This window comes from Methylophilus sp. (genome assembly GCF_035460085.1).
Taxonomy (GTDB): domain Bacteria; phylum Pseudomonadota; class Gammaproteobacteria; order Burkholderiales; family Methylophilaceae; genus Methylophilus.
In genome coordinates, this window is record NZ_DATHWZ010000007.1 from 1 (window position 1) to 43,531 (window position 43,531).

A 43,531-nucleotide genomic window follows, 5' to 3' on the forward strand; every position below is an offset into this window, starting at 1 on the left:
GCAATCAATTGGGAGTAACGATCTCTTTGTTTGGTATCTTTAGGATGATTTTGTTCGCTATGGATATTTTCCAGATGCATGGAAAAATAGGCAATAAACTCTAATTCAAAACTGTTGGTGATTTCCATGCATGCACTTAACTTGAGATATTTCGCTTGTGATCAGGCGGTAGATATTCAGAACAGATTTTAATCTATATCTGGTATTACTGACGCTACTGTATTTAAATACAGTGCAGAATTCGGGGGATGAAGATGACCGAAAACTGACGTAATCGGTCATCATCGAACAGCTTATGTGCGCCAAGGGTGCTTAGGTACGTCACAAACACCAGCCACATTCACTCCGGCTTGTGCAACCAAGTGATCATTTTCTACCGTGTCTCCGCTGACGCCGATCGCACCGATCAATATCCCTTCTTCATCTACAATCGGTAGTCCACCAGGGAAAGTAATCAAGCCGTCATTGGAGTGTTCTATGCCATACAAAGGGGAGCCAGGAACAGAGAGTTTACCGATTTCGCCGGATGGCATGGCGAAGTAACAGGCGGTTTTCGCTTTTTTGATGGCAATATCGATACTGCCCACCCAGGCGTCATCCATTCTCGTGAAGCTTTTCAGGTTGCCGCCAGAATCCAGTACGGCGATACACATCTTCACGCCTATTTCTTTGGATTTCTCAACGGCTTTTTCAATGATTTCTTGTGCGACTTCAAAGCTTACGTGCATTTGTTTTCCTTTTTTATTTGAATGGAACAAATACGACTATGGCTGCGCGTTTAAATTCATTCAAACTTGTATTGGCTTGAAATAAGCTGGATGGTTAAGTACAACGCACAAATAAAAACGGCTCCCATTTCTGGAAGCCGTTCTTTGTATCTGGTGGTGAAAGAGGGATTCAGAGTCTAACCACCAAAAAATCTTTAACCTATTGATTTATATATTCTTTAATTCAAAGTGATGGTGTGAATTTTGTGAAAGTGTATCACCCATTAGTATAACCAAAATATAAGTATTCAAAACTAATATTTCTTACTATCTAATGCTATTTCCATTTGTTCAATCAGTATTTCTTCGCAAAGTAAGATCTGAAGTTATTTTTTTCGATAAATATATGGAAATCGAAAAATATTTTCAAAAAAAGCTCAAATTACTCTCGAAATAGCCCTTTTTTGCATTTCTAGATTTTTCATTTTCCTAAATACCTTATAGAACGGTGTAACACGCTCCGTCTAGTTATCTAAAGGAAAAGAAAATGAATAACTTAATAAAATTACCTGGTGTTAAATCAATGACAGGTTTATCCAAAAGCAGTATTTACACAATGATGAGGAAAGGTTTATTCCCAAAAAGTATTGTGATTGCTGATCGAGCTGTCGCATGGATTGAGGCAGAAATCCAGGAATGGATCGAAAACAAAGTGTCCTCAAGCCGGAGAGGTTAAATGAAGCGTTTTTATTTGAGAACGAGAATGGTCAGGGAGACAGCTCAGGAGTTATCAACTTACCATCACCGAGTATCGGTTACGCTAAATACATTTGGTAAAGATAAAATCAAACTAAGAAAATATGTCGAGAAGCTTATATGTTGGCTAAGACGTTATTGTTTTGGCATAAGTTTTATGAAAGACGAGTTAAGACTAAAAGCAATAGGAGCCACTGAGGTTGGGACTGTCAATCAAGGTTTGCACATGCATTTAGTGATTGGATATGAGAATAGCACCACTAGAAACAAACAAGACATACTGAATTTTATTAAGAGGAAATGGTATGCACTTCATAAGATGAATATCAAGTTTATGAAGTTAAAATTTCATAAATTGATGGATTTCCGCGAGATTTATGATTTGACCGGATCTTTGATGTACCTAACAAAAACTATTTACCACTCCCATCAATTTAACCTGCAATACTTTTAGGGCAATCCTAATACGAAGATAAACATACAACTATTGAATAAACCTAATCTGAGCCGTGCTCGATTTTGCAGTAGTTGAATGTTTATCAGTTTTACCATTTCATATACACGGTTTTTGAGAGGTGTAGTTTTAGTCTTGTCTGAAAGATATATAAATCAAAAATGACATTATCAGTTAGTAAATACTTAGAAAGTGAAGATAAGTATGAGTTAAGCTAAAAAAATATCTGTACCATTAAACTCTCTATACAAGTCGGCCTTTAGGCTATGTGGTTAGAAGGAAGGTCTATGCTGGTGAAAAATTAATATCAAAATTTTTTTTATAAAATTTTTTCATCTAAATCTTTACTGTTTTTAAAAAATCAAGAATTAATCCTTTTTACATCTCTAACTTGATGTAGTCATTGGTCTCCAAGTCCCACCTGAAAATATCTACACCATCAAGACTTATTAAAAATTCATTTAATGCCACTATGTGATCTTCATGGTCTTCAATAAAATTGATGGCATTATATTTTTTCCCCTTATATATTTCATACTCGTATTCTTCGTGTTTGGGATAAAACCTAGGGTGTACTTTACCTTCTGACACTTCAATGATCCGTTTAGAAGTTTCTCGAATTTCAGGTAATGCCTCAATAATCGAAACAGCTTGATCGTAAGTTATTATTACATCTGGTTTAGGTTCAGGAATGTAATAAGTGTTATTGGCATGCTCCTCATTCATTTCTTTTCTATCCGAACTTTCTTCACCTGGTGTTTCTTCACTTATTGCTATATTAGACTCTTCTGATTCAATCAAATTGACTGTAACTCCATCCGATAAAAGATGATCTCCGAGTAGATAAAAATTACCCCAAAAACCAATATAAGTACCATTAAATCCCAACGCTTTTGATGCATCTACTTTGCTGAAGGACTTGAATTTGTCAAACTTACCCTTATAGGACTTCATATCAGTTTTAATGCTGTACAAAACAAATAAAAAATAGTCCTTTTTGCGAACAGCGGGTTTTAAATTATTCAGGTTTCCGGAAGCGATAAAGTCCAAAATATCCCCAGCGAAAGCTATTGCAGCTATTGGATTATTTGGGTCTACTTGCGCAGCTATTTCTGATTGAATTCTATTTTCACTAAAGAGAAAACCTAGAAAGTCTTTATTATCTGGCTTTGTGGAAATTAGAGAAACTACTAATCCAAGTATCAATAAAATGAATCCAAATATCGCTCCTGAGGGAATGCCGATGGGATTACTCGCAAAATAAAGATCGTTACCATATCCTAGTTGCACAGTAGATTTTTCTTCATTCGTCTTAACAGAGCTGTTCATTGCAATAGCCAAAGCTTCTTGTTTAGACCCCGCCTGAACAACATTCAAGAACTCAAAACCTCGTTTGCGCAGATTGGATGTTCGCCAATCATTACCTTGAAAAGCGGGTATAACCCATAACGCAAATGAAATTGCAATTGCTGCGAGCAGAATGACAACATTTCCACTCTGTGTATTTGAAATATATATGTTTAATGCATAAAGACTTACCCATATTAAAACCACTAACCACAAACTTGAAAGAAGCATCCAAATCGGTCCGAAGAAAAATGCAGGCCAGCTAAATCCAACTTTTACGCATTCGAAACCGTAAAAGGGATGTTTAAATATTTGAAAGTTTTTCATAAGTTAAAATTATTCTGTTGCGACTGGTTTTAGAAATGAGTGAAAAAAGACTTTTTTAATCACATTGGCCCATCATAATTTCAATCCTAAGTTTAACTTAGTGTTGAGTCAACCAAAAACCCAGAATATCTTAGCTTTTGTGGATCAACATGTCTCCAATTGCAAAACGATTGAAGTCTGCGCGATTAGAAGCTGGGCTTTCGCAAGAGAAACTTGGTGTTTTGGCCGGGATTGATGAGTTGTCATCTAGCGCACGTATGAATCAATATGAAAAAGGCGTGCATACACCACCCATTGAATTGGTAAGGCGATTTGCTACTGTGTTAAATATTCCTACGGAGTATTTCTACACAGAGTGTGAAGATATGGCCAAAATTGTTGTTCTCGTCAGTAAGATGAATGTTCAGCAAAGGGCAGAAGTTATTGCGTATCTAGAGAAAATTTGAGGCAAGCCATAGTTTTTCTGAAAGCTACTTTTTGGAACGGCTCAATTCTACAGCCTCCCTAATTTACTGAAATTTTTACTGAGTAGCTGAAGAGTTTCCCGAATTTAATTCATTGAGCTTGTCTTGAACAGATTTTTGCAATTTAGCCAACTCCGCTTGCTTCTGTTCAAAAAGCTTTTTCTCATCTTCCAAATCCTTACTTAGAGCATCGTTTTTTTTCTTTTGATCTTCAATGATCGCCTTGTCATTACTTAAAGCCGTTATAACCGCACTGTCCGTTTTATTCGCAGCAACTGAACATTTGTATGCGATACCTATGGCAATTCCGACTTTATCGTTATGCGATAGCTGACTTGTAATCGCACTGTTAAAACTACTAACACCATTGCGTCCTTCATCAGCGACAGCAATCTGTTTACTTAAGTTAAATGAAGATGAAAAATTTTCTTCAAAAGAGGTTTGCATTCCATTTGCCGCTCCCGAAAAACTTGCAAATGCAGTGCTTGCGCCACCAGTTGTAATGGGAGCTAACACAGCTCCTGAAACCGCACCTAAAATTCCAATACCGAATTTTGTACCTTTAGCCATGGTGCCACCATTTTCATAGTAATTATGAACTAGTCTACAAAACTCCATTGCTTTTACATATGCATTAAGTGCTTCTAATTCTGAACACGCAAGAGTTGTTTCAGAGTTTGGACAGGCACCTTTAATACCATCACCTTTCCAAGGCCAAGTTGGGCTTTCAGTGTCTGTAAGACGTTGAAATGTTGAACAACCACTCAAGGTGAAACTCAAACCCACTGCAAATATCATCAGTTTTGATGCCATCATAGTCCCCTTATTTTAAACAGCGTTAATGAATTTCCTTTCTCATAAACTAATTTAAAAGTGGGGCGTTATGAATAACACCCCACTCTGTATTACTCCCATATACTTTTATCTATCGTGTAAACTAAGTCGATTGTTGTAAATACACTATACCCCTATTTCTGAGTGTGGGTATTTTAAATATGCTTAAGGTGTTTACATATAAAACTTTCAATTTAGAAGAATCAGCTCAAGAAAAAAATAATTTAAGTTTATTTGTAAACATTCTAGAAATCCTCATCCAATATCTATACCATATTGATTGTTTGTAACAGAAAATCAATGGTATGCTGCCAGACCTCCAACGCCAAGCTGTAGCAATCTTCAAAGCGCATCCAATGCCACCTGTCCAGGAGCATCCGGTATACAGTGAGAAGGTGTCGTGTGGTCACTCCGGCTTTGCTTCACCGGCTCAAGGCTATGAGCAAAAGCAGTTAGACCTTAATCAACATTTAATCACCAATCCTCCCGCTACTTACTTCTTCATGGTTACGGGGAACTCTATGAATAGAGCTAGAGTTTTCGATGAGACCATGGTGATTGTAGACACCTCCAAGACGCCCAGGTCATCCGATATTGTAGTGGCTGCTGTGGACGGTGAATGGATGGTTAAGAGGCTGTATAAGTGGGGCGGTATGGTGAAGCTATTGCCTGACTCAGACGACCCAACATACAAACCTATATTATTCTCTGAGGGGCAAGAGCTGCGAGTGTTTGGAGTTGTCACCTATGTCATTGCCAAGCCGCTATGATCGCGTCTTTGGTCACATTGATGGGCACAGCTTCTATGCGAACTGTGAGCGAATCTACAGGCCAGACTTAGCGGGAAAGCCGGTTGTTGTACTGTCTAACAATGATGGCTGTGTGATTGCTCAAAGCAGGGAGGCTAAGGCTGTCCTTGAGCTGTATATGTGTCGCCCGTGGTTTGAGGTCAAGGAAGAAGCTGAGAAGCATGGAGTGGTCGCCTTCTCCTCAAACTATGAACTCTATGCAGACGCTAGCAATCGCTTCATGCAGACCCTTAGAGAGTTTGCACCACGTATTGAAGTCTATTCGATTGATGAGTCATTCATAGACATGACCGGCTACAAGGGCAACCTAACCGCACATGGTAGAGAAATGAGGGACACAGTAGAGCAGTGGGCAAGGATTCCTTGTGGTGTCGGTTATGGTCGCACCAAGACACTCGCTAAGCTTGCCAATCATTGCGCTAAGAAGATGCCTCGATTCAATGAAGTGTGTGACCTGGTAACGATGCCAGAAGCTGAGCTAAACAGCATCATGGAATCACTAAAACTGTCCGATGTATGGGGCATAGGCAAACGCCTTGAGAAGCGGATGAATGCGCGGGGAATACATAATGTCCTCAAGCTGAAGAATGCAGACCCTAAGCGCATCCGTGATGAGTTCGGTGTAGTGGTCGAACGTACAGTAAAAGAGCTAAACGGTGAGGCACACCATGAACTCAATGAAGAGATGCCAGACGCTAAGCAGGTCATGAGTTCCCGTTCATTCGGGAAAAGAGTTAGTACCCTGAAAGAACTTAAAGAGGCCATAAGCTTTCACGCTAGCACTGCTACAGCTCGAATGAGAGAGAAGGGCTTATACGCAAATGCCGTGATGGTCTTCATTCAGAATAGCCCCTTTGATGAGGCTGAATATTATGGTGCTAGTCGCGTGGTCGGCTTACCTGCGCCGATAGACAACACATTGCAGATTAATAATGTCGCTCTAGAGATTCTAAAAGTACTCTTTAAGAAAGATATTTATTATCAGAAGTGCGGGGTGATGCTGACTGAGCTAGTCCCTGCCACCGGCAAGCAATCAGACATGTTTGGGTTTGTTGAAGGTGATGCTAAGGCAGACGCTTTGATGTCCGTTATGGACTCAATCAATAGCAAGTATTCCAGGGGAACAATTAAGCTAGCCTCTGAGGGTGTGCATAAGGCATGGTCTATGAAGCGGGAGCTTAAGAGTCCTAACTTTGCGAGCTGGGAGGAGTTGCCTCAGGTGAGGGCTTAAGGTTTGGATATAATATAAATTGTGACTGAAGCAAGAAGGGACCAGCAATGACCAGCACTGACGTAAAAGACGAAGAGGGTAAGCCAACGGATAAGCCGATTGAGCATGAATGTGGGTTGATACTTCAAAAAGTAAAAGTAACTGCACAATTGCCTCAGAACATTTTAGAGAACGTTGAATTACGGGCAGCCGCTGACTCGGAAATTGAAATTATTAAGCAAATATTGAATGGCAATAGTCGAACAGGTAATGTGGAGTATTACTTTGAGAATGAGCATGTAAAAGATGAGAAAAATTTCTATGAACCGAGACGGTTAACTCGTAATGAGTGGAGATACTATGTTTTAGAAGAGAAGGGCTTTGGAGATACATTGCGATTGATCGACCTTCTGTCAAACATTTCCGATACACCGCTGGATTGTTCTAAACTGCGAACTGTTGAAGGTGGTATTACATATTCTCCTGCAAGACTGGCTAATTTAATGGATATTTCACACCCTTCAATGCCTGTTTATGAGATTTCTGAAGGAGCTATTAGCCAAATAAAAGAGCTTTGTGATACATATTACAGGATAGAAAATGCGAAATTAAAAAGTGAAATTTTGCGTGGCCTAACCCTATTCGACGATTTAGGCAGTCTGCCTACTCACTCACATTTTATTGTTATCGGGTTGTTCGCTATATTTGAATTATTATTAACGCATCAGCCTGAACTGAAAGACAGCTCTGATTCAATTTCGCATCAGTTACGAAAAAAAATGAACTTGATGTCAAATAGATTTGATTCTGATATAGATTATAAAAGGTTCTTTGGCGGGGTTGACCATACCTCTCTTTGGAATGCCCTCTATAAGTATAGAAGTCTCGTTGCTCATGGTAGTGCGACAGACTTCAACAGCAAGGATTTAAAAGTCCTCAAAAATGCACAAAATGCTAATGATTTCCTTACCAACGTTTTAAGGTTACTTTTCCGTCAATGTTTAAAAGAGCCTCAGCTTGCAGCAGATCTGAAGCTGTGCTGACCATCAAGCCATCTTTAAGTATTGATAGAGTGTTTCCCTAGATAATCCGTACTCCCGCGCCAGAGCAGCTCGGTTCTTCTGACCGTTAGCTTTATCCTTAGCCAGCAACTCAGTCACCTGGACATCACTTAATGCCTTCTTACGTCCCGCATAGACACCCTTAGTCTTAGCTATAGCAATCCCTTCGCGTTGTCTCTCCTTAATCAATGACCTTTCAAACTCAGCAAAGGCACCCATCACAGACAGCATGAGTTTAGACATAGGTGAGTCTTCCCCTGTGAAGGTCATGCTCTCCTTAACGAACTGGACAGCCACGCCTCTATCAGTCAGCCCTTTAACAATCGCTCTTAGGTCGTCAAGGTTACGCGCTAGCCTGTCCATTGAATGCACTATGAGGGTGTCACCCTTACGACAATGTTTTAGCGCCTCCTGTAGTTGTGGCCTGGCTGTATCTTTACCACTTGCCTGATCGGTGTATATAACATCTAGGTTATAGCTTTGGAGTTGTTCATCCTGTCTGCTGGTGCTTTGGTCTAGTGTTGATACACGGATATAGCCGACAAGCTGGCCTGTGTGTTTAATGGTCATGAAAGGTCTCTCCCAAAGTAAATGTGTCAGGATGAAGTCTATGACCTTCTTGCTAATGTGTCAACTAATTTGAATTTCGATTCTAATCTGACACAATCCAGAACATGGTCTGACGTCAGGCTGAGGTGTACCTTAAGTTGACATTTTAAAACGAATCAAGCATCTCATTCTAATAAATGTAATTTCGGGATTTTGTCGGATATACGAATTCTCGAGATACAGTAAACCCTGCAACCTCTCGTAGGTGGTGTCACCTAAATGGATGTCTAGTTTAATGTGCTTGAGTACTTTCCAACATGTGATACAGAACTGTTAGATTCGAACACTTTCTTCAGGATAAAACTGAAGTAGTGATAAATGGCATTGCGTTTAAAAATCGAGGTCTATAAATTCTAGTTCAAATATTGTGTAGCTGGATTTAGTAATGTACGGATTGCATCTAATGACGCCGGAGATTCAATAAGCATTTTTCTGACTGCATCTTCATAAATTTCTCTAGTTGCGCAAAATGATCTTTTAGCTATTTCCTCCAAGGCTTGAGTTTCTCGTAAAGGATATCGACTTATAAGCATCTCAATATTATTAGTCTGGAGATACGATTCAATCAATCCCAGTTCTTCATGATATATTGCGCCAGTTGAAAAATTAACCTCTACGCTTTTCTTTTGAATCGCTCGCCAGTCAGGGCACGCCATTTGTGCTGTTTCCTTGACTTTCCTTTCAACTAATCTTGCTGCAAGACGTGACTTATGCTGGTTCACAACTCTAATAATGGTGGCTTCAATATCATTGATTATCGTAGACATATTAAATTTATGGATACTAGACATACGTTTTAGAACTTCTTCATATACTTTTGGATGATAGTATAAAGATTCAATAGAGTATTGTTTAAGAGTAAAAATACCAACTTTTTCCAACTCTACGCATTGTTCGGCAGTTCTATTGTCTTTATCGATGATTCCATAAGCAGTTAACCAAGTTTCATTATGTGCTGCTTTAATGCCCGCTACGACTCGTTCCACGGCATTGCAACTGCCTAAAGCTTTGATACTTATATTTGGGAATAATATTTGAAATATTTGGTTATCTAGGCTCGAATTCAAACCTTCAATAAATAATAATTTTCTTCTTGACCCAAGTATTGTGGTTGCTAACCCTTCGTCAATTTCCTCTACGTTATTAACGTAATCTATTAACCAACTTTTTGGACTATGAGAATATTCCCTTACCAAAAGTGCGTTTGCTTTAGTTTGGTCGCATGGTAAAGAAACATCATGTGTTGATACTACAAATGCACAATCTTGCCTGAAAGAAAGTAGAGTGCTAATTAGTGGGGAGACTATGGAGCGATGGAGGTGGCGCTCGGGTTCATCCAACAATATCAGTGTATTTTCAGGACAAGTTAGTACCGTTGCGATAATGATTAGCGCATTTCGTTCGCCATCCGATAGTTCTGGAATGCTATAAGGCTTAATACCATTCTTAACTACAATTAATTTGCTTTGAACTTCACCAATATGAATTTCAAAATTCATATTTGACATTCGAAGTATTTGATTCATTCGAGCAAGAGGAGACAGTTTTGTAACGATTTGTCGAGCTTCTCTATAGTGTCCAGCTCTAAACGCCTCAGCTATTTTTCTTGCATCAATATTTTCGGCATCAATTAAATCATAAAGGGTAGCATGGGACTTCTCATTTCCCTGTTCATCTTTATATCTGGAATACTCTTGCCTATCCATCTGAGCAAAAGACGTTTCCATCCGAGCTCTTCCTGCAGCAGTAAGTTCGGGTGAGTCGGAGTTAAACCATATTTGCCTGTGCGCTGTAATACGTTTAACTTTCCCAGCATTTTGCAACCCAAAATGATGCATCAAAGTTGATTTACCGGTCCCATTTGAACCTAGTAAAAATAGGAGACTACCCGTTTCTATTGTTAAAGCCACGGCTCCATTTGTCTTATGCATATAGGATAAATTGAATTCGGTCATTTTTTTGCTTCCTCAACTGCTACATCATTTCAGTTTAACTACAGATTCCAAAATCTCTACTAACGGATTTAATCCTTTCTCAATTCCATCACGAGATAGGAGTGTGGAATTGTTTTTAATTTTACCGTACCGTTCCTGCTCACCAACTCCAGCACTTCTGCCTGCTAGCGCTTCACTGATTTCACTTAAAACGCCTGCATCTTGCATTAATTTGGCGACTGTATGGCGCATTGAGTGGAAGTATGTTTTTCTCCCTCGTTTCAAGAGACCATCTTTATCCAGTTGGATTAACTCACGGCCTCCCCACTTCGTGGCGTATTGACTCCATTTATAGATATTATCTTTGGGGACTATGCGCGGTGCCCATCCCTTTTCAAATGGCCTGGTTGCATGTCTTTTCTTTTGAAGGTGGAGATAATCAATGAATCCACACTTTATTAATGCACTGTGTATGGGGACTCGCCTGTGACTAGTGAGTTTTTTGAGGGACTTCCTGATAATACCGTCCCTATCTGGTTTTTCATCGAATTGAAAATACCAAATATTTTCACTTCTATCATGTACTAAATCGGTTTCAAGGTTAACCTGGCAAATTTCTTCTATCCGACACCCCATGAATGCAACCGCAATCGTTGACCACCATTTGTAAGGTTCTTTACGGCTATACTGGAAGGCATTCTTAAAAATTGCATGCATATCATCTAAGCTAAATTCTTCACGATCCTCATATTCAGGAGTTGTTCTTTTGGGTATAAGAGTCTTTGAATTTAGTTGCGATAAACCATTTCTGGCGCGATGCCAGTTAATGAATGTAACAATTATTTGAATATATAGACCTTGAGTGGTCTCATTGCTAATTTTATTCTTCACATGTTCTGAGAAGTGAACAATGCTAAGCTGATCTATCGCCAACACATCAAAACCATCTCCAAAGAAAGCTTTTGCAAATTCAAGTTTGCTTTTATAGGTAACTCGGGTAGTGGGTTTTAAATTGGCCTTTTGGAAATACTCATCAACCGAGTTTTGAAAGCTTTTCGGAGTGCTTTGTTTAGGAGCTGAAAGCGATACATTTTCACTTTGTGCACCGTTATCAGCATTAAATAATGTTCCAAGTAAAGCTTGTACTTCTTGTGTCTCATGCGGTTGAGCATCAATCGTAACGCTTGTTGGTTGCTTCTGAGCGTTAATATCAATCTTAAAAATATAAGATGCTAAAGGACTGTTATTTGTCTTTTTATTCATTGCTCTTATTTCTTCAAATATATTATCTGTCTGGCTGGCTAGTTTACGAGCAAGCATAACAGCGATTTTCTTATTTGTAGTATTGAGGGATTTCAATAATAAATTATTATTAAATTTATGGCGTATATCAATTGGTATGCAACGCCGGAAGTAGTAAATGGACTTGTGGCGAGATCTAGTAAGAAAGTTTCTAGACATGATGTGTAGCACCCTTGTGTAGCACCACCATCAAATTACAGGCAAAAAATAAGCCATTGATTTATTAAATCAATGGCTTATCTAAAATTTTGGTGGTGAAAGAGGGACTTGAACCCTCGACCCCAGGATTATGAATCCTGAAAAATGAAAGTAAGTTAGTACATATTTTTTAAAGAAAAATCCAGTAAACACGGGGCTTGCCGCGCGATTCGTGACCGGATGATAGTAGGTGGAAAAAGGTCGAAACCGGACGAAAATCTAACAAAATTAGCACAGTTTTAGCACAGTCATTTAAGCACTTAAATTTTCTAATTATTAGTTAAACGGCCCGCTCTCATTTATTAAAAGTTACTTGTAAAACTTTTTCACGAACTTTACAGCATCTTCAAGCTCCTCGTTTGTGTTGATGTCTTTTTTGAGCACCTCAGTAACCCATGCTGTACCATGATTCCCCACCGTTCTGCAAAAACCTTCAAGCTCACCTACAGGTACAACAAATAATCCAGCATTAGCGAGTGAAGCCTCTAATCTTTTATAGGCTTGCATTGCATCACCTGATGGAATGAATGTGAATCCAGTTTTTTTAGCAATCGACCACGGAGAAGATTGTTTTAGAATTTCTTTAATTTTGTCTGCATCATTTTTTGGGAAACTCTTGCCTTTGATTTGTTTTAAAACATTCTCAATCTCTAACTTAACCTCATCTGCATCTAAATCTGATTTTTTACTTTTGACAGAGTTAAATACGGTTGTCCAATCTGTCTCAATTTCTCCCCAATCTAAGCCTAGGCTATCAGTGATTTTTTTAAGAACATCTTTGTCGTTCAAAACATCAAAATCTGCAATACATGCGATTGGAACATCAAGTTGTTTGAGAGCATTGATTGCAACGGGTAGTCTATGTTTCCCTCCGACATGAGTGAAGTGTAAGTCAGGCGCGATTTCACCTTCTGCCTCATGAGTAGCAGTTAATATTGCAGAGTAAAATCGGCAATCAGTATCACTCTCACAAATAACAACTTTTGAATGAAACAATCCATTCAATATGTTTGAGTGCCGTAAAAGCGGGTCTTTCCAGATTTTGTGAATATCTTTCTCGGAAATGACACTCACAGGGTTCCGATTGTCTTCTCTGCGAATTCGTATAATTTTTAAATTACTAGCCCGAGCATCTAAAAGCCCTTTTAAGAAATCTTCACTATGGGTGGAAATGAATAGTTGCTTCTCATCGGGAAGGTCTTTAGCCAGCATTTTTCCTAATAATCTAGCCTGCGGAGGATGTAGAAAAGCTTCAGGTTCATCAATTAATAAAGTTGGTTGAGTTGAAGTAAAGGCATTTAGCAGTACGCCCACGAAACTCTTCATCCCATCTCCTTGCTTCTCCAATCTTTCAAGGTTTGATATTAACTGTTGATATTCAAAGCTTAACCGGTCTTGACCAGACTGAGGTTTTGGTCTTTTTCCAATGACCAAACCAACTGTTGCTCCCATGCCTCTGTCAACAATTAAATCCGTTCCAAAAGCTCTGTAAAAGTAATCACTGAATTTTAATTCTAATAAGTCATTTTTTTGTAATTGATGTATAGGAAAGCTTGGAGCATTTTGTGCAAAATTAATAGCTTGGATTGGGTCTACGGAAGTTAGTCGCTCTTTTGTATCAATTGTTTTTATAAAATGGTTTCGTAACTCCTGTAAACCTTTTTCATTGGCTTTTCCCCAATAAAGATTAACAAATACACTGTTAACAGAGTATCCCATCCCTTGGAAATTAGTATTGCTGCTTTCGTCATTCTTTCTAAATAATTTTAGTTCGAACTCTTTAAAAAGCTCTTCCGAAGTTCCATGTGTTTCAAACCGAACTTTATTAATTATTTTTTGTGGGTTTAAACTGTGCAAATACTCATATAAGTTTCGTAGTGAAGCACTTTTTCCCGCATTGTTAGGACCCACGAAGACTACAATTTCATTTTCAGAAATATCTACAAATGACCCATCATTGAAATTTAATCCGGTGATTAAAAAGTTTATTTTGTTTGCCATATAGATTTGCCTTGGTTTTTTATTTTATTTGTCAGCATAAATGTAGAGTATCTCTACTTCAAATATTTATTAGTAAATAAATTGCACTTAGCACTTCGAAGATTAGCTGATACCGGCTATTACCGGATATATTTTTAGCACAGTTTTTAGCACAGACATACGGACTAATTAGCACACTCTAATGTAACTGTTTGATTTTAATGATTTTGAAAGTTTATTTAGCCTCGCGACACACGGATTTGGTATCCTTTTGCAGAAATTATTGTCCGGAATTGACCGATTTTGGCCAAAAAAAAGCCCCTCATCGAGGGGCTTTTTAGAAGAATTTAGCACAGTTTTAGCGCATGACACATGGACTAAATTAGCACAGTTGAGCTAAGTTCTTGATTTATATGGTGGTGAAAGAGGGACTTGAACCCTCGACCCCAGGATTATGAATCCTGTGCTCTAACCAGCTGAGCTACATCACCATTTGAAAGACCGCGATTATAGCAGTTGTGTCTAGGGACGACAACAATCGTTTATAGTGTTTTCGCAGTCTTTTAAGTCAATTAAACATTGAAGCGGAAGTGCATGACATCGCCGTCTTGCACGATGTATTCTTTACCTTCCAAACGCATTTTGCCGGCTTCTTGTGAGCCTTTTTCGCCTTTGAATTGCACATAGTCTTTATAGGCGATCACTTCTGCACGGATAAAGCCGCGTTCAAAGTCGGTGTGGATGACGCCAGCAGCTTGTGGCGCGGTAGCACCTTTTTTCACGGTCCAGGCGCGTACTTCCTGCACGCCGGCGGTGAAGTAGGTTTGCAGGCCCAGCAAATCATACGCGGCGCGGATGACGCGGTTGAGGCCTGGTTCATCCTGGCCGAGTTCTTCCAGGAACAGCAGTTTGTCTTCTTCGTCCAGTTCGGAGATCTCACCTTCGATTTTGGCGCAGATAGTCACTACGGGTGCTTTCTCGGTTTTTGCCAGGGCTAATACTTTGTCCAGGTGCGGATTATTTTCAAACCCACCTTCAATGACGTTGGTGATGTACATCACCGGTTTGACGGTGATCAGGCACAGCGGCTTGAGCAGGTTGAGTTCATCGGCATCCAGATTCAAGGTGCGCACTGCTTTGGCTTCGTTAAGGCAGGGCAGAACTTTGTCTAATACTTTTATAAGTGCGATGGCGTCTTTGTCGCCACTTTTGGCTTTTTTGCCTTCGCGCTGCATGGTTTTTTCTACGGTTTCCATATCCGCCAGTGCCAGCTCGGTATTGATGACTTCAATATCCGCCAGCGGATCGATTTTGCCAGCCACGTGAATCACGTTGCCATCTTCAAAACAGCGTACGACGTGGGCAATGGCATCAGTCTCGCGGATATTGGCCAGGAATTTGTTACCCAGGCCTTCGCCTTTAGAGGCGCCTGCTACCAGGCCGGCGATATCCACAAACTCAACAATCGCAGGCTGCACTTTTTGTGGCTTAACCAGGTCGATCAACGGTTGCAGGCGGTTGTCAGGCACTTCAACAATGCCAACGTTGGGTTCGATGGTACAGAAAGGGTAGTTTTCTGCGGCGATACCGGCTTTGGTGATCGCATTGAACAGGGTGGATTTGCCTACGTTTGGCAGGCCGACAATACCGCATTTCATAATGGAGTAACTTTCAGTGTGAGCTGCCGCGCAGGATTTTGCGGCTGGCATTGAATAAAAGTGATATTTTACCGTTAGTAAAGAAATACAACAAAAGTATCTTGCAATCGCTTGCTTTTACGAGGGCAGGCGGGCAGGATGATGACAATATACATTGCATGACAGAGGGGGCATAATCATCCTGTCGTGCATCTTCCTGGATAAGGATGAGAAATGTTTCTTTTCGAAATGGCACCGTTGCGACAACTCCTAATGTCGCGCTGGATCGCCGGGGTGATATTTTCAGGAGCGATGCTGACCACGTTTTTGTTGTGGATCAGTGAGCGCCATCACGCGGAAGCATTGCAGGCGATCCAGTTCAAACAATCTGTAGACTCGGCTGCCGAAGAAATTCACCAGAGGCTGGATGCTTACCGTCACATCCTCAAAGGTGTGGAACAGCTCTACACTTCCTCTGAGCATGTCTCGGCCGATGAATTCAAGCTTTATGTCGATGATTTTACCGAACGTCCTGGCGACGCCAGTTTAAGTGCGATCGGTTTTATCAAATACATACATCTGCAACAACCTCAAACATTCAGAGACTTGGATGTGCCTCTAGATAAGCTTTTGCAATTGGGTGGGCAAGCATTCAAAGGCGAAGAATTGGCGCCTATCCTGTATGTCGAACCACGCAATGACACGAATCGTGAAGTATTACTGAAAAATACCTTTGGCGATGCAGATATTCGGTCTGATTTGCTGTTGGCGGGGGATGACGGGCGGCTGGTGATGTCTGCGCATTCGATGGTGGACGACCTGCTGCCATTGCAAAAACACTATGTGCTACATGCGCCGGTGTATCGCGGAAAGTTGCTGGATATCCCCTCGCATGACCGCAGGCGCATGCTGAATGGCTGGGTATTTTTACGCTTTGATGTGGCAGCCTTGCTACGTGAAGCGCTTAGCCCGATTGAGCAGCGGCATGTGCACTTTGATGTGTTCGGTAGCGTGGCAGGCAAGGGCCAAAAACCTTTGTATCACAGCGATGCCGAATCACAACTGCATACGTTGATGGCGATTTATAGCGTTTCACATGTGTTGGATATCAATGGCCAGGAATGGAATCTGCGCGCACGTTCTACACCCGGGTTTGAAAAAAACATTGATTATAGCCAGGCCAACCGGATTGGGGTGTTGGGTATTTTCTTGAGTATGTTGCTGGGCGGCATTGCCTATTTTGCCGTGATGCGCAGCCAGACCCAGCAGGCACTGGAAAAATTCAACCAGGAATTCAACACCAGCGAGCAGCGCTGGATGCTGGCGCTGGAAAGTACCGGCGATGGCTTGTGGGATTGGTACGTGCCTGAATCTCGCATTGTGTATTCTGATCGCTGGAAAGGTATGCTGGGTTTTCTACCGCATGAGTTTGATCACCAGCCCGGTAGCTGGCATAAGCGCATCCATGAAGATGATTACCCGGCGGCGATGGCCATGCTGCAACAGGTGCTGGATGGCGAGCGTGACCATTACGCGATGGAATACCGCATGGCCTGCAAGGATGGTAGCTGGAAGTGGATATATGACCGCGGCATGGTGTTCAAGCGCGATGACGAGGGCAAGTCACTGCGCGTGCTCGGCACTTTGGCAGACATCAGCAAAATCAAGCAATCGGAAGAGGCGGTCTGGCAATATGCCAATGTGGATACGCTGACCGGTTTGCCCAACCGGCGCATGTTTTTTGACCGCCTGGACCAGCAACTGCGGCTGGTGAAACATAATAGCCACAAAGTAGCGATTATCTTTCTCGACCTGGATCGCTTTAAAGAAGTGAATGATTCACAAGGGCATGACCAGGGCGACCTGTTGCTGAAACAGGCAGGCCAGCGCTTGACGCAGTGCATAGATGAAAACGGCCTGGTAGCGCGGCTTGGCGGCGATGAGTTTGTACTGATGCTCACCGATGCGCATGCTGCTTATGTGGAGGATATTGCACAGAAGGTCATTGATAGCCTTTCTACGCGGTTTAAGCTGGAAAATACCCATGCTTATGTCGCGGCCAGCCTGGGGATTGCAATCTTTCCGGATGATGCCAGCAACAAGGAAGACCTGATGAAAAGGGTGGACCAGGCCATGTATGCATCCAAGCAAAAGGGTGGTAACTGCTTTACCTACTTTACGCCACGCATGCAGGAACATGCCGAGAATCGCATGCTGCTGTCGCATGATCTGCATATGGCGATAAACGGCCAGCAGTTTTTCCTCGAATACCAGCCGGTGGTCAATCTGCAAACCAGTGCCGTGCTGAAAGCGGAAGCGCTGATACGCTGGCAACATCCGGTAAAAGGCGTCATCCCGCCGATGGAGTTTATCAGCATTGCCGAAGATACCTTACTCATTGTGCCGATAGGCGAGTGGGTATTTAAAACCGCGATTGAGCAATGCCGGGCATGGCGAGAAACGATCAATCCCGATTTTCAGGTGGCGATCAACAAATCACCGGTGCAGTTTGCTGCCGAGTATAGAAGGCAACAGGATTGGTTGAAACATATATTAAACGGCAATAATGAACGCAATATGGTTGTGGTGGAAATTACCGAGCGCTTGTTGCTGGATGCCAACTCACAAGTGAGTGAACGCCTGGCGCTGTATCAGCAGGCAGGGGTGCAGGTGGCGCTGGATGATTTTGGCACCGGCTATTCTTCATTGTCATACCTGAAAAAATTCCCGATTGATTACGTCAAGATAGACCGTTCTTTTGTACGCGAGCTGGAGACTTCCACTGAAGATGAAGCCCTGTGCCGCGCTATTATCATGATGGCGCATAGCCTGGGCATGCAGGTGATTGCGGAAGGCATTGAAAGCCAGCGCCAGCTGGAAATATTACGGGATATGGGTTGTGACCACGGCCAGGGGTATTACTTCTCAAAACCATTGCAGCCTGATGACTTTGTGACGTGGTTGCACCAGTGGCAACAGCATCTGGTGGCACAGTAGCCATTTTGAACCTAATATTGTTTGTGCGCTGTGCTATTTGCTATGCAGTTGCAGCATAGCCTTTTCAAACTGGCCTTGTGCCAGCAAGTCAGTCACCGTAGTGGCTTTGATGATGCTGTCATCAATGGCCTGTTGCTCATCTTTACCGGCCGCTTTCAGTACAAAATTGACAACCTCGGCTTTGTTGCCAGGGTGGCCTATCCCTATGCGCAGGCGCCAATACTCAGGCGTATCCAATGCCGCATGGATATCACGCAGACCATTGTGGCCACCGTGTCCGCCGCCAAATTTAAGCTTGGCCTGTCCTGGCGCTAAATCCAGTTCATCATGTACCACCAGGATCTCTGCTGGCTGTATCTTGTAGTAATTGGCGAGCGCGGCGACGGATTTGCCGCTGGCATTCATAAAAGTGGCAGGTTTCAGTAGCCATTTGTCCGCATGTGGCGACCATTTTCCTGCGATGCCAAACAGTTTGGACTCGGCAGATAAACGGCTGCCAGATTGCTGAGCTAGTAAATCCACCAGCCAGAAGCCTGCGTTATGCCGGGTCATGGCGTACTTTTCGCCAGGATTACCCAACCCTACAATTAATTTAATCCCGCTCATCACCTGTTCTTTTGACTATAAAATGCGCAGCTATAAAAAAAATATACTGCTATCAATAAACCGCCCTAATAAAAAAGCGTTAAAAAATTAAAGATATAAAAAAACGCGCACAAAACTGTGCGCGTTTATTTTAGCGTTAAATCGCCGGACTAGCCGATGATTATTCAGCCGCTGCTGCTGGAGGTGCTTCTTCAGCAGCTACTTCTTCTTCACCACCGCGTGGTTTCAGGAGCGTTGCAATTGCGGCGTCATCACCATGTGCCAGTTGTACGAACTCAACGCCTTTAGGCAGTTTGACTTCGGACAAGTGTACTGAATGGCCTGTTTCCAGGTTGCCCAGGTCGATCTCAATAAACTCTGGCAGGTCTTTTGCCAGGCAGCTGATATCAGCTTCAGTCTGGATGTGTGAGATATTACCGCCACCGAGTTTTACACCAGGGGCTACATCTTCATTGATGAAGTGGAAAGGCACTTTCACGTGGATTTTTTCTGAAGCAGACACACGTTGGAAGTCGATGTGCTGAATGGTATTGCGCACCGGGTGCAGTTGGTAGTCACGCAGTAACACGCTTTCTGTTTTGCCATCCAGAACCAGGCTCAGGATAGAAGCGTGAAACGCTTCGTGGCGGAATTGCAGAAACAGTTCTTTATGATCAAACTCGAGGGAGACAGCAGGCTTCTCACCACCATATACGACACCCGGCACATTGCCAGCGCGACGTAGACGGCGGCTCGCACCCGTACCTTTAACGTCACGTTTGACGGCTTTAATTTCGATACTCATTTGGAAAACTCCTAAAAACACCATAAATGGTGGTACTGCACTAAAATCCACCTGCCGCGACCAGCTGGTGGTGAAAAACTAATTCTTATTTATCGCTATACTTCTCATCCTTTATACCAGTTGAAACTGATATAAAGGCTATTTAATTCAATGGACTCGGTCCAACGCTAGGTTTTAATTTATGGATTTCAGTCCATAAATAGCGAAGAAACCGATTCTTCCTGGCTGATACGCTTAATGGTTTCTGCCAGCAGGGTAGCCGCACTCAGTTGGCGGATCTTGCGGCAGGCAAGTGCATTGGCGTTCAGTGCAATGGTGTTGGTCACTACCAGTTCATCCAGCTCGGAATTCAGTATGCGCTCACCAGCACCGCCTGATAGTACCGGGTGGGTAGCATAAGCCACTACTTTTACGGCCCCCTGGTTTTTCAACGCTGCTGCTGCTTCACACAGGGTATTCGCCGTATCCACCATGTCATCCATGATAACGCAGGTGCGACCCTCAACTTCACCAATAATATTCATGACCTTGGCAACGTTGGCTTTCGGGCGACGTTTGTCGATAATCGCCAGGTCAGCATTCAATTGCTTGGCTGCCGCGCGTGCCCGCACTACACCCCCTACGTCCGGTGACACTACTACCAGGTTTTCATAACCTTGCAAGGCCAGGTCGTCCAGCAAAATCGGCGTTGCATAAATATTATCGACCGGAATATCAAAGAAGCCCTGAATCTGGTCAGAGTGCAAATCCATGGTCAATAACCGGTTTACACCGACACTGGTCAGCATATTGGCTACCACTTTGGCCGTAATCGCTACGCGGGCAGAGCGCGGGCGCCTATCCTGGCGAGAATAGCCCAGGTAGGGAATCGCTGCGGTAATGCGGCCAGCGGATGAGCGACGCAATGCATCCACCATGACCATGACTTCCATCAGGCTGTCATTGGTCGGGTAGCTGGTGGATTGCAGCACGAATACATCACGGCCGCGTACGTTTTCCAGCAGCTCCAGCATGATTTCGCCATCTGAAAACCGGCCAACATCAGCGCGCCCTAATTCAATGCCCAAGTGCGTGGCAACTTCTTGTGCCAATACCGGATTGGCATTGCCGGTAAAAACCATCATGTTGGCGTTACTCAACGTTGTACCCTTTTCAGCGAAAACGATGTCTTAAAACCCGAATTCTGCCAGAGGCAGAATTCTACAAAAAAATAAGCGTGTAAATTGTTAAATCTACACGCTTTATATTTGGCTGAGGAGGAAGGATTCGAACCTTCGCATGCCGGAATCAAAATCCGGTGCCTTAACCAGCTTGGCGACTCCCCAAAAACTTGTCTTACTATCACTTTCACTGTCTGCGATTTAATCTTTCGCCGAGCTGAAAAGCGGATGGTATTTTAACCCTTTTGCCCAAAAACCAGAAGTGTTTTCTGGCCTGTTTGCAATCAATTCATCTGCTTTTTCTACACTGTCTACCGCAACAAATACTGAAGCGCCGGAGCCACTCATACGCGCATCGCCGTATTGTTTTAACCACGCCAACGTACTGTTAACTTCAGGGTAGAGTGCGCAAACGACTGCTTCCATATCATTCCTGGCTTGCTGCCAGAAAGCGCCGGAATTTGCGCCGTTTGAAAAGTCCGCTATTCTCAATGGTTTTGAATCTCTTGTCAATGCTTGATGCGCAAATATTTGCGCCGTTGGAACCTGAATTTGAGGGGTCATCACCACATAGTATTTTTCCAGCATTTCGGCCGGTAACGCCACGGCAGAAAGCTGTTCGCCAACGCCTTCGGCCCAAGCTGTTTGCCCGAAAATAAACATCGGTACATCGGCGCCCAAGGTTAAGCCAATCTGCATCAACTGCTGGCGTGAGTAATCCAGCTGCCATAATTGGTTAAGGGCAAGCAGGGTAGTCGCCGCATCCGAACTGCCGCCACCAAGGCCTCCGCCCATTGGGATGCGTTTGGAGCAATGGATATCCGCCCCTAATCGACAACCGCTGGCTGTTTGCAAAGCGCGGGCAGCACGGATGGTCAGGTCTTTTTCCGGTGGCACGCCTGCGAGCGGGTTTTGGAGCACGATTTGGCCGTCATCCCTGTTGCTGATGCGCAAGTCATCGCCATGGTCTAACAGAAGGAAAATGCTTTGCAGGGTATGGTAACCATCTGCACGGCGACCGGTGATATGTAAAAACAGGTTGAGCTTGCACGGGGCGAAATATAACGAGGAATCCATGCGCTTATTGTAAAGCATGCGCCTCAAATAAAGGCACATGCATATTATTCTGCACCGAGGCTTACTTCAAAATCCTGCCTTATTCCAGGATCATGCGGCCCTGGCTGTCCTGGATAGGGCGCAAGTTAGGTTCGCCAATCGCCTGTTGCAAGCTGGTCAGTTGTGCCTTGGATATTTTCAAGGCCTCTTTCATGATGATCCATTGCACACCTTCAGTACAAGGCGGGGCTGTCAACGAGCCAGTGTAACGGTAGTAAGCTGGTTTGGTCGGCATCAACTCTGCCGGCGTTACCCGGATCGCCAGTGATTTGCTTTGGCCTTTTTCTTTAGGAATGCTGCTGATCAACGTTTCCAGTGTGCTATTCGCAGTGCCTTCTTCCAACATCACGGCAATAATGACGCGATGTCCGGCTTTATCCTCATGTACCATTTGCAATTCTGCCGCATAAGACTTTTCTTTAATCTGGTGCTCGGATGGCGCATGCACGCTGATATATTTCAACTGGTAAGGCTTCTGGTCCAGCACCATCATATTACCGCTACCCGCGTCCAGAACCAGGCTGTGGTCTTTTAGGGCAATATTCTTCAGCGGAAACTTCTGCAAACGTTTAATCGGCTTAAGCGCTGCGGTTATTGTGCTGCCTACATTAATGGGAGACTGCTGGCTGCCCGCGTTACATACCGCAAAATCAGGGTTTAAACTGCCCCATTTATCAGGGCCGCGCGTGCCACTATAGGCCCAGGACTTATCTTCTTTATCGTGTTTGTCTTCTTTGCCTTGCTTGGGGGTTTTATTTTTGTCTTTTTCTGCTTCTTTGGTTTGTTCTGTTGCAGGAGCTTGCTCAGCCTTTTTTGAAGTCTCTTTAGCGGGAACAGTTTCTGCAGCCGGTTTAGTTGGATTGGTTTTTTCGACAGGGGCAGCTTCTGCAGCCGGTGTTGCAGGCTCAGCAACACTATTCGGCGATGCAGGTTTATCCTTCTCGTTAGCTATAGCCGGGATGATAGGGTTAGCCGCGCGCTTGGCGACGGCTTCGGCACGCTGTTTTTCCTTGGCTTGCCATTTGCATGCATATTGCTGCGTGATTTCGACTTCGGAATCCGGCAGAGGCTCAATAAAATCGGCCTGCTTGATAGTCGTGCCCGCGGAATAAACCAGTTCGTCCTGGTCGTATTGAAAAACCTGGATGGTCGCCGCTTTACGCTTGGCGCAATCAAAATACCATAAGGCTTTGGCATGATTGTATACGCGGTCCACTGATTCCACATTTTTTTGCGGTTGGCGGTAATCCACTTTTACCCAGGCTTTGATATAGGGCTTTTCTTCTACCAGCGATTGCTTGTCAACCATCAACTGGTTAGCATCTGTTTTCTTGATCGACAGCCATTGTGCCGCCTGGCAATCCATAGGCGGCAAACAGGCGAGGATCAGCAGGCTGGAGGCTAGCCAAAAGCGATAGTAAGTGATTGAAAACAGATAACGGCTCATAGTGCCATTATCGACAGCTGGGGATGAATCTTTAGTTAAAAAGGCAGGCTTTTACAGCAGGTTGTTATGTGCGGCTGTTTTCAACGCAGATCTATTACCAATGTTGAATCACCAGTTTTAGCCGCACATCCTGCTGTTGCAAGCGGGTGGTGTATGGCAGCGACGCTGTGATGCCCTTGATTGAAGCTGTCTGGTAATCATCATATTCTATGCGCCAGTCATCTTGGGTTAAGGTAGCGGGTTCGCCGCCAGGAAGGTAACTGGCCTGGTATGGGCTGGCAGGATGCGGAATGCCTAATATCCACTGACTTAAACCTGCGAGCGGCAATCTCCAGCCGAGCAAGCGCTCTGTCAAACTGGCAACATCGCTAGCCTGATGCTGTTTGCCCGCTTGGTCGGTGAGGGTAACCGAATCGGCAGTGCGATGTATCAACGCGACTTGCTGGCCTAAGGGGCTAAAAATCCGCATATGATCTTCCTGACCATCATGTTGCCAGTCCAACCTCGCGGTATAGCCTTTGCCGTTGTATTGCACAGCCAGTTTGGCCTCTAAAGAAAACTGTTTTACTGCAGCTAATGTTTGCAAGCGTTGCTGCGAAGATGCGCTGGCAGTCTGGCTTAGTGGCGGTTTCGGCACAGTGTTGCAAGCTGCCAGGGTGATTGCCAAAAAACAGCTTGCAAAGATTCTGCCCCAGGCCAGGGGCTTACACAGGTTTAAAGTCAGCATTACAGCGGAGATTTAAGTTTTTGTGCGGTGGATGCCAGCACCTCATTGTCAGGGTTGGCAGATAGCGCCTGATCCAGGATCTGCTTGGCCTCGTCACGCTGGCCTTGTTTCCATAAAACCTCCGCAAGGTGGGCAGCGATTTCAGGGTCTTGCTGGATAGCGTAAGCGCGGCGTAATTGCTCAGCGGCATTGCCCATATCACCCAGTCTGTAATATACCCAGCCCAGGCTGTCCATGATGTAATGATCCTCCGGAGACAGCTTGGTTGCTGTTTCAATCAGCGCCTTGGCCTCGATCAGTTTGATATTGCGATCGGCATATGAGTAGCCGAGTGCGTTATAGGCAGCCGCGAAATCAGGCTTCATTTTGATGACTTTACCCAAGGTTTCTTCCATCACCTTGAAGTTACCCACGCGCTCTGCATTCAACGCATAGTCATACAAAAGCTCGGGGCTTTCCGGATATTTTTGCACTGCTTTTTCCAGCAGCGCATAGGCTTCGTCTGTGCGCTTGGCCTGGTTCAGCAGCAGAGCCTGGTTCTGCACAACCAGCGTTTGCTGTTCAGGCGTGAGGCCACTGACATTATCGAGCATGGCAATGGCGGCATCGATGCCGTCGCGACGGGCAATAATCGCCGCTGCTGCCAATCTTCCGGCCAGGAACTGTTCACCATCGGTAATTTTGTCAAACCATTGTAGCGCTCGGCTATCGTCATGCTGCTCAGCGGCAGACCGACCAAGATTAAAATATACCCTGTTCGGTTCTTTAAAGCCTACTTGCAGGGCGTGCTGCAAATAACGGTCAGCAAATTCATATTCTTTGGCATCCAGCGCCAGTAAACCGACAATGACGTTCATTTCCGGATTGTTCTGGTGTCTTTCCACCAGTTTTGTGAATTCTATCTTGGCGTCAGTAGGGTTTTTCTGTACCAATAGCGTGCGGGCCAGGGCCAGCCTGATCTGGTCTGCTTCGGGGTGGGATTGCAAGAATTCGCGGTAGTAGGCGATACCTTTTTGCGGATCTTTCTCGATGAGCATCTGGCCGCGGATTTGCGCCGGAGCTTCCCAGCCTGGACGCAATTTTGAGGCTTCCTTCAACTCCTTTTCCATCAAAGGTTCATTGCGCGCAAAGTAAGCCGCCTGTGAGATGGCAAAATGCGCTTCAGGCAATTTAGGATAAGGTTTAGCCAGCAACTGGATAGTTTCCAGAACACTATTTTTGTCTGTGACCCGCATCATCAGGCTATTCAATTCCATAAAGGCATTCGGGCGAATGCGTTCATCCGCCAGTACTTTCTGGATATTGGGCACCGCTTTTTTCAGTTCTCCGTTCGCAATCAGCAGCTGGCTGGCAGCTTGAGCGGCAGGGATGGAATCCGGCACCAATTCAGACCATAGCTCTGCCGACGGTAGTGCCAGTTGTGGCGCGCGCGCAATAGTCGCGGCCTGGGTGGCTCGTTCTGCGAGTAACGGGTCGCGGGTCTGTTTCGCTAGATCAAGGAACAGCTGGCTGGCCAGGACAAACTCACCGCGCTGTGCGGCCACTTCCCCCAACAGGTATTTGTACACAAATTCGGCAGTAGGTGTCGTCATCGTGGCAGACGTGCTGGCAGACCAGACAGGAGGAGCCATTAACGCAAGCCACAGCGCCAGCGCCGGACGGCGCAATAAGGTTGGTTTAAGCGAGGAGCGGCGGGTTTGAGGCATACTTGATTCCTGTTTAATAAGTCTTGTAATGGAAGTTGCAGTGAGGGTCATGAAGCGAGCAAAGTGATTGCTCAATTTTAGTTTAGTCCGTGACAGTTGCTGCAAGTTCATCCATAATGTGCGATTTGTAACTGAATTGTAATTGGTGTTAATTACCAGCCTTCAGGCACTGGTAAAACGTGATGTAGACACTATAACTTTTTGGTGAAAACTTTGTCTAGGAATTTGCTTGCCGGTGGGGCGTCCTGCCCGAAAAAAGCAAGCTCCTGTGAAGTAAATGTGTGGAAGAAATATGGCAAATCTGACAGTTGAAGCGATTGAATTGACCCGCCTTTATGGAGGTCGTGCCGCGGTAAGTGATGTAACGTTCACCTTGCAGCAAGGGCAAGTGCTTGGGTTTCTAGGCCCAAATGGCGCCGGTAAATCCACCACGATGAAGATGTTAACCGGTAACCTTGCGCCTAGTGCCGGGAGTGTCAAGATCTGTGGCATCGATATGATCGAAAATCCCAAGGAAGCCAAGGCATTGATCGGGTATCTGCCGGAAATGCGTCCTTTATACAAAGAGTTTACGGTTGACGAATACCTGACCATCGCTGCACGGTTGCATAACGTTTCCAGCAAACATCTTAAACAAGCCGTTGAGCATGCCAAAGAACGTTGCGGGTTAACGCACATGAGCAAGCGGCTGATCGAAAACCTGTCTAACGGCTATCAGCAGCGCGTTGGCATTGCACAAGCGATTATTCATAACCCGATGGTGGTGATTCTGGATGAGCCTACGGTCGGGCTGGATCCTATCCAGATTCGCGATATCCGTGCACTGATCAAAGAAATCGGCCAGGCGCACAGTGTGATTGTGTCTACCCATATCCTGCCGGAAGTGGAAATGGTGTGTGACCATGTGCAGATCATTGATAAAGGCAAGCTGGTATTCAACGGCGGTATTGATGTGCTGAAACAGCAGCGGATCGGTAATAAATTGCTGGTCGGCCTGCGCCAGTCACCAGATGTTGCGCAGCTGACTGCCATTGAAGGTGTCGCAGAGGTAGAAGCCGCAGACGGTTTATGGCGTATCCGCTTTCATGAGGGTAGCCAGCCGCACGAAGCTATTGTGCAGGCCGCCGTTAAAAATGGCTGGGGGCTGTATCATATCGCCCCTGACCAGACCAGCCTGGAAGATGTATTCGTCCAACTGACCTATCATGACTCTGCTACTTCAGCAGACCTGCCTAAAGCCGCTTAATGCTGATTCTGCAAGGCCATCTACATTGAAAGACCACGTATGTTGAATATAGCAAGAAAAGAACTACAAAGCATGTTTGCCTCGCCTATGGGCTGGATTATCCTGGCAGTGATTGCCGCGATGTTTGGTAACTACTTCGCCAATGGCGTGACGGATTACCTGGATGTTGCCTCCGGCGCCATTCGCCCGGCGGAACGGTTTGGTATCACGCAATCCGTATCGCAAAGTGTGTATGGTTCAGCTTCTTTTATCATGCTGTTTGCCGTGCCTTTACTTTCCATGCGGCTGATTGCCGAGGAACGCCGCAGTCAAACGATGCCTTTCCTGTTTAGCTCGCCACTGTCCATCACCGATATCGTAGTTGGTAAATTTTTAGGCCTGTTGATATTCCTGGCTAGCCTTATTTTGTATATTGGCTTGATGCTGTCTACGCTCAATCTCTGGTCTGACATAGACTTCGGATATATTGTGGCCAATACCTTGGGCCTGTTTTTGTTGACCGGAAGCTTCTGTGCCTTGGGGATATACTTTTCCAGCCTGACTTCCCAGCCTATCATTGCCGGTATCTTAAGTTTTATCGTGTCTTTTATCCTGATGATCCTGGGGCGTTTTTTTGCAAGCGACCCTACTAGCATCGCCGGGCAGTTTTCTTTCTCAACGCATTTCCAATCCTTTGCTAATGGGCTCATCGATACCGCTGATCTGGCCTTCTTTATTTTATTCATCATTACTTTTTTAACTTTGACCATCCGTCGCCTGGATGCTGATCGTCTGCGTGGTTAACAGGAACTGTTTTAGTCTGAAAGCATTATGAAAATTAACCGTAAATTTAGATTGCAGTTACTGGCACAGAACTGGATGTTCGTGCTGGTATTTTTAACCATGATATTCATGCTGGGGTATCTGTCTAACCAGTACCGTTGGGCAAGAGATATCACACAGGCAAACCGTAATATCCTTACCCAGGGCAGTGTCAATGTGCTTAAGCAGATGGATGGTGATATCAATATTACCGTCTATGCGACCAAAGATGACGCCAGTAACGGCGACACTTTCCGCAAAGGCATGCTGGATTTCATAGCCCGATACCAGCGCGAAAAGAAAAATGTGTTCATCACCTTCATCAATCCTTCCGAAGAACCAAAACTGGCGCAAGAAGCTGGTGTCAAGGTGGATGGGGAAACCATCGTCGAATACAACAAGCGTAGCGAGCACATCAATCCGCCGTTTGCCGAGCAGGAGATGACTAATTTACTGGTGCGCCTGTCACGCACGAATAACCAGCCGGTAATGTACCTCGATGGGCATGGTGAACGCTTGTTGCAAGGCCAGAAGAACCATGACCTGGGCGAGTTTGGCAAGCAGCTGGAAAGCAAAGGCTTTAAATTTGCCAACCCCGATTTAACTATTGCGCAAGAGGTACCTGCTAACGGTTCCATGCTGGTCATTGCTTCTCCACAAGTAGATGTCAGTGCGGTTGAAGCCCAAAAAATCAAGGCTTATATCGAGGCTGGTGGCAATGTACTCTGGCTATTGGATGATGACAATCTGCATGGCTTGCAAGAGGTTGCCGATTATCTCGGCATTAAGGTGTCGGCAGGGATGGTAGTTGACCGTACGGCTGAACAATACGGGGCTGACCCTAAAATGTCTTTTGCCAGCCTGTATGGTGACCATCCGATCACGCGTAATTTCATGTTGCGCACGGTGTTCCCGGAAGCGCACGAAATCGATGGCCACGCTTCAGATGACTTGGGCTGGAAAGTCGGACGCCTGATTGATGTCGCCCAGAATGGCTGGCTGGAATCAGACAAGATACCAGCCGGTGCACAAAACGTGAAAGTGCGTTTTGACAAGGGCAAGGATAAAGCCGGCCCGATCAATATCGGTGTCGCGTTGGAGCGCGAATATGGTAAAAAAGGTCAGCGCGTGGTCGTGATCGGTAATGCTAACTTCCTTGCAAATACCTTTATCACCAATGGTGGCAATCTCGACCTGGGAATTAATATTATCAACTGGCTGGCAGGCGATGACCGGTTGATCACGATTCAACCAATGCCTTTGAAAGATATTAATATCAATATTCCTTCAGGTTCTATTGCAGCATTAGTTGTCGGCTATGGTACCCAGTATGTTTTGCCGATCGTTATTCTGATCGCAGGCTTTTTCCTGTGGTGGAAACGCCGTAAAGCTTAATAGAGTAAAGCTTGATTGAATTGTTGAAGTCGTATCGCGTACGGAGTTGGTTGCAATGAAAAAAAGATGGATTTTGAACCTGTTGCTGCTGGCTGTCGTGGTAGGGATTGCAGTTTTCCTGCACCTGCAGCCACAAGAAAAAGCGGCCGCTGCCAAATTCGATGTATCTACTCTTAAAATGGCTGATGCCGAGTCATTGAAAGTCGAGTTCCCCGCCAAGGCGCCTACCATTTTTGAACGTGAAGATGGCTACTGGATGATGCGCAAGCCTTATGCCGCGCGCGCAGACCAAATGTCTGTACAGCGCGCGCTATCCGTTATTGCAGCCACCAGTGGTATCAAGCTGCCATTGCAGGATGCCGCCAAATATGGGCTGGATCAACCCGAGTTGAAGGTGACTCTGTCAGGCAAGCAAGGTGAGCATGTGTTTGTTTTCGGCACGCATAATCCGGTCACCGAAGAGCAATATGTTGGCTACGCAGGTAATGTGTATATGCTCGCAGGCCAATATAGCGAAGCGGCATCTACGCAACCTATTGAGATGATAGATAAAATGCCGTTATCACCTGCCGAGCGCAAACAGTTGGCTGGGCTAGACCTGGCGCATCTGGAGCAGTGGGAAGAAAATGCCCTCAAGGTCCAGTTGGCAACCGATGGTAAATGGTCCGTGAATGACCCTAAGGCCAAACCTACCCAGAATGAGTTGAATGAGTGGATTGATTTTGGCTGGAAGCAAGCACAGGCGACTTCTGTCGAGGTGTACACGCCTGATCGTAAACAAGACTATGCTTCTTTCGAAGTGCTGTTGCGCGATGGCAAAAAAGTACATTTTGATAAAGTCCAGGAATCACCCGAGTACCTGCTGGCACGCCCGGATGAAGGTATTATCTATCATTTCCCTAACGATGTTGGTTTCACCATGGTAAATCCGCCGGTGAATATCCAGGCGCCGAAAAGCAAATAACAGCCATGCCAGAATTACCCGAGGTAGAAGTCACCCGCCTGGGGCTGTTGCCAGTTCAAGGCGCACGTATACGCGAAGTCACTATCCGGCATCATGGCCTGCGATGGCCCATCCCGTCTGATTTACCAGAGCGTTTACAAGGCCAGCGGGTATTACAGTTAACCCGGCGCGCCAAATATATCCTGATCGAAGTTGGCGAAATCGGTGATGCCGGAGAGTCGCTGCCCCGGGGCGTATTGTTACTCCATTTAGGCATGTCCGGCAGACTATGCTTGCTGGAACGTTACTTTCCCCATGAAAAACATGACCATGTCGATATTGCCTTCGAAGATGGGCGTGTGATCCGCTTGCGTGACCCAAGACGGTTTGGTGCCGTCTTGTGGCTGGATAAACAACCTTCCGAACATCCATTACTAAGCAGCCTGGGGCCGGAACCCCTGGATGCCGTGTTTGATGGCGAATATTTGTTCCAGCAATTGCGCTCACGAAATGCGGCGATCAAGCCGACGATTATGGATGCGCATATCGTCGTCGGCGTCGGGAATATTTATGCCAGTGAGTCATTATTCCGGGCGCGTATTCACCCGGAGACACCCGCCAAACGTTTGACACTAGGGCAATGCCAGCTGCTGGTGGCTGAGATCAAGGCTACCTTACTTGCGGCGCTTGAAGCAGGTGGGAGCAGTTTGAGGGACTTTTTTGGTGCTGATGGCAATCCTGGCTATTTTCAGCAGACTTATTATGTTTACGGTCGCACCGGGCAGCCTTGCCGCGTGTGCGGGCAATTGATTGCAAATATACGCCTGGGCCAGCGTTCTACTTTTTATTGCGCGACATGCCAGCCGCGCGCGCTTGTCTAAACCGCCAGACTTTCCAAACCTGGCTTAATCAACCCAGCCTGGTATCAAGCAGTCTCGTGATCCGTATCACTATCAGGCTTAATGCAGTTGCGTCCGGCATGTTTGGCTTCATAAAGGTGATGGTCAGCACGTTCAACCACTTGCGCGAATGCTTCACTTTGCTGCATTTCTGCCAGACCGGCACTAATCGTCACCCTGACAACCTGGTTATTAAAGTGAAATTGCAGTCCCGCCACGGCTGAACGGATGATTTCGGTGATTCCCCGCGCGCGCTCAAGATCGCAGCTCGCCAGTAATAACAGAAACTCTTCCCCACCCCAGCGGCACACGATATCTTCTTCACGCACATGGGACTTAATGAGCTGGGCAATTCGGGTTAGCACCAAATCGCCTGCCTGATGCCCATAGTTATCGTTAATCTGCTTGAACAGGTCTATATCCAGCAACACTAATGACAGCGATTCGTCACGTCGCTTGCAGCGTGCAACCGCCTGCCTGAAGTAAAACTCGAACACCTGGCGGCTGGTAGCCCCTGTCAGTTTATCCTGGGTGGCCATGGATTCCAGCCTCTCATGGTAGCCACGCACCGCCACATGCGCGAGTAACAACACAATTACGCTAATAACCAGTGCTACAGCCATATTGATAATAAAGGCAGTTTCAATGCGGTCAGAGCTAGGGTCATTGACCTGTTCGACAATCAGATGCCAGTCAAACTCAGGCACCAGCCTGCTGTTTAGGTAAAGCGTGCTGCCATTTTTGGTTTGAAATGAAGATGATGCGCTAGGCGAGGTAAGGATTTTGACAAATGCCTTATTCAATGCCGTCTTGTTTTCGGTATGCAGCTCGGAATGATATTGGCTGCTTCGTAGCATGATTTCGCCCTGACGATTGACGAAGTAAATCTCGCGGCCATAGCGTTTCTGGTAATTTTCTATCAGTTCAACCACCGATTGCAAAGCCAGGCCAACCCCGATAATGCCAATAAAATTGCCAGATTTGTCTTCAATACGGTAATTAACAAAAATGCTTAAGCGCCTGGCATCGGCGGTATCGCGGTCTATATTAATCACGTACGGGTGACGGGAGTCTTTCGCCTCAAAATACCAGCTTTCATCTTCATTGGCTTCTGATACTTTTTTCAGGACACCGCTAGGATGGTAGTAAAGCCTGGATTTTTCGGAGATGAAAAATGCAGTGATGGTGTTATATTTCTTCTGGATCTGGGCCAGGTAACTGGTCATCTTGGTAGCATCTTTTTCGCCACCATTCACCCAGTCAAATACAAACACATCGTTAGCCATCAGTGAAGAAATCAGCAATGGCTGTAACAAGTCACGCTGGATTTCTGAATATATATTGTCGCTGGTGAGTGGCAGCATCTCCTGCTGCAGGCGTTCAGTCAGCGAGTCTTTGGCCACAAAGTAGCCAATCAGGCTGGTCGCCAGAAAGCCCGTCAATACAATGACGCTGAGGATAATGATGTAAAACCGTTTGTTGACTACCATAAAATGCTTGCTTACAAATTGCTGAAACTAACCTGGCATTATCATGAATGCCCACCTGTTTTGTTTGCCGGAACAATCACGGCTTTAAATGGCAGTTCGGCATATCCAGGTCCAGAGTCGATCATTTTATATCAATACAGTTTTGAACGTTGCCTAACGTAGTTATTCAACATGCCTGCGTGCCGCATGTTCATGCAGATAGCCATGCGGTGGTTGTGGCGAGCCACCAAACTTCTGCGGCAACAGTGAGCCAATCACCATCGCTATCGCACTGATCACCAGACCAAGTAATTGTGCGGGTATCAGGCTCTCATCACCGACCATCACTTCCACCAGTATCCAGCTGCCGATACCAAAAATAATCGCAGCCAGTGCGCCCTGGCTACTGGCTCTGTTCCAGAATGCCCCAAAAAACAGGGGCACAAATGCGCCAGCCAACGTGATTTTATAAGCGCTTTCTACCATGCCGAATATAGAGAGCTCGGAATTCAGCGCATAAAATAACACCATCCCAGCAAAGCCGACCAGGCACATGCGCATGACACGCAGGAATGCATGGTCATTCATGTGAGGGACAAATCCTTTAATCACGTTTTCAGCAAAAGTCACAGAAGGCGCCAGTAAGGTCGCAGAAGAGCAGCTCATAATGGCTGAGAGCACTGCACCAAAGAAAATTGCCTGGGCCAGTAATGGCGTATGCGTTAGCACTAGAGTAGGCAACACGCGCTGAGAGTCGGTTTCAACCAGCGCACCGAAGGTTGCAGGATCTATTAACGTTGCCGCATAGGCGATGAACATGGGCACGAACGTAAAACAGAAATAAATACTGGCACCCAGGATAGAACCCCACAGTGCGATATTGGCAGTTTTGGCGGAAGTGATGCGCTGGAAAACGTCTTGCTGTGGAATGGAGCCCAGCATCATGGTCAGCCAGCCGCCCAGGAAAGTCAGCCACACGCTCCAGTTGGTGGATTGCGGGAAAAAATGCAGTTTTCCGGCATTGCGTGCATGTTCAATCACCGGACCCACACCACCAGTCTGGCCGGAAACGATGCTGGCGATATAAAGCAGCCCGCCTATCACTACAATCATCTGCACAAAGTCCAGGATAGCGACAGATAGCATGCCGCCTAGTGTGGTGTAGGTGAGGACAATGGCGGTGCCTAGAATCATGCCGGTCTGTTCCGGAATATACCCATCGCTGATGAGGTTGAAAATCAGCCCCAGCGCTTTGATTTGCGCCGCGACCCAGCCCATGTAGGAGACCACAATCGCAATAGTGGTGAGGATTTCTACCGTGCGGTTATAACGCATGCGATAGAAGTCACCAAGGGTCAGGATGTTGAGTTTGTATAAGCGGCTGGAAAAGAAGATACCGGCAATGATCAGGCACATGCTGGAGCCAAAGGGATCAGCCGCAACACCGGTCAGCCCCTCGCGCACGAAAGTCGCGGAAACACCAAACACAGCTTCGGCGCCAAACCAGGTGGCAAATACCGTCGCCATGACTACAGGTAGCGGTAAATGGCGACCGGCAACAGCATAGTCCTTGGTGCTGTGAACGTTTCTGGCTGCAAACAGGCCGATGGCAATGGAGACCAGCAAATACGCTATCACAAACCAGAGCAGCACTATCTCTATCCTTTTAAGGCCGTTGCAAAAAGCAGATTTTAAAACAAAACCTGTTTAAGGATAGGGATTGTTTTGTCTGGAAAAGTAAAAAAGCCTGAAACCCAGGCTTTTTTACTAATGTATATATTGTCGAAGCTTAATGTACGAATAACAAGAACAAACTGGCCAGTTGTAACACAACTAGTATGCCGATGGCAGTGATAAACCATTTCTGCCAGATGGCTTGTTTGTTCTGTGTCGCAAGCATGGCATCAATATGGCTTTGCTGTTTGGCAAACTCGCTCTGGTTACGTAAATATTGCTCGAATAACCTTGGGATTTCAGCCGCGTGTGCCAGCATGTAAGGTAATTCGTGTTTGGCGGATTTGATTAATCTGCGCCAGCCTATCTGTTCGCTCATCCAGCGTTTCAGGAAAGGTTTGGCGCTATGCCATAGATCAATATTGGGGTCTAGCTCACGCCCCATGCCTTCAATGTTGAGCAGGGTTTTTTGCAGCATAATCAGTTGTGGTTGAATGTTGACACCAAAGCGGCGTGACATCTGGAACAGGCTAAGCAGGGTACGGCCAAAAGAAATATCCTTCAGCGGCTTTTCAAAAATCGGTTCACAGATGGCGCGGATCGCCGTTTCCAAGGCTTCCACATTGGTATCGGCTGGCACCCAGCCCGACTCAATATGGGCTACCGCGACGTCACGGTAATCTCGGTTGAAGAATGCCAGGAAATTGCGTGCCAGGTAATATTGGTCTGTGGGCGACAGGCTGCCCATAATGCCAAAATCCAGGGCAATAAACTTGCCTTTGTCCGGCCCTTCAGTGACTACCTGGATATTGCCAGGGTGCATATCTGCATGAAAAAAACCATCACGGAATACCTGTGTGAAAAATATTTCAACACCCTCATGCGCGAGTTGGGTCAGGTTGATGCCTGCGGCTTTTAAAGTGTAGATATCGCGTACAGGTGTGCCGAACATGCGCTGCATCGTCATCACTTGTTTGCGCGAGTAATCCCAGTAAACAACAGGCACTAACAGGCGCTTGTCGCTGAAGTTGCGGCCCAGTTGCGAGCATTGCGCGGCTTCCAGCGTCAGGTCTAGTTCATGTTCAGTATGACGTGCAAACTCATCGACCATTTCGTCCGGCTTCAGACGGCGGCCTTCACTCGACAGTTTTTTTACCCACCAGGCTAAAGTACGCAACAGTGCGATATCGCGATGGATGATCGCGGCAATGCCCGGGCGCAATACTTTAACAGCTACCTGTTCACCACTGTGCAAGGTGGCAAAATGCACTTGTGCGACAGAGGCGCTGGCGACCGGCACCGGGTCGAAATCGGCATAAGTGCTGTGAAGTGGCGCATTAAAAGCTTCAATCAGAATCACTTCTACAGTGCTGAATGCAAATGGGGGTACCCTGTCTTGCAGTTTGGTCAGTTCATCGGCCACATCGGGCGGTAACAGGTCGCGGCGCGTAGACAGCATCTGGCCGAACTTAACAAAAATCGGCCCTAGTCTTTCAAGTGCCAGCCTTAGCCTGATCGCGCGCTGATGGGGTGCCTGCCGCCAGAAAAACAACAGGTTTAGCAGGCGCGGTAGTGTATTAGAATTTTGTTCGCGTACAAAAAAAATGTCTAGCCGGTACCAAATAAAAATGCCGATAATGTGAAAGAGACGAAACCAATGCATGTTTATCGGCTTTCTGGAGAGGGCGCAGCCGCAAGTAATTTTTCGATACGGGATTGCAAGCGGTCAGCATCTTCACGCAGGCGGTCTACTGACTGGTTAAAGTTTTCTACACTGGTTTTTTTAGCCATCAACGGTTGTTCTTCCTGCCAGTATTCAACCAGCATTTCTCCCAGGTTTTTGGCATTGGTTTGCAACTGTTTGAATTTTTCCTGGCCAAGTTGCACCACTTGGTAGGCAGCGACATCGCCGACTACTTTGCTCAAGTCTTCTTCTACATCCCAGCGGATAGCAGAGAATATCTTTCCCACTTCAATGCCGAGTGTGGCATTGCCATCTATTTTGATCATGCTGGAGGCGAGCGGATCTTTACGTAATAAACGCATGACCAGGCTAGGCGGCAGGTGGATGGTGGCATCAGGATCAGCAGAGTCGGCAGCAACGGCCAGTTCGCCATTTTGCAGAATAGTCAGGGTGACCTGGGCAACCTTGAAGTCCATGCGTATCGTTTGGTTGGCATAAGGCTGAAGCAAAGGGGCGGTCCAGCTGTTTTGCTGCATCAGGTGTTGCAGCACAAATTGAATCAATGGTTTGAACATACGATTAAAGTTTAATGCCTTTATGCAAAGCCACTACGCCTGCGGTCAGGTTGTAATAATCCACTTTAGCGAAACCTGCGTCATGCATCATCTGCTTGAGGGTTTCCTGGTCAGGGTGCATACGTATGCTTTCCGCCAGGTAACGGTAGCTGGGCTCGTCATTAGCTATCCATTTACCCAGTTTAGGCAGCAATTTAAACGAATAGGTATCATAAAGTTTTTCCAGTGGTTGCCACACTTTAGAAAATTCCAGTACCAGCAAGCGACCACCAGGTTTGAGCACACGCTGCATTTCACGCAAAGCTGTGTCTTTGTGGGTCATGTTGCGCAAGCCAAATGCGACGATGACACAATGAAAGGTTTCATCTGCAAACGGTAATGTTTCTGCATTACATTGTGCGGCTGGGATAGTCAGGCCGGCATCAATCATACGGTCACGTCCCACGCTGAGCATGGAGGCATTGATATCGGTCAGAATTACCTGGCCGGGGTTGTGCGCAGACTGTGTGCCGACTTTCTTGGCAAACAAGCTGGATAGATCGCCGCTGCCACCTGCAATATCCAGCACCTTGTCACCATGACCTACACCGCTGACATCCACTGCAAATCGTTTCCACAAACGATGCAGACCGGCTGACATCACGTCGTTCATGATGTTATATTTTTGCGCTACTGAATGAAACACCTCGCCGACTTTCTTTTGTTTGTCGTGTTCAGCGACTCTCTCAAAGCCAAAATGGGTGGTTTTATCCTGCTCAGTGTTGTCTTGCATATTAGGTTTCCTTACGGGTGTGGCCAGCGATGGTCAGCTTGGTGATGTAATCCTGCCACAGGCTCTCATAGTGCTGGGCCAGGTAATACAAATAATCCCATGAATACAGGCCAGTATCATGACCGTCGTCAAAAATCAGTTTAATGGCATATCTGCCCACTGGTTCGATGCCGCTGATGTTCACAAGTTCTTTGCCGGTTTGCAATACTTCCTGCCCGGCGCCGTGACCGCGCACTTCCGCGGAAGGGGAATACACCCGCAAAAATTCGCATGAAAGCATGCATTCGGTATCGTTATCGAAATGGATTTCCAGCAAGCGCGAGCCCTGATGCAGCTGGATCAGGGTAGGGGTTGGAGTTTCTGCTTGAAGACCGCTCATGGCATTGAAGAAAGTCGTACTTTAGACCGTTAAATAACTTAACCGAATGATAGCAGATGACAACGGCCTACGCATAAGTGCGTATATGTCTAATCTTATGGTTGATAATTCATTTTATTTGTGAATTAATGGCTATACCTACATGATTTATTTGAACTTTTCTAAAATCATGATAGATTAACGAAAAACAGGTAACCCTTAAGTAGGTTGCCGAATAACGATTAAGCAGGTCTAAGCAGGTCCTATGGAAAATAACAGACTGGCACAACGATTTGATTTGTATACGCGCTGGCGTGAGACGATTGCTGATGTATTGGGGGAGTATCGGCGCTGGTTGGTCGATAAGCAGCTCAGCGATGTGCAACTTGAAGAGCGTATTCAGCAACAACTCAATCGCTTGCGGGAAGATAAACTGACGGTCGCATTTGTGGCAGAGTTTTCCCGGGGGAAATCCGAACTGATCAACGCTATTTTCTTTTCAGATTATGGCCATCGTTTATTACCTTCTGGTGCCGGGCGTACCACCATGTGTCCGACCGAACTTCGCTATGACCAGGGCAAGCCGGTCAGTCTTTCGTTGTTGCCGATAGAAAGCAGCGCTAACCAGATTTCCATCAGTGAATATAGACGCATGCCACAGGAATGGTCGGTGATTGAATTCGACGCGCACTCCCGTGAGAGTATGGTGGAAGCGTTTAAAGAAGTCAGCCGCACGCGGCGTGTGACGCGCGAAGAAGCGCAAACCCTGGGTTTATATCACCCGGACCATCCCGATGATTTAATGCTGATCGGCCAGGATGGGTTGATGGAAATCCCTTGCTGGCGTTATGCTGTAATCAATTTCCCGCACGCCTTGCTCAAGCAAGGGTTGGTGATACTGGATACACCAGGTTTAAACGCGATTGGTGCAGAACCAGAATTGACCATGAGCATGTTGCCAAATGCGCATGCCGTACTGTTTATCCTCGGTGCCGATACTGGCGTGACAAAGTCAGAAATGGAAGTCTGGCGGCGTTATATCAGTGGTGCGCGCTGGAAACAAAAAGGCCGCATGGCCGTGCTCAACAAAATCGATGGTCTGTGGGATCCGCTCAAAACTGACGATGAAATACAGGCCGAGTTGTACCACCAATTGCAAACAACGGCCGAATTGTTAGGCCTGTCACGTGAACAGATTTTACCGACCTCCGCTCAAAAAGGCTTGCTGGCGAAAGTGACAGGGGATCACCAGTTACTGGCAAAAAGCCGCTTATTACAGCTTGAAAAAAATCTTTCTGATGAGTTGATTCCAGCCAAGCAGGAAATCGTGCGTGAAAGCATACATAGCGAACTTGAAGATATGATGCTGCAAACGCGCAGCATATTAGAAACGCGCTTGCAAAGTGTGATCGATCAAACTGACGAGCTCAGGTGCTTACAAGGTAAAAATGAAGATGTGATTGCGCAAATGATGCGCAAGGTTAAACAGGACAAAGTCAATTTTGAAGTTGGTTTGCAACGTTATCAAGCGCTACGTAGCGTATTTTCAGTGCAGTCCAACCAGTTGTTCCATCACTTGGGCATGCCGGCACTCAAAAGCAAAGTGCGCGAAACACGCGACAATATGATGAAAGCGTCATTCACCAAAACCATGCGCCAGGCCATGGATGATTTTTTCAGTGACTTGAAGCGCCGTATGATGGAAGCAGACATGCATGTGCTCGAAATCAAAAAAATGATGGAAGCCATGTACGAAAAATTCTCTAAAGAACATGGGCTGCTGCAAAAAACGCCGCCACCGTTTTCAACTTCGCGTTACCTAAAAGCGCTTAACAAACTTGAAACCATATACCGCGATCAGTTCAATACGACTTTTAACATGATCGCGCATGAGAAATTCACGTTAACGAGCAAGTTTTTTGAAACATTGGCCAGTCATGTAATTCTCGAATATGAAGCAGCCAACCGTGACGCTGAAAGCTGGTTGAAAGCCGTGATTGCGCCTATGGAAAGCCAGATGCGTGAGCATCATGTGCAATTGAAACGACGTGTGGAAAGCATTAAACGCATTTACCAGGCAACGGATACTTTGGAAGAGCGCATTGCGGACCTGGAACAGGTGGAGCTGACCATCAGGCAACAACTCGCCGAGCTGGAGCAACTGAATGGTAAAGCCCTGCATACCCTGCAACACGAAGAAGTAGTTGTGCAGGCGGCTTAGATAGGCATTAATTGATAAGGATATAAATAAAAACGGGTGCCTAAGCACCCGTTTTTATTACATACATCTTTATTATTTGCTTTCAAGCATGTAGCTCTTGATCTTCTGCATGGCTTTTTGCTCAATCTGGCGGATACGTTCAGCAGATACGTTGAACTCAGCTGCCAGTTCGTGCAGGGTAGATACATTGCCCTCAGTCAACCAGCGCGCCTGTAATACGCGGCGACTACGTTCATCCAGCTGTTGCAGTGCCATGCTCAACCCTTCAGTCTGCATATGCTCAGTCTGTAATGTTTCTAGCAAGACTGAAGGCTCAGGGCCTTCATCCTGCAAGTAAGCAATCGGGCTATACATTTCTTCGCCATCATCATCCACCTGCGCGTCAAGTGGGATCTCCTGACCGTTCAGGCGATATTCCATTTCGACTACTTCTTCGGGTTTCACATTCAATTCAGTAGCGATACGATTTACATCATCTGGGCTTAATGTTTCAAAACCTTGCTTCATGCTACGCAAATTGAAAAATAACTTACGTTGTGCTTTAGTAGTCGCGGTTTTCACCAGGCGCCAGTTACGCACAATGTATTCATGGATTTCAGCTTTGATCCAGTGCATGGCGAATGACACCAGACGCACACCGCGCTCTGGGTCAAAGCGTTTTACCGCTTTCATCAGCCCAATGTTACCTTCCTGAATCAGGTCAGCTTGCGGCAAGCCATAACCACTGTAACCACGTGCGATACTGGCAACCAGGCGCAGGTGTGACACTATCAGGCCGCGTGCGGCTTCAAGGTCACCGCTCTCTTTCAAGCGTGTGGCATAGCTGTATTCTTCTTCAGGCGTAAGGATAGGGAACTGCTTGATCGTTTGCAGGTATTTATCCAAACTGTCCGCTGAGGAAACGACAGGTATAGTTAAAGCGTTAATGGTAAAGCTCCTTATGAAAGAAGAGATTTAAACTAATTTTAGCACTCATGGAGTGAGAGTGCTAGTCTGAATAAAAGTTCAAGCAATATCTCTTTCAAACTATGCTCGGCCAGCTCTTTATATCAGCCTGTTTCCTGCGATCAACGCCAACTGAAATTATCCCCAAATGCAGCGGATTGAGGACCATCAAATAAACTAGATATCAGCCTATCATCTAATTGATGAGAGAATTTAGTGCGGGACTATATTGACCTAGCCCCATATTTAAATAAAAACATAAATATTAAGGCTTAATAAATCAAAAACCCAAGGGGTCAGCCATGAGTTTTGATTTAATGACTATTACGCTCAATCAGAGTGATTAATGAATTGGCGTCACTGACCACTCTTGCATCGCTTCATCACCAGGACGATCAACGACTACTTGGCCATTTTCGGTGCTGGTCACCCAGTCAGTTGGTATATAGTGGTGCAGCCCATTGCTGTCTTTGTTTAACTTGATGCAGTCAGTGCCTTCCAGATGATCCACCGTTGCAAACTGGCCTCCTTCTGAACAGACTACTGGCATTTCAGGAAGGATCTGATTGATATTCACATTGCGTTCCTGTGACAGTACGTTTTCATTGCTTGTGTCAGGATTAATCGCGTTGTCAATGATTTCTTCTACCAAGTTTTTTGGGGCATTATCTACCATTCTTATCTCCTTAACATTTGTGAGTATTGTTCTTCAATCGAACCATGATCATAAATGCAGCTGCTGATAAGGTTTATCAGGAAATGGCTGATGCCTTTGTAAGAATTACGGAAAGCAACTTTTTAGTCTCTACCTTTCCCACGTCCTGGGCCACGATCACCATGCTTGGGACCGCCATGCCCTTTTTTGTCGAAATGTTCATGTCTATGGTCATCTCTGCCACCTCTGTAATCGCCATGCTCGTGTGAATAAGTCACATAACGTGGAGCATATACATTCTGGTACCAGGCATCCTGTACGAAATATACCTGTCTTCCACAGGCCCCATAGTTACCACAATACCGGGACCATTTTTTCATATGGCCTGGGGGCACACGCAGATACATAGGTGGTTGAACCACAGCGACAGGAGGTGCCTGGATAATCACCGGTTGCGCATAGACGACTTGTGGAGGCGGGTAAGGGTCACCTAAAACGATCTGGCCATAAAATCCCGGCTGACCGATGCTGACAGCTACGCCATCTGCAAATGCTAGAACTGAAGTTGTTAAAAGTAAGACACCTATCGCTATATTTTTAATCATGGTATTCCCTCTCAAATAAACATGCTCAGTAAATTAACAGCATGAAATAAATGCAATTGAGCGCATTTTAAAAATCCGCTCACAAGGAAAGTAGTCTCATAAATCTGATAGCAACGTCAGAATGCACTGACAGTTGGATAGGAATTTATCCCAGTTAGGTAGTATTGAAAAAGTAAAAAGCTATTGATCTAATAGCTTAGAGGACGCAGAAAAATCAAGTGTCAATTTTCCTGCGAGTCATTTAATAAAGCGTTAGCTTATTTAATATTCCTGATCGCCACCCATCCCAAATCATGCATACACATCACAAATGCACGCTTAAACGTCTGTGTTTTGTAGTCAGGTAAATAATCCGGCCCCAGTTCTTTCTCGCATGAGACCTGATCCCGTTTCAGCTTGTCTGGAAACGCGCCCATTTTCCACCATGAGTTAATCGCGTATTCCACATCCGGGCCGTCATTCACTGTTGAGTGGGTGGCGGTCTTTTCAGTTTTGTCTTCTGAAATTGTGCTGGTTGTCGTTGCCGCAGCGGTGGGTGCTGCTATCTCTGCAGGCTTGGTTATGGGCGTAGCACTATTCTGTGGTGTTTTCGCAACAGCAGGGGTAGCTGGTTTTTCCTTTTTATCCGGTGGGATATCAATAAACGGACTTGGTTTGCTGATGACTTCCTGGTGGTTGTCACGGGTTTCTATCGTCGCAAACAGCGGGTCCATGGCGTCAATTTTAGGTTTTTGCCAGCCTTGTTCTGACAGGCAGGCGGCCAGTTGATCGCCGCTGCCGCGGCAGGCTTGGTGCGCTCTGTCTATATCTTGCTGTGAACCTCCACGCTTGTAAGAAACTTCGCCGCATGCGGGTAATAAAGCCATCAGAAATAAGTAAGTTAAAAGACGCATTGCGAGTCCTGTTCTCAATTTGTTATGTGCAGTCTAGCGATGTTTGCTATTTAGCATCCTACGCAAATTGACGTATTTGTCCTACACCTCCCTGTCGTTAATCTGGGCACAAGTTTTGATCGACTGTGATTGTTTTGAAGTTAACGAGAAAGGGAGTTTTAGATGATGAATATTAAAAAATGTGCCTTGCATACCGCGGTAGCAATGGCTTGTGGCCTCGGTGT

The 43,531-nt window shown here is 45.6% G+C and carries 38 protein-coding genes and 2 tRNA genes; 13 read left to right on the forward strand and 27 right to left on the reverse strand.

The annotated features are described in order from the left end of the window. Window positions 1–293 precede the first annotated feature (293 nt). Entirely contained in the window at window positions 294–728 is a 435-nt protein-coding gene (locus tag VK958_RS00775; RefSeq protein ID WP_325238350.1) for a GlcG/HbpS family heme-binding protein, read from the reverse strand. 526 nt (window positions 729–1,254) lie between these two features. Between VK958_RS00775 and VK958_RS00780 the strand changes: the two genes are divergently transcribed. Next, window positions 1,255–1,443: a helix-turn-helix transcriptional regulator gene (locus VK958_RS00780; protein WP_325238351.1), complete on the forward strand. Its 189-nt coding sequence runs from the start codon at window positions 1,255–1,257 to the stop codon at window positions 1,441–1,443. Next, window positions 1,444–1,917, forward strand: coding sequence for a hypothetical protein (locus VK958_RS00785; RefSeq protein ID WP_325238352.1), 474 nt, complete (start codon window positions 1,444–1,446; stop codon window positions 1,915–1,917). A gap of 378 nt (window positions 1,918–2,295) precedes the next feature. Here VK958_RS00785 and VK958_RS00790 read toward each other — a convergent pair whose 3' ends face one another. Further along, window positions 2,296–3,591 (reverse strand): DUF2628 domain-containing protein, encoded by a 1,296-nt coding sequence (locus tag VK958_RS00790; protein WP_325238353.1) that lies wholly within the window; start codon window positions 3,589–3,591, stop codon window positions 2,296–2,298. Between the two features lie 149 nt (window positions 3,592–3,740). Between VK958_RS00790 and VK958_RS00795 the strand changes: the two genes are divergently transcribed. After that, window positions 3,741–4,037 (forward strand): helix-turn-helix domain-containing protein, encoded by a 297-nt coding sequence (locus VK958_RS00795; RefSeq protein ID WP_325238354.1) that lies wholly within the window; start codon window positions 3,741–3,743, stop codon window positions 4,035–4,037. Between the two features lie 75 nt (window positions 4,038–4,112). Here the strand turns inward: VK958_RS00795 and VK958_RS00800 are convergent, their stop codons facing one another. Then, window positions 4,113–4,868, reverse strand: a complete 756-nt coding sequence (locus tag VK958_RS00800) for a hypothetical protein (RefSeq protein ID WP_325238355.1) — start codon at window positions 4,866–4,868, stop codon at window positions 4,113–4,115. A 377-nt stretch (window positions 4,869–5,245) separates the two neighbouring features. On the opposite strand from VK958_RS00800, the gene VK958_RS00805 reads away from it, so the two are divergent. Genes VK958_RS00805 through VK958_RS00815 form a run of 3 tightly spaced genes read left to right on the forward strand, consistent with a single transcriptional unit; the run spans window position 5,246 to window position 7,951 of the window. Then, window positions 5,246–5,659, forward strand: coding sequence for a LexA family protein (locus VK958_RS00805; protein ID WP_325238386.1), 414 nt, complete (start codon window positions 5,246–5,248; stop codon window positions 5,657–5,659). Next, window positions 5,637–6,929 (forward strand): Y-family DNA polymerase, encoded by a 1,293-nt coding sequence (locus VK958_RS00810; RefSeq protein WP_325238356.1) that lies wholly within the window; start codon window positions 5,637–5,639, stop codon window positions 6,927–6,929. Before VK958_RS00805 ends, VK958_RS00810 begins: the two co-directional genes overlap by 23 nt. A 47-nt stretch (window positions 6,930–6,976) precedes the next feature. Then, window positions 6,977–7,951 (forward strand): hypothetical protein, encoded by a 975-nt coding sequence (locus tag VK958_RS00815; RefSeq protein ID WP_325238357.1) that lies wholly within the window; start codon window positions 6,977–6,979, stop codon window positions 7,949–7,951. Between the two features lie 3 nt (window positions 7,952–7,954). Here the strand turns inward: VK958_RS00815 and VK958_RS00820 are convergent, their stop codons facing one another. The 6 genes from VK958_RS00820 to ychF all read right to left on the reverse strand — a co-directional run bounded on the left by VK958_RS00820 (window position 7,955) and on the right by ychF (window position 15,650). Beyond that, window positions 7,955–8,539: a recombinase family protein gene (locus VK958_RS00820; protein ID WP_325238358.1), complete on the reverse strand. Its 585-nt coding sequence runs from the start codon at window positions 8,537–8,539 to the stop codon at window positions 7,955–7,957. A 392-nt stretch (window positions 8,540–8,931) separates the two neighbouring features. Then, window positions 8,932–10,533, reverse strand: a complete 1,602-nt coding sequence (locus VK958_RS00825; RefSeq protein ID WP_325238359.1) for an AAA family ATPase — start codon at window positions 10,531–10,533, stop codon at window positions 8,932–8,934. 24 nt (window positions 10,534–10,557) lie between these two features. Next, window positions 10,558–11,973, reverse strand: a complete 1,416-nt coding sequence (locus VK958_RS00830) for a DUF6538 domain-containing protein (RefSeq protein ID WP_325238360.1) — start codon at window positions 11,971–11,973, stop codon at window positions 10,558–10,560. Between the two features lie 348 nt (window positions 11,974–12,321). Continuing rightward, complete coding sequence (locus VK958_RS00835; RefSeq protein ID WP_325238361.1) at window positions 12,322–14,013, reverse strand: ATP-dependent nuclease; 1,692 nt, start codon at window positions 14,011–14,013, stop codon at window positions 12,322–12,324. A 393-nt stretch (window positions 14,014–14,406) separates the two neighbouring features. Then, window positions 14,407–14,483, reverse strand: a tRNA-Met gene (locus VK958_RS00840). Window positions 14,484–14,564: 81 nt separating this feature from the next. Next, complete coding sequence (gene ychF, locus VK958_RS00845; protein WP_325238362.1) at window positions 14,565–15,650, reverse strand: redox-regulated ATPase YchF; 1,086 nt, start codon at window positions 15,648–15,650, stop codon at window positions 14,565–14,567. 213 nt (window positions 15,651–15,863) lie between these two features. Between ychF and VK958_RS00850 the strand changes: the two genes are divergently transcribed. Continuing rightward, window positions 15,864–18,626, forward strand: a complete 2,763-nt coding sequence (locus tag VK958_RS00850; RefSeq protein ID WP_325238363.1) for a bifunctional diguanylate cyclase/phosphodiesterase — start codon at window positions 15,864–15,866, stop codon at window positions 18,624–18,626. 33 nt (window positions 18,627–18,659) lie between these two features. Here VK958_RS00850 and pth read toward each other — a convergent pair whose 3' ends face one another. The 8 genes from pth to VK958_RS00890 all read right to left on the reverse strand — a co-directional run bounded on the left by pth (window position 18,660) and on the right by VK958_RS00890 (window position 26,172). Beyond that, window positions 18,660–19,232: an aminoacyl-tRNA hydrolase gene (gene pth / locus VK958_RS00855; protein ID WP_325238364.1), complete on the reverse strand. Its 573-nt coding sequence runs from the start codon at window positions 19,230–19,232 to the stop codon at window positions 18,660–18,662. A 160-nt stretch (window positions 19,233–19,392) separates the two neighbouring features. Beyond that, entirely contained in the window at window positions 19,393–20,016 is a 624-nt protein-coding gene (locus tag VK958_RS00860; protein WP_325238365.1) for a 50S ribosomal protein L25/general stress protein Ctc, read from the reverse strand. Between the two features lie 188 nt (window positions 20,017–20,204). Beyond that, window positions 20,205–21,140: a ribose-phosphate pyrophosphokinase gene (locus VK958_RS00865; protein WP_325238366.1), complete on the reverse strand. Its 936-nt coding sequence runs from the start codon at window positions 21,138–21,140 to the stop codon at window positions 20,205–20,207. A 124-nt stretch (window positions 21,141–21,264) separates the two neighbouring features. Further along, window positions 21,265–21,341, reverse strand: a tRNA-Gln gene (locus VK958_RS00870). Between the two features lie 36 nt (window positions 21,342–21,377). Further along, on the reverse strand, window positions 21,378–22,253 hold the full coding sequence (ispE, locus tag VK958_RS00875) for a 4-(cytidine 5'-diphospho)-2-C-methyl-D-erythritol kinase (RefSeq protein ID WP_325238367.1): 876 nt from the start codon (window positions 22,251–22,253) through the stop codon (window positions 21,378–21,380). 79 nt (window positions 22,254–22,332) lie between these two features. After that, a complete protein-coding gene (locus VK958_RS00880; protein ID WP_325238368.1) occupies window positions 22,333–23,739 on the reverse strand; it encodes a carbonic anhydrase in 1,407 nt (468 codons plus the stop codon). A gap of 94 nt (window positions 23,740–23,833) precedes the next feature. Beyond that, window positions 23,834–24,466 (reverse strand): lipoprotein insertase outer membrane protein LolB, encoded by a 633-nt coding sequence (lolB, locus tag VK958_RS00885; protein ID WP_325238369.1) that lies wholly within the window; start codon window positions 24,464–24,466, stop codon window positions 23,834–23,836. Further along, window positions 24,466–26,172, reverse strand: coding sequence for a tetratricopeptide repeat protein (locus VK958_RS00890; RefSeq protein WP_325238370.1), 1,707 nt, complete (start codon window positions 26,170–26,172; stop codon window positions 24,466–24,468). Before VK958_RS00890 ends, lolB begins: the two co-directional genes overlap by 1 nt. A 292-nt stretch (window positions 26,173–26,464) precedes the next feature. Between VK958_RS00890 and VK958_RS00895 the strand changes: the two genes are divergently transcribed. Genes VK958_RS00895 through mutM form a run of 5 tightly spaced genes read left to right on the forward strand, consistent with a single transcriptional unit; the run spans window position 26,465 to window position 31,438 of the window. Next, window positions 26,465–27,418: an ATP-binding cassette domain-containing protein gene (locus tag VK958_RS00895; protein ID WP_325238371.1), complete on the forward strand. Its 954-nt coding sequence runs from the start codon at window positions 26,465–26,467 to the stop codon at window positions 27,416–27,418. 39 nt (window positions 27,419–27,457) lie between these two features. Next, window positions 27,458–28,201 carry an ABC transporter permease gene (locus VK958_RS00900; protein ID WP_325238372.1) on the forward strand — a complete coding sequence of 248 codons (744 nt, stop codon included), beginning with the start codon at window positions 27,458–27,460 and terminating at the stop codon, window positions 28,199–28,201. Between the two features lie 27 nt (window positions 28,202–28,228). Then, complete coding sequence (locus VK958_RS00905) at window positions 28,229–29,614, forward strand: GldG family protein (protein ID WP_325238373.1); 1,386 nt, start codon at window positions 28,229–28,231, stop codon at window positions 29,612–29,614. Window positions 29,615–29,669: 55 nt separating this feature from the next. Further along, entirely contained in the window at window positions 29,670–30,578 is a 909-nt protein-coding gene (locus VK958_RS00910) for a DUF4340 domain-containing protein (RefSeq protein ID WP_325238374.1), read from the forward strand. A 5-nt stretch (window positions 30,579–30,583) separates the two neighbouring features. Beyond that, on the forward strand, window positions 30,584–31,438 hold the full coding sequence (gene mutM / locus VK958_RS00915) for a bifunctional DNA-formamidopyrimidine glycosylase/DNA-(apurinic or apyrimidinic site) lyase (RefSeq protein ID WP_325238375.1): 855 nt from the start codon (window positions 30,584–30,586) through the stop codon (window positions 31,436–31,438). A gap of 44 nt (window positions 31,439–31,482) precedes the next feature. Here the strand turns inward: mutM and VK958_RS00920 are convergent, their stop codons facing one another. The 6 genes from VK958_RS00920 to VK958_RS00945 all read right to left on the reverse strand — a co-directional run bounded on the left by VK958_RS00920 (window position 31,483) and on the right by VK958_RS00945 (window position 38,009). Next, a complete protein-coding gene (locus VK958_RS00920; protein ID WP_325238376.1) occupies window positions 31,483–32,946 on the reverse strand; it encodes a sensor domain-containing diguanylate cyclase in 1,464 nt (487 codons plus the stop codon). A 162-nt stretch (window positions 32,947–33,108) separates the two neighbouring features. After that, a complete protein-coding gene (locus VK958_RS00925) occupies window positions 33,109–34,578 on the reverse strand; it encodes a high affinity choline transporter 1 (protein ID WP_325238377.1) in 1,470 nt (489 codons plus the stop codon). A 136-nt stretch (window positions 34,579–34,714) separates the two neighbouring features. Next, entirely contained in the window at window positions 34,715–36,262 is a 1,548-nt protein-coding gene (gene ubiB, locus VK958_RS00930) for a ubiquinone biosynthesis regulatory protein kinase UbiB (protein ID WP_325238378.1), read from the reverse strand. 2 nt (window positions 36,263–36,264) lie between these two features. Next, entirely contained in the window at window positions 36,265–36,858 is a 594-nt protein-coding gene (locus VK958_RS00935; RefSeq protein WP_325238379.1) for a ubiquinone biosynthesis accessory factor UbiJ, read from the reverse strand. 4 nt (window positions 36,859–36,862) lie between these two features. After that, window positions 36,863–37,630 (reverse strand): bifunctional demethylmenaquinone methyltransferase/2-methoxy-6-polyprenyl-1,4-benzoquinol methylase UbiE, encoded by a 768-nt coding sequence (ubiE, locus tag VK958_RS00940; RefSeq protein ID WP_325238380.1) that lies wholly within the window; start codon window positions 37,628–37,630, stop codon window positions 36,863–36,865. A 1-nt stretch (window position 37,631) separates the two neighbouring features. Then, a complete protein-coding gene (locus VK958_RS00945) occupies window positions 37,632–38,009 on the reverse strand; it encodes a gamma-butyrobetaine hydroxylase family protein (RefSeq protein WP_325238381.1) in 378 nt (125 codons plus the stop codon). Between the two features lie 244 nt (window positions 38,010–38,253). Between VK958_RS00945 and VK958_RS00950 the strand changes: the two genes are divergently transcribed. Further along, on the forward strand, window positions 38,254–40,209 hold the full coding sequence (locus VK958_RS00950) for a dynamin family protein (protein ID WP_325238382.1): 1,956 nt from the start codon (window positions 38,254–38,256) through the stop codon (window positions 40,207–40,209). Between the two features lie 72 nt (window positions 40,210–40,281). Here VK958_RS00950 and rpoH read toward each other — a convergent pair whose 3' ends face one another. The 4 genes from rpoH to VK958_RS00970 form a co-directional block, all read right to left on the reverse strand. Then, window positions 40,282–41,136, reverse strand: coding sequence for an RNA polymerase sigma factor RpoH (gene rpoH, locus VK958_RS00955; protein ID WP_325238387.1), 855 nt, complete (start codon window positions 41,134–41,136; stop codon window positions 40,282–40,284). Between the two features lie 361 nt (window positions 41,137–41,497). Further along, complete coding sequence (locus tag VK958_RS00960; RefSeq protein ID WP_325238383.1) at window positions 41,498–41,830, reverse strand: DUF2171 domain-containing protein; 333 nt, start codon at window positions 41,828–41,830, stop codon at window positions 41,498–41,500. 122 nt (window positions 41,831–41,952) lie between these two features. After that, window positions 41,953–42,414 carry a hypothetical protein gene (locus VK958_RS00965; protein ID WP_325238384.1) on the reverse strand — a complete coding sequence of 154 codons (462 nt, stop codon included), beginning with the start codon at window positions 42,412–42,414 and terminating at the stop codon, window positions 41,953–41,955. Between the two features lie 257 nt (window positions 42,415–42,671). Further along, window positions 42,672–43,307: a hypothetical protein gene (locus VK958_RS00970; protein ID WP_325238385.1), complete on the reverse strand. Its 636-nt coding sequence runs from the start codon at window positions 43,305–43,307 to the stop codon at window positions 42,672–42,674. Window positions 43,308–43,531: the final 224 nt, after the last annotated feature.

Bases quoted from the DNA above. Each gene is read 5' to 3' on its own strand.
- VK958_RS00775 (WP_325238350.1), bottom strand. From the start codon at position 728: ATGCACGTAAGCTTTGAAGTCGCACAAGAAATCATTGAAAAAGCCGTT.
- VK958_RS00780 (WP_325238351.1), top strand. From the start codon at position 1,255: ATGAATAACTTAATAAAATTACCTGGTGTTAAATCAATGACAGGTTTA.
- VK958_RS00785 (WP_325238352.1), top strand. From the start codon at position 1,444: ATGAAGCGTTTTTATTTGAGAACGAGAATGGTCAGGGAGACAGCTCAG.
- VK958_RS00790 (WP_325238353.1), bottom strand. From the start codon at position 3,591: ATGAAAAACTTTCAAATATTTAAACATCCCTTTTACGGTTTCGAATGC.
- VK958_RS00795 (WP_325238354.1), top strand. From the start codon at position 3,741: ATGTCTCCAATTGCAAAACGATTGAAGTCTGCGCGATTAGAAGCTGGG.
- VK958_RS00800 (WP_325238355.1), bottom strand. From the start codon at position 4,868: ATGGCATCAAAACTGATGATATTTGCAGTGGGTTTGAGTTTCACCTTG.
- VK958_RS00805 (WP_325238386.1), top strand. From the start codon at position 5,246: ATGCCACCTGTCCAGGAGCATCCGGTATACAGTGAGAAGGTGTCGTGT.
- VK958_RS00810 (WP_325238356.1), top strand. From the start codon at position 5,637: ATGTCATTGCCAAGCCGCTATGATCGCGTCTTTGGTCACATTGATGGG.
- VK958_RS00815 (WP_325238357.1), top strand. From the start codon at position 6,977: ATGACCAGCACTGACGTAAAAGACGAAGAGGGTAAGCCAACGGATAAG.
- VK958_RS00820 (WP_325238358.1), bottom strand. From the start codon at position 8,539: ATGACCATTAAACACACAGGCCAGCTTGTCGGCTATATCCGTGTATCA.
- VK958_RS00825 (WP_325238359.1), bottom strand. From the start codon at position 10,533: ATGACCGAATTCAATTTATCCTATATGCATAAGACAAATGGAGCCGTG.
- VK958_RS00830 (WP_325238360.1), bottom strand. From the start codon at position 11,973: ATGTCTAGAAACTTTCTTACTAGATCTCGCCACAAGTCCATTTACTAC.
- VK958_RS00835 (WP_325238361.1), bottom strand. From the start codon at position 14,013: ATGGCAAACAAAATAAACTTTTTAATCACCGGATTAAATTTCAATGAT.
- ychF (WP_325238362.1), bottom strand. From the start codon at position 15,650: ATGAAATGCGGTATTGTCGGCCTGCCAAACGTAGGCAAATCCACCCTG.
- VK958_RS00850 (WP_325238363.1), top strand. From the start codon at position 15,864: ATGTTTCTTTTCGAAATGGCACCGTTGCGACAACTCCTAATGTCGCGC.
- pth (WP_325238364.1), bottom strand. From the start codon at position 19,232: ATGAGCGGGATTAAATTAATTGTAGGGTTGGGTAATCCTGGCGAAAAG.
- VK958_RS00860 (WP_325238365.1), bottom strand. From the start codon at position 20,016: ATGAGTATCGAAATTAAAGCCGTCAAACGTGACGTTAAAGGTACGGGT.
- VK958_RS00865 (WP_325238366.1), bottom strand. From the start codon at position 21,140: ATGATGGTTTTTACCGGCAATGCCAATCCGGTATTGGCACAAGAAGTT.
- ispE (WP_325238367.1), bottom strand. From the start codon at position 22,253: ATGGATTCCTCGTTATATTTCGCCCCGTGCAAGCTCAACCTGTTTTTA.
- VK958_RS00880 (WP_325238368.1), bottom strand. From the start codon at position 23,739: ATGAGCCGTTATCTGTTTTCAATCACTTACTATCGCTTTTGGCTAGCC.
- lolB (WP_325238369.1), bottom strand. From the start codon at position 24,466: ATGCTGACTTTAAACCTGTGTAAGCCCCTGGCCTGGGGCAGAATCTTT.
- VK958_RS00890 (WP_325238370.1), bottom strand. From the start codon at position 26,172: ATGCCTCAAACCCGCCGCTCCTCGCTTAAACCAACCTTATTGCGCCGT.
- VK958_RS00895 (WP_325238371.1), top strand. From the start codon at position 26,465: ATGGCAAATCTGACAGTTGAAGCGATTGAATTGACCCGCCTTTATGGA.
- VK958_RS00900 (WP_325238372.1), top strand. From the start codon at position 27,458: ATGTTGAATATAGCAAGAAAAGAACTACAAAGCATGTTTGCCTCGCCT.
- VK958_RS00905 (WP_325238373.1), top strand. From the start codon at position 28,229: ATGAAAATTAACCGTAAATTTAGATTGCAGTTACTGGCACAGAACTGG.
- VK958_RS00910 (WP_325238374.1), top strand. From the start codon at position 29,670: ATGAAAAAAAGATGGATTTTGAACCTGTTGCTGCTGGCTGTCGTGGTA.
- mutM (WP_325238375.1), top strand. From the start codon at position 30,584: ATGCCAGAATTACCCGAGGTAGAAGTCACCCGCCTGGGGCTGTTGCCA.
- VK958_RS00920 (WP_325238376.1), bottom strand. From the start codon at position 32,946: ATGGTAGTCAACAAACGGTTTTACATCATTATCCTCAGCGTCATTGTA.
- ubiB (WP_325238378.1), bottom strand. From the start codon at position 36,262: ATGCATTGGTTTCGTCTCTTTCACATTATCGGCATTTTTATTTGGTAC.
- VK958_RS00935 (WP_325238379.1), bottom strand. From the start codon at position 36,858: ATGTTCAAACCATTGATTCAATTTGTGCTGCAACACCTGATGCAGCAA.
- ubiE (WP_325238380.1), bottom strand. From the start codon at position 37,630: ATGCAAGACAACACTGAGCAGGATAAAACCACCCATTTTGGCTTTGAG.
- VK958_RS00945 (WP_325238381.1), bottom strand. From the start codon at position 38,009: ATGAGCGGTCTTCAAGCAGAAACTCCAACCCCTACCCTGATCCAGCTG.
- VK958_RS00950 (WP_325238382.1), top strand. From the start codon at position 38,254: ATGGAAAATAACAGACTGGCACAACGATTTGATTTGTATACGCGCTGG.
- VK958_RS00960 (WP_325238383.1), bottom strand. From the start codon at position 41,830: ATGGTAGATAATGCCCCAAAAAACTTGGTAGAAGAAATCATTGACAAC.
- VK958_RS00965 (WP_325238384.1), bottom strand. From the start codon at position 42,414: ATGATTAAAAATATAGCGATAGGTGTCTTACTTTTAACAACTTCAGTT.
- VK958_RS00970 (WP_325238385.1), bottom strand. From the start codon at position 43,307: ATGCGTCTTTTAACTTACTTATTTCTGATGGCTTTATTACCCGCATGC.